Source organism: Paenibacillus sp. GCM10023252 (assembly GCF_042653305.1).
In the GTDB taxonomy this organism is placed as follows: Bacteria; Bacillota; Bacilli; order Paenibacillales; family Paenibacillaceae; genus Pristimantibacillus.
Genome location: NZ_JBHSHW010000039.1, coordinates 1 through 57671 on the forward strand (window position 1 = coordinate 1; position 57671 = coordinate 57671).

The following is a 57671-nucleotide window of genomic DNA, read 5'->3' on the forward strand; positions in this document are numbered from 1 at the left end:
TGTCCAGCGTTCCACCTGTGATCGTCGCTCCTAGCACGCTGCCCACGGTGGACAACGTCCCTGCTGTAATCGTCGCGCCCAGCACGCTGCCTACGGTGGACAACGTCCCCGCTGTGATCGTCGCGCCCAGCACGCTCTCCACGGTCGACAGCGTCCCTGCTGTAATCGTCGTCCCTAGTATGCTGCTAATCGTACCGTCGAGCATGATGTTGAGTAGATTGCCGCTTGTATTGGTAGCAAGTGCTTGAGACTGCTCCGTTGCGTCGCGGCCGAAGATTAACGTTCGGAGATTTTCAGGATTAGGGTTGAACGATGAGAAGTTTGGCATGGTTTCGTCATCACCTTTTTTATCACAATATATTAGACTTCCTACCGCACAAGCTGAGCCTGATAATAGACGCTAAGAACCGCAGTCTGCCCGGGCTCTGTTGTGCACACCGCTACCCTGGTATACTTCAGGAACTTGGATGGCACGATAACCTCCGTCTCACCAGGTGCTACAATACCTTCCACATCGAGCGCATAGTCCGTGCCGTTAGGGGTAATCTCGAGCTTCACCCGAACTGGATGCTGGCCAGTATTAATAACGGCGTAGGAGTATACGGCAGCCCGGGATGTATCTTGGGCAGGCAGCGGAAGCAGCTGGTCAGTCACCGGAACGCGCAAGAATACCTTCTCCTGATATAGCTCAGGCAGGCGACACTTCCTTACATGGCGCCTCTTGCATCTGCTCCAGCTCCGCCCCCTCTTCTTCAAGCTGCGGCTGCGGTGCGGCTTGTGTCTCCTTGGAGCGCATCGTCGCGCCTTGTTCCCCATACCATCTTCCCCTTAGACACGCCGTAGAGGTGTCCATGCTGCGTTAGTGTATGAGCGACGTAAGGGAATGGCAACGGCAGATGTCACTCCTCTCCTTCAACCTAATTCTAGAGCTCCTCCATCCTACCCCATACCGCGGGGCCGCGAGGGGCATATCCTATGTCTATACCATGTCCCACAGGGACGAAGAGGTGTGTGCCCTTGACCAATCAGAACGTCTTCAATAATGAGAATACCCCCCTCTACGTACAATCGACCTCCTCCTACCTCTCCCCAGAGGTGGTCTCGCCGCCTGAAGGCTCCGCTGCTCGTAATGGGCGGCTCTTCATGACAACTAGCGCAAGTACGAGCGTCGGTGCCGGTTCCAGTCTGCTCGTACAGATTACGAATCCCTCAGCAAGCGGTCGTACCTTGTATATCTCTCGGATCTCAGGTGGTGTAAGCGCGGCAGCCACCTTCAACCTCTACTCAGGCGGTACGGTATCCGGCGGCACGACACCAACTCCGTTCAACACGCAGCTAGGCAGCTCTGTTACTAGCATCGCAACCGCTAGAGTGGCTACGGGGAGTGTGACGGGGAGCCCTACGGTTTTTACAACGGTGATTGTAGCTGCTGGTATGTTCACCTTCGACTTCACAGGAGCCATTATCGTCCCCGAGACGCGCGTCCTGACCTTCTCCATCGGTACCGGCTCCTTAACCGCTGCCGCGAACATTACGTGGTGGGAGGCGTAGACGGTTATGCCGAATCAGTCGATCTTCCATAACAGCAACCAGTTCCTCTACAGTGACGCGACGAATACGTATACGAGTCCAGAGACCATCGCGCCTCCTACCCAAGATGCATCGGTCAACGGACTATCTTACATGGCTTCAGCCTCCAACACCGGCTCACTCGGTATTCTAGGAGGCACAATTATTGTCTCATTGCAGCTTAGCAATCCAGCAGCAAGCGGCCGCAGGCTCTATATAACCTCCTTCGAGGGGAGCATTGATATCTCGTTGAGCGTGCTGTCGAGCTTCTCCGGCACTTCCGCCATCGTGAGCGGTGGCAGCTTGTCCTTGCCCGCAGCAGTTACAGCCAGGAATCTCAGGCTAGGCAGCAGTACAGCCAGTGTGGTTACAGCTAGGTCATCCATATCAGCGGTATCCGGCGGCACGACCTTCATGACCTACCCGCTGCAGCCTGCCTCGTTCCGACTTGAGTATCCGAGCAGCATTATTGTACCGGAAGGGCAAGCGGTGACGCTTACCGTGAGCGGGTCCCTCAGCATTCTCGGTTCCCTTAGCACCTATGCCAGCATCACATGGTGGGAGGCCGCCGTCTAGGCTGGTGGGTTGGGTTGGGTTGGGTTGGGTTGTTAGAATTATTGCTCCTCACCTAACTCTAGTGATGAGTTCAGATTCCCGCTCCTCGGCCATATGGTGCACTAATGCACCTTATGGACCTCTCAATCTCCCGCTCCTCGCCATCCTGGTGCACTAATGCACCTTATGGACCTCTCAACCTCCCGCTCCTCCCCATTCTGGTGCACTAATGCACCATATGGACCTCTCATCCTCCCGCTCCTCGGCCATATGGTGCACTAATGCACCTTATGGACCTCTCATCCTCCCGCTCCTCGGCCATATGGTGCACTTCTGACCCTATTGCCGCTTGCCCGCGTTCGCAGGTTGCCGAAGGCGCGGCTGCCGGATAGGTTCAGTTCCTCCCATCCCCTCCCCTCCCCACAAAAAACAAAAGGTGCCCCCAAAGCCACAGGCTTCGGGAGCACCACACATACTCACACATACTAAAACTTACTAATACTTACTCACATTCATATACTTACAGCTGCTGCTCGATGTCTCCGGCGATATCCTCCGGATTCACCGTGGATTCGTAGCGCTTCACGACGCGGCCGGTGCGGTCAACGAGGAACTTCGAGAAGTTCCACTTGATGCCGTTGCCCTCCATAATATGAGGCAGCTTCTCACTCAGGAAGCTGTTCATCCGCTGTCCGCTCGGCGTGTCCGTGTCGAAGCCTGCGAACGGCGCCTGCTCCGTCAAGTACTGGAATAGCGGATGCGCCGTCTCACCGCGCACATCCGTCTTCGCGAAGAGCGGGAACTTCACTCCGTAGTTGATCTCGCAGAACGATTCCACTTCCTCGTTCGTACCTGGCTCCTGCTCGCCGAACTGATTGCTCGGGAAGCCAAGAATCTCCAGTCCCTGCCCCTTGTACTGCTCATACAGCTTCTGCAGCTCGGTGTACTGCGGCGTGAAGCCGCACTTGCTTGCCGTGTTCACGATGAGGAGCACCTTACCCTCGTACTGCTTCAAGCTCTGCTCTTCGCCTCGAATCGTCGTTGCCTTGTAATCATAGACGGACATTCAGATCCACTCCTCTGTTATAGTCTACCTTCATTTACTCATTCACTCACAGCTCACACTACACGCGCTACAATACACAAGCTACACGCGCTGCTCAAGCGAATCCCCATCCTGCTCCTGAGTCTCATACACGCACCTCATCTACTCATGAGATTCGTACACATACCTCATCTACTCATGAGATCCGTACATATACCCCATCTACTCATGAGGTCCGTACCCATACCTCTTCTACTCCTGAGACTCATGCACGTACCTCGTCAGCTCCTGAAGCTGCGTGCGAAGCGCAACCGTCTGCTCCGCAGACATGCCCAGCTTGCAGAACAGCATCTCAGGCAAGTCCAGCACTTGCTCTCTCAGCTCCCTGCCCTGCTCGGTCAGCTGCACCCGAACGCTCCGTTCATCCTTCGCATCCCGCAACCGCCGTACATAGCCCATACCTTCCAGCTTCTTCAGCAGCGGGGTCAGCGTCCCGGAATCCAGATACAGCTTCTCACCGAGCACCTTCACCGGCACATCGTCCTGCTCCCAGAGCACGAGCAGCGTCACATATTGCGTATACGTGATGCCCAGCTTGTCCAGGTAAGGCCGATACAGCCTCGTAACCTCCCGTGCGGTAGCATAGAGCGAGAAGCACAGCTGATGCTCCAGACGCAGAAGCTCTTCTCGATCCATCTCCATCTAAGCTGCCACCTCTATCAATTTAATTGCATACAACCTACATCCCATATGAAAACAAATCTACCACACCAGCCGCAGCCCCGTCAATCGGCCCGACACTAGACCACCCAAGCCGGCTGCTCTCAGCTCCCATCCGGGCCGATACCAGCTCCAGCTCCAGCTTCAGCGCCAGCACTAGCTTCAGCCTCCGCAGTGCCTAGCCGAGCCGGAGCTGTACGGGCACTGCCATCAGCTGTGCCCTGGCGTCCCGCACTAGCACTAGCACCGCCATCAGCTGTGCCCTGGCGTCCCGCGCTAGCACGAGCACCGCCATCAGCTGTGCCCTGGCGTCCCGCCTTAGCACTAGCACCGCCCTCAACAGTGCCCTGGCGTCCCGCCTTAGCACTAGCTCTGACCTCGGCAGATGCCTCCCGACCCGTTCCCCCTCTTGCCTCAGCTGCCGCCGAGGTCCGCCGAGCCTTCGCCGAGCCCATGCGAGCCGGCTCCGCCTTCCTTGCACTCGTCTTCCCCCTGCTCCTGAGCCTTCCGGTCAGCCACTCCGTGAACAGCTCGTAATCCTGTTCCACCTGCTCCGCATAGGCGAGCGCCCAGCCAGCAATCGAGCGGCTGAACGTCTCCGCATCATCGCCCATCGCTTGCACGATCTCATGCTCGCTGTGATAGCCGAGTATGCCCTTCTCCACATCGGCGTCCGCCCTTGCATGCAGCTTAGCGGTCAGCTTGCCCATGCTGCTGACGACCGAATGCAGATCGCCGGTGGATTCGAGGGATTCTAGTTTTAGCCTTTTTTTGTAAGGGGAACGCTCTCGAACGTAATAGTCACGGCCGTCTATCGACAAGTACCCTAGATACGGATCCGCCTCGTGGTGCATCGCTTGCTGCGTCATGACGACCCGCTTGCCCTGATGGCCGAATGCCTGCCAGAAGCTCTCATCATACTTCATGAAGTAGGCGGGCACGGGAACCCGCACCTCCTTCACCTCCAGCACGACATCATCCGCTCCCAGATCGTCCGCACCGGCTTCAATTAATACATAATAGCGGTCGAGCCCGATGGACGCCGTTCCGGAGCCATGCTTCACCGCTATATCCTTCATGCCGAAGTGCCGCAGCTCCTCTGCGTCATCGGCCTGTACACTTGCGAGGTATTGCGGCCAAGCCTCAGCAAGCGCCTCTTGCTCCGCCTGTGAGGGAGTCGTAATCTCCTCCGTCTCCGCGAACTGCCGGTGCTCCTGCACGAGCGCCGTCACCTTCTCCAGCAGATGCTGGTCCCTTCGCTTCTGCAGCTTGCGAAGCAGCTTCTTCACTGGTCCCTCCGCATGCTCGGCATCCATCTGGAACGAAGCGGGATCATCCTTACCCCTCGCGAATCGCCTCATCTGCCGCCAATAGCTGTGCAGATATTCCTCCATCACATCCTGCTGACTGCTGACAGGCAGCTCCTTCATCCGTGCGACTAACGCGATGCTCACCGACATCCGCAGCAGATCGTAGAGGTAGGAGCCAAGATACCCCTCATCGAAGTCGTTCACATCGTACACGAGCGCCCCTCGCGCGCTGCGGAATGCGCCGAAGTTCTCGAAGTGCAGGTCGCCCTGAATCCAGGTCGGGCGCTCGGCCGGCGTGTGATAGGGGAACCATTCCCTCGTCACATCGAAGTAGAATAGATAAGCGCTTCCTCGGTAGAAGGAGAACGGACCAGCGGCCATCTTCCGATACTTCTCCGCCCGCTTCCCCTCGCCAAGGCCCATCAGCTTGCCGTCAAATTCCTCGAACACCGCTCGCAGCGTTCCCTTGCGCAGCTTGCGCTGCGTCAGCTTCACCCGTTCAGTCAGCTTCTCATTCATCGGTCCTCGCCTCTCTTCCTAATCCGCTCTCTGCAGCCTAATATAGTCGCTGACCATCGCGAGCCGCCAAGGCACGATCATGCCGAAGGCCAGCAGATAGAACAGCGCGCCCGTCTGCGGCACGCTCATGTAACTCTCTACCACTGGATGCAGTGCCAGCCTTACGGCGAACAGTACAATAATGATGGCGATGAACGCCTTCGAGCGCCGCACGTAGATATCCTTGTGCACCCGCTCCAGCCGCGTCGTGACGATGAGCGGGAAGGAGAAGATGAGCAGGCCGGTGCCGAAGGCGGACAAGCCCCACAGCCAAGGAATGTGCGTCATCGGTACGGCGAACATGATGAAGCCGGTGGCCATGCCTAGCGGGGGTATGATGATTTTGCGAAGCGTGGTCGGCTTCTTCCCTGCCCTTATTCGAATGGCGATTAAGCCTATGCCTGCCAGGATAGATATGATCATGGATAAGATCTGAATCGTTGATGTGGACAGCAGCAGCTTGCTCTACCTCCAATGGTGCACCTCGATCGGCGCCCTGAATGTTCCAATCTTGTCCATCGTACTGCATTCGCCTCACGACTGCAAACGACAGCAAGCAGCCTCCGAGAAGACCACTCTATCCACATCTAGACCGCGAATTGCGGCTGCGGGGCAGGCTTGCCGAAGTAATACCCTTGGAACCACTCGTAGCCCATGTCCTGCAGACAAGCGAGATCCTCTGCATCCTCGACCCCTTCCGCTAACGATCGGGCATTCTTCTCCTGCGTCATTCGCAGCACCGCCTTGGCGACCGCCTGCTTATCCTTGTCCCGGCTCACGCCACGCGTGAACTCGATGGCCAGCTTGACGATATCCGGCTCCAGCTCCGCCAGCACCTCCAGGCTGTTGAAGCCTGTACCGACATCATCCAGCGCATAGCGGAAGCCCGATTCTCTATAATAGTTCAGGATCGACTTCAAGTGGCTCAGATTGTTCACCTCGGCGCTCTCCACCACCTCGAAGATGATGGAGGAAGGATCAAGGCCCAGTTCATTCACGATGGCCACCGTCGATTGCAGGCAGTGATAGGGATTATAGATGGAGGTAGGCAGGAAGTTAATGAAGGCCATGAATCCTTGCACCGCCGCCGCATTGCGGACTGCCGCCAGCCGGCATGCCCGATCCAGCGCGAACAGCCGGTTCCTTATCTTAGCTGCTTCGAACAAGCGGGCAGGCGGGATGAGGCTCCCATCCTCTGCACAGCCTCTGGAGAGCAGCTCGAATCCGATTAACTCAGGGTGACTGCGACTGCCCGTACCGCTCACGATTGGCTGGTAATGGGTCTGGATGCCAGGTCTGCGAATAATCTCGTCGATCCAATGGGCGCTCCGCTGCTCCTGGAACTCATGAATGGGACGGTGCTCTAGCTTGTTAGGGTGTGCGGGTACCTTAGGAGCAACTGCCGCGAAGATATGGGAGGTGTCCAGGTGCGCCACCGCGTAGTCAAGCATATCGTTGAAAATCTCCTCACAAACCCAGTAAACACGCTCCGACAGCCTCAGCCACTTCTCGGAAGAATATTCAAGTAAGTATTGGTCCATGAACGGGATGGACACCTGCGGTCCGAATTCCACATGGTATCCCATATCTGGTACCAAGCAATTTGCACAATGATCCATTGTCATAGCAGAGATCCCCTTATGTTGCAGCATGAGTAGTCATACCAGTATTTTACTGGCTAACTTCAAGGTAAGGCAATCTTTGTTTGGATGAATCTATGCGCAGCTATGCACCGCTGAGAGGATCTATACCATTCTCAACAAATAATTATCTGAATATTTACAATATTTAAATAATGGTGTATACTAGGCTTATCACTAACAGAGAGGGGATAGTCCAATGGGCTAGGTTAGCGAAGCGTATCTCACTATTGGGGAAAGGAGCAAACCTCAGAGAACTTCGAGATATGCGGGGAACAGATGAAGGGTTGATGACGTCGGACACGAAGGATGATCCGCTTAACCAAAATTTACTTAAACACTGAGATCGAGATTGGGTAACCAGGCAAGACCAGTTGTTAGAATGGAGCGTTAGATTCAATTGAATAGTCGAGTTGAAATGTAGGGATTCTGGTTGTCACAGACAAGCAGAATCCCTATTTTATGTGCGCTTGGGCGGGGTCATCGCGTATGAAAAAAAAGACAGCCTGCTGGAGGCTGCCCTTCGTGCCTTGCCTATCTTATTGATCGTCTTCCCGCTCGTCCATTCGATCTTCCATCTGTTCCTGGCGGTATTCCTTGACCGGCGAATCCAGCTGGCGATCTTCGCGCTCGTCAATGATGTCCTCCTGCTGCTCCTGCTTCATCTCCTGCTTCGCCTCTTCATTATTACAGCCCATCAACATCGTGAACAGACCTAGCAAGACGAGCAGCTTGTATACGGCTCCTTTATTTTTCATCGTCCTACCCCCTTTTGCTTATGTTGGGGATTAGGATTTGTTTTGGTTGTTATTTTTATGCAAAAATACAGCAACTTCTTCCCTTCAGACACGTTATACGGTTGTAAAGGAATTATCCTGATGGAGAGGAGGGGGCAGTTAATTGGGTAGACATTTCTTTCATATTTCAACTTGTATCTTTTGTATTCTGTTTCCTATTTTAAGTTTTCTTTATTTTCTATGGGACTCCAATCAGCCTAAGACAGGAGTCGTCCGTGAATTCAACCTAGAGGCCAATCTCCCTTTCCTATTCCCAGTAGCTATTTGCTTCCTGTTAGGTGTAGGCGGACTGCCCCGAGCGATTAAGCGCTATAGAGAAGCTAAGCAAAATTATAGTGAGTAATAGATTAGACTTCCTTCAGTTAGTATGAACCGATGCAGACTCTCTCACCTCGCCGGAGCGGTCTATGCCCTCTACCAAGTAGCTTCCGTGAGCTTCTGCGGGAAGCTCTGCGAACCATAACGAATAGCCATTATAGGCTTCCTTAATGAATTGAGCGGCCGCTTCATTTCCCTGCTCATCCGTTACCTTCACTTGTGTCACATAGGGATTCACGACCATACCGTAAGCAAGAGGCTGTACTTCATCTTTCATATATCCAGAAGTAAGCCCTAACCCTCTCTTCCCTTCTTGCATGTCTGCATATTGTTCTGCTGTAATTAGTGAAATGCTCTGTTCCCCTCCCTGCTCCCACTCCCAACCTTTGTCTGTCCTATGAACATATCCTGCCCTCCAGTTCATATCGTGCTTGGTTGTATAGAACTCATTCATGAACACTAACACCTTATCCGTACCGATTGTCTCCTTGTACAGAATAAATCTCCGATCAGCATCCTTGCTCGGAATAATAGCATTCAAATCATTGTTCGTGAGCATGCTTGCTGCTTGCTGCTGTTCTTGCGATGGGAGTGGTAGAACCACTATTCCCGCTGTAATAATGGTTGCTGTAATAGCCGCAGGAATCCACCATCTCTTTATCACTTTCCGCTTCCCTCCTTCAGCTGTTCGCTGTTTAATCTTGCTCATCTGCTCCCAGCTCGGAGATGCTTCATATGGGCCTTGTTTCAACCGTTCTTCCCACTTCGGGTTGCTCATGCTTCATTCTCCTCCATGGCTTTTTTCATTGTGGCCCTTGCCCGATGAAGCCTTGACTTAACCGTTCCTTCTACGATGCCCAGGAACTCTGCCATCTCACTTATGGATAATCCGTATCGAATATCCAGCACAATGACTTCTCTATGCTTCTCGGGAAGCGAGAGCAGATGTTGCCAGATGACATCTACCTGTGTATTTGCTATAGCAACATGTTCAGCAGAAGCTGCTCTTAGAGTTGGCTTCACTGCAGCAACAGGGAGTACCCTTCGAAAAAACGCTGATCGCTTATAATTAATGACAAGATTGCGACAGATGCGGAGCAGCCATGTCTTAACGCTCGATTCGCCTCGAAATTGCCCCAACGATAAAAAGGCATTCACAAACGTATCTTGCGCAAGATCGTCCGCTACATCATGCTTCTTCGTTAAGATGTAAGCATAGTTCCATATATCCTTCCAATATCGCATAATTAGAGTCTCCATCTCCGAAGGCCCAATGTTGTTCATATACTGAAGATAATGATCTTCCTCCACCTGATGTAACACCTCCAATAAATAGACAAGATAGGAAGGGATAAGTTCCATTCATTCCATCTATTATGTAAGATTGGTATATCATCTAATCTAACTGCATGAGGAAAAGGCTGCCGACATCGACAGCCTTCCTGTTCATCTGTATACGTGCAACTCATCGGGAAATGGTATGAATGTTAGGCTTGGACTGCTCATGACGAGCTCTGCCTAGCAGTGCACGGCCGAGCATCCATATGCTGAGCCCTGTCCCCCATAGTATGAGGGCTGATCCCAGACCAACGATGGTCATGTAAGCATTAATGTCATTTTCACCTAGCGTAAGCATCTCGGGCACCAGCAACCAAGTGAGCAGAGGCAGAATGCAGAGAAGGATGCCCGTATAGTAGTAGAGATTAACCTTGAACAGCGGAGCTAGCGGCAGGAAGTGCAATCCAACAATGGCAGCTGCAATGAGCGGGATTAGCTCAGGATGCTTGGTTGCATTACAGATCGCCACGGTGACAGCAATGGCAATTCCCTCTGCCGCGAAGATAAGGTTGAACTTGAGACGCATTCGCTTGTCTGCCATAGGCCCTGCCACTGGACCCCGATCAGACAGCTGCCTTGATGCACGAATAAGCGTAATTCCCCCTGCGATAAGAGTTACTCCGACGAGGAGTGCTATAATCATTAGCCATGGTGAACCCCAGCCTTGCAGCCCCATTACACCCGTATAGGACCACAGGGTTCCGAATCCACCCATGAACAGCACCCCTGATGCCGTTCCTCTCACAGCAGATCCCGGAACCGGCCCTGAATAATTTGACATACTGACCAACTCCTTTATAGTTTTTTGCTGGGATGAAGGCTTGAATCCACTGTCAAAAACAATCGTTATTCCGAAGGGATCAATCGTTCGAATATAATCTCATATTCCGCTGGCTTACCATGGCTATCATAATGGGTTGGAAGCACCTGAACGAGTCTCCAGCCATCTTGCGCGTACTTCTCAATCGTCTCCCGATGGGTTGCTTGCCGGAGGAATCCGCCTAACGAAGTTTCCACATATTTATACTCATACATATTGAATCCACCTCTCTAATTAAGCTGTCACTGATCATGGAAGGTTCTGAAAGAAGTTATCCATGATATTCTGGTACCACTGGTACATGAACACACTAACGAGGATAACAGCGCACGCAGCAGAAGGAAGCTTCCTCAGCTTAATTGCCTTGTGGAAAAAGAGGTAGACTATGATGTAACCTGCTACTGCTACCGAGCCTATGAGGAATAGGAAGAAGAGAATGTCGGACATTGTGCGCTCACCATCCGGATTATTAGTTGCGATCGGTAAAGAACCAAATGACTTTGTCCATGAAGAGTCCTGCTAAGGTGATTAAGAAACCTAGAATGACTATGTAGAACTCCCCACCATAAAGTCTGATTCCCTCTTCTCCTTGTATGTAGATCCCCAGCAGCATAATGGCTATGCCGAAGAGCATCGTTTTAACCGAACGTTCCATCTTCTTGCCCTCCACGTTATAAATCTAGCGATAATCGAATCATGTCGATGACTTGTATGCCATTCTCATAGATGGGTTCATCATAATGCCGTATGAAAAAATCCCTGTCGACTCCCGTTATTCGGAAGCCGCACTTCTGATAGAGAGCAAGCTGTCCGACTCCGGAGTTACCTGTTCCTATTTCTATCGTTTTATTGCCTAGCAGCCTTGCATTCTGGATGGCGTGTCTCACTAACTGTTTACCAACACCTTGCCCTTGATGGCGTTCATCCACGGCGACATTCACAATCTCGGCTGTCCCAGGCCTTGTTCGAATGAGCACGTACACCCCTATTATGGTGCCAGCAACATCTGCTACATAACACTCTCCATACCGCAGGTATTCTTCCACCAGCTTCCGGGAAGGGTCAGCCAGCAGCAGCAGGTCCATCGGTGCTCCTTCTGCTGGGCCTAGCCTTCTTATATTCATATACAGCGCTCTCCTTCTAAGGCTCAATTGAGACTAGCTTCGGCCTTTTTTGCCACCTGCGCTTCTCATATTCCATATAATACTCGTTATTCACCTGAATTAATTTGCTCATTACGGTCGGTATGCTAACGGTCGTTACCCGTCCGCTTAGATTTTTTACTATAATCGTATTCGCGTTCACATCAGACACCGTGGCAACTTCTCCAGTGTACGTGGTGCTAGAGGCTCCGACAATAACGGAATATACGATAATAGTAACCGCTAATGTCATGAGCCATCTCCATTTTTTCATCCAGTTGTACACGATGTTCCTCCCCTAGGAATTCTCTAGTCCAATAGCTGCGCACACACTAATCGACCACATGGTTAAGGCGAAGAAGGTGCTGCTCCAGAATAACTGTGCTCCATAGCGTCTCTTGCGAACAATGTTCTCTATGGCTTTGAGTAGTACGACAATGAATACAAAGCTGAATATCGGAACGAGAAATAACGCACTAAAGAAAAATACAACCATTCAATGTCCCTCCGCAGTAAAAGCTAACTTCCAAATAACTCCACTAATAAGACGTATAGAAATAAATTAAGTTGCGACCGATGAACACACCAAAAAGGAAGGCCCTCTGCAGGATAGGCAACTTCACCTTCTGCAACAGAACCTTCCTATGGTTACTTAGCCATTATTTATTTTTCAATAAGGTTATGGATGACCTGAGCAGCTTCCGCACGGGTTGCAAGACCAGCAGGAACGAACAGCGATTCAGATCGCCCCTTCATGAGGCCGGCACCCACGCTGAGCTCCACCGCTTCCTTCGCCCACGAGCTAATCTCGCCGAGGTCGGAGAAGGTAATAGCTGCCGGAGAGGCCGTCTTGCCAAGCACCTCTTCGTACACGCGGGTCATCATGACCGCAATCTCCTCACGGCTGATCGGAGCAGATGGTTCGAACGACTCCTCGCTCTTGCCTTCCACGATGCCCGCTTCATAGACGGATGCTACCACCGAAGCGTACCAGCTGCCAACTGCTACGTCGCTGAACGGCGCTGGCGCAGCAGCCGGCTTCAGCTTAAGGTACTTCGCCAGCAGAGCAGCGAACTCAGCACGTGTGACATCCCGCTCAGGTGCATACTTCGTCTCACTCACGCCCTGCACAACACCGCGCTTCACAAGCTCGCGAATAACACCGTATGCCCAGTACTTCTCACTAACATCCTCGAAGGACTTCACATCTGCCGGAATATTCGTAACACGACCATGCAGTGAAGAGGTAATCTCTCCGCCCTTGAACGTCTTCACAATATAGTTGTAGAAGGCATCCAGGTCGTTCACCGTAGAGATCTCCACATCGGTGCCTTGCGTCAGCACCTTGTAGTTATCACCGCCGGCAGCCATGAAGTTGTTCACGACTACCGTATACTTGGCCGAATCCTCAATCTTCGTACCGTCTTCCTTGGTTAGTGCCGTCACACGCTCTTCCACAGGCTTATTGAAGTCCGCCGTGTACTTCAGCCCGCTAATCTGCAGCGTCTTCGTATCCGGCGTCCCATCTGCCTTGACCGCCCACTGCTGCTGGAGCAGCGTGCGCACTTGCGCACCAGTCAAGGTCATCTTCACAAGCGTGTTGCCAAAAGGCTGGATCTTCGCCAAGTCCGAGAACTTGACGTCGCCCTTCGGAAGATCATTGCGGATCCCGCCCGGGTTCATGAAGGAGAAATCTGTCTTCATGTTGTCCTTCATCGCATCGGCAATCAGATTGCCGAGCGCATTCTCTTCATTGTAGGCATTCTCGCGAAGGATGGCTGCCTTCGTTGTGCCGACTGGCTGCTTAAGCACCGGGAACTTGTCCAAGTACTTGTTCACGAGCGCTTCCACCTCAGCATTCGGCTTCACGCCTTCCTGCTTCACGTCGACGATATCGGCCGACTTGCGTACAATATCGCCGGTATCCTTGTCCACCTGCAGCTCAATGTCAGCGAACGCCGTTCCGTAGGAGTAAGCTTGCACAATCAGCTTGTTGTCCACGGTCGTATTCACCTTGGCATGATTGTCCCCAGCGAAGATAACGTCGACTTCGTCGTCCACCGCATTCGCGAGGTCTATGGCTTCACCGGTAGCTGCGCCCGTCGTTGCGTTCACACTAGCCGGGTCATGCGCGAGCACGACAATGGCCTTCACGCCTTGGGCTTGCAGTTCCTTCACCGCCGCGTTAACGACTGGCGCCTGCTCCACCAGCTTCACACCCTTCAGCGAAGCCGGAGATACCTTCGACACCGTCGCCATCGTCACGACGCCGATGAAGCCAACCTTCACGCCGCCAACTTCCTTCACCACATAAGGCTTGAACAACGGCTTGCCGGTGTCGGCATCCACTGCATTGGCATTCACATGCGGGAAGTCCGCGCCATCATGCACAACCTCAGGCTTCAAGGGATCCTTGCCGCCCTCCAGCTGCGCTCTCAGTGCACCGAGTCCATAGTCGAACTCGTGATTCCCGATGGAACCGACATCGAACTTCAGCAGATTCAAGTATTCAATCGTTGGCTTGTCCCGCTCCATAGACGATACAGGAGCGCTTGCTCCTACGGAGTCACCATTATGGACAAGCAGCGTATTCGGGTTCTCTGCTTCGCGCTGCATGAGATAAGTGGCCAGATATGCCGCACCGCCGACATTGCCCGCACCGAAGTTGGACGTGGTGTCTAACTGTCCATGGAAGTCGTTGATGCCAAGAATCTGAACATTCACGGTGTTAGCCGGCTTCAGGCTGAGCGAGTAGACCGCGAAGCCTTTGTCATCTGTCTTGCCCGTGGACTTGATGCGCGGCGACAGGTTGAGGTACTTCTCCCCCGCCGGCGCACTTGTGAACGTCACATTCGCCGATCCGCTAACCGGAGCGAATGACCAGTTGTCGTCGGCACCAGGATTAATGGTCTTCTGCTGCGCGATATAGTCCATGAGCACCTGACGGTTCTCATCCGCGGAGTCAACGACCAGCTCGGAGCCCTTCACGCCTGGGAAGTTGCCGCCGCCGCTCACGCGGTAGTTGTTGCTCACGACAATGAACTCCTGCTTCGGATCGATTGCCTTGCCGCCGAACTGATGGTTCACGATTCGACTGGAAGCCGCGTCATTCACCGTACCGTCAGCCTTATACTTCGCCGGCTTCGTCACGTCAATCTGGTACGTCACCCCGTCAATGACGTCATAGTTATACACGGCGAAGGCAGGATTGAGCAGCGGCTGCTCGCTTGTCTTCGCTGCATCAATCTGGTTGAACGCACCAGCTGACATCTCGAGCCATTCCTTCACGGTAGCACCCGTCACCTTGATTGCCTTCAGCGTATTGTCATACAGGTACAAGTCGCTTGCACCTTTTATCGCAATAGGTCCCTTGGCAATATCCGTATACTCCGATGGTCCATTACGGCCAGCCTTGAACGGCGCTCCTACAGACAAGATCGGCAGATCCTTGTACTTCGGTACGTTCGTCTTCACATAGTTCTCTACATACCACTTCTGTGCATTCGTCACGATCTGAATGGATGGGTCATCCTGCACAAGTGCAAAATAACTATATATAGGAGCAGTCGTCTCCCCAATTCCTTCGTTCGCATACTTGATTGTGCTCGCATGCTCAGATGCTACGGCCTTCACAACCGCAGGATCCGCCTCGACGAGAGACGTCTTGGTCACACTGTCGTAGATCGCCTTCGTCGAGGACTGGGAATCCGATACGCTCCAGTCAGAGCCTGACCCAACCACGGTCAGGTCAATCAGGCCAAGGTTCGCACCACCGAAGCCAGCCTGCACCGCGGCTACTCCGTTAATCGTGCCCTTGGCATTGTCGATGCCAGGAAGCGGCTTGCCGCTGCTGTCCTTGAAGGAGAGGTCGAGAGTTGTCTCACTCGCAGCAGGAAATACCTTGTGTGTATGCGAGAATGTGATGGCATCAATGCCGTCTACTTCGCTGAGCGGCAGGACAGCATTCTCAGCTAGGGTGTCTGCCTTCGCACTCTTGTCGAATCCGGTATGCGCCACTGCGACGATGATATCCGCACCCGCCTTCTCCATCTCAGGGACGAACTTCTTGGCCGTTGCCGCGATGTCCTTGGTAATAACCTTCCCATCCAGATGCGCCTTGTCCCACTCCATAATCTGCGGAGTTACGAGTCCGAGGATACCAATCTGAATCGTCTGGTCCTGACCGTTCTCATCCTTCACCTTCTTATCCATCAGCAGATAAGGCTTGTACTTATTCACGTCATTGTTAGGATTGCTATCGTTGTCATCCTTATAGATATTGGCATTCACGTACGGGAACTTGGCTCCTGCCGTCGCGCGGTCCAGGAAGTCCAGGCCGTAGTTGAATTCATGATTGCCGTAAGTAGCGACGTCATAGCCCATCAGATTCATAGCCTTGTAGACGGGATGAATGCTGCCTGCAGCCTTCAGCCCATCCACCTTCGCCATATAAGTGCCGAGTGGAGTACCTTGAATGAGATCTCCGTTATCAATAAGGACGGTGTTCTTCGCTTCCTCTCTAGCTTGCTTCACTAGAGTTGCAGTCTTCACTAGACCCACGTTCAGCGCCTTTGTGTCTTTATAATAATCATAATCCATGAGGCTCGTATGAACATCCGTCGTCTCCATCAGTCTGAGCTTGACCGTGCTTGTTACTGCTGCGGCAGCTTCAGGCGTACTGGAGATGGGGCCGAAGCCTAGCAGGCTTTGCAAGAGTAGGGCGCTTGCCGCTGCAGCCGAGATGGCCGTCTTCCTCTTGTTCATTCTCTTCGTTCTACTCATCGGAGTGTATTCCACCTTTCTTGTTCCTGAAGTCATCGTTCTGTCGGACAAGCTCTAAGTATAGAGAGTTAATGTCAATTCTAGCGGGTGATTGGATGAAGGTATTGTAAATCTGCGTGAAAATTCTGAAATCTAATGACAAACCACCGACTACATGATGGTAGAGTTCATAGAAACGTATTTAGAACTATAGCACCGGAGGTGGCTTTGTCAACTTATCTCACGCAAGATAGGACTTTACTAGGAGGGAAATGGGACTGGGGAATTAAGTACCTTGCAGAATAGTTCTGAAAGACAATGAATGGACTATTTTATGAAGTTTATAAGCTTAATAATCCATCTGCCAACTAAATAAAGTGTCGCCAGTGCAACAAAAGTAATAATAAGAGTTACTGTTAAAGACCCCCCTGCAGCTTGTAAACCGTATTCTGATGCGTAGAAGCCCTGTTCGAATTTCCCCCTGCGTTGATATTCAAGATATGTATACCCAACACCTATCACCAATAGATGAATTACTAACGAAAATAATAGAGCATGTACGATAGATTTCATTTTTGTTTGTACCCCTTCACTGTAAATCCATACAGTTTTAGAATGAGAGATAGCTTACTAATTGGATATTTTACCCACTATATGGTCAAGTTACAAGAGAGAGCCAACAACTAAACTAGAAGGACATTGAACTTAGCCAAAGGTTATCTTACATGCTCAGCAATTCTACCCTTTACACCCCACATCCCACCTATCGGGAAAATCCTCTATGCCACTGCAGGCATATCCCATATACTATGTCATATAAGTTAACACGTACGTATCTGTAGCGGAGGTGTCGGCCGATGTCGGTCATATCAAAAGCCATCCACATCCTAGATCTGCTCGTCCCGCATGGGATGGAGAAGGAGCTTAGCGTTACGGAGATCAGCAAGGAGCTGGACATGCCGGTGCAGAGCGTTCACCGCATCCTCTCGTCCTTGTGCAGCCACGGGTTCGTCTCGCAGAATACGAAGTCGAAGAAGTATAAGCTCGGCCTCTCGCTCATGAAGTACGGCTTCCTCATGTGGGATAGCCTCATGCTGCGCTCCGTCGCGCGACCCTACATGCAGGAGCTGTCAGCCAATACGAAGGAGACAGTCTACCTCGCCACACGCGAGAACGATGAAGGGGTCTATATTGACTCCATTGACTCTCCGCAGATTCTGAAGATCTCCGAACCGATCGGCCTTCGCCTCCCCCTCTACATCGGCGCCTCCAACCGCGTCATCCTCGCCTATCTCCCGCAGAAGATCCAAGATCAGCTGCTGAAGCCGGTCAACTGGAGCAAGACACCGTCGCTTAAGCCGCTATGCTACGAAGAGATTAAGACCGACCTGGAACAGATACGCGCACAAGGATACTCGGTCACGACTGGAGAGGCTACCGAAGGAACAACGGGCATTGCTGCACCTATTTTCTCCTACGAGAGCACCGTCATTGGATCCATTAACGTAGCTGGGCCGGAGATGCGCTTCACGCCTGATCACATCCAGAAGTACAGCTACTATGTGCGCAAGTATGCTGACCTGATTTCTAAGGAGCTTGGCTATCGGGACCGATATCGGGTGAGTAACTAGCTGAATATTAATTTCTGAATCTTCTCACTATTCGGGATGTGGCCATTCTATTGCCGGGATCTGTCCTTATAATGTGAAGTAATATCACACCGCGGCATCGCCAAGCAGTGATGACCGTGAATATAAGGTGAGAGGGAGAGAATTCCGGATGAATATGAGAGTCGCCAGCACCGTTAAGCACCCCTTGGAGCCGCTGTCTGCGGCCGAGATTGCCCTTGCTGTAAGCACACTTAAGGACCAGCAGAAGCTGACCTCCTCCGATCGATTCATCTCCGTCATGCTTCGCGAACCTCGGAAGGCAGAGGTACTCGCCTACAGCAGCAGCACGAGGAGGCCAATCGAGCGGGAAGCCGCGATCGTCATTCTCAATAATGCGGATAACGCTTGTTATGAAGCGATCGTCTCCATAACTAACGAGTCGGTCGTCTCTTGGAAGCATGTGCCCGGCGTGCAGCCGACCTTCTTGCTCGAAGAGCATGCCGAATGCGAAGCGGCGGTGAAGGCAAGCCCTCTGTTCCTTGAAGCTCTGACGGAGCTGGGAATAGAAGATATTAGCCTCGTCATGGTCGACTGCTGGTCGGCAGGCAACTTCGGCAGCGAGGAGGAGCAGACTCGGCGGCTAGCCAGACCGCTCTGCTTCCTGCGAAGCGATCCGGCTGACAACGGTTATGCCCGCCCGCTCGGCCTGGTGCCAATCGTCGATCTGAACAGCAAGGAAGTGCTCCGCGTGGAGAAGTATCCTTATGCGGTCATTGCGAGTGAGCCGGCCAACTACACGGCTGAGCGCGTGACGGAGAAGCGAGCCGGTCTGAAGCCGGTGGAGATTACGCAGCCCGAAGGGCCGAGCTTCGAGGTGAACGGTCACGAAGTCAGCTGGCAGAAGTGGAACTTCCGCATCGGCTTCAATTCGCGGGAGGGTCTCGTCCTCCACACGGTGAGTTATGAAGACGAAGGCCGCCAGCGCCCTATCCTCTACCGCGCCTCCCTATCCGAGATGGTGGTGCCTTACGGTGATCCGGGTCCGACGCAGAACCGGAAGAATGCTTTTGACAGCGGGGAGTATGGCATTGGGCAATTGGCGAATTCGCTGGAGCTCGGGTGCGACTGCGTCGGATACATTCGGTACTTCGATGCGGCGCTAACGAATAGCAAGGGTGATCCTGTCATCATCAAGAATGCAATCTGCATGCACGAAGAAGATTATGGAATTATGTGGAAGCACACCGACTGGCGGACGAATGAGGTCGAGGTGCGGCGCTCGCGCAGGCTGGTGGTGTCTTCGATCTCGACGGTCGCTAATTACGAGTACGGCTTCTTCTGGTACCTGTACCAGGATGGCAACATTGAGTTCCAGGTTAAGCTGACGGGCATCCTGTCGGTTGGCGGGCTGGCGGAAGGCGAGCAGCCGCTCTATGGCACGATGATTACCCCCGAATTATACGCCCCGAACCATCAGCACTTCTTCAACGTAAGGCTCGATCTGCAGATCGACGGAACGGACAATTCGGTCTATGAGGTGGATACGGTAGCAGCTCCGCTCGGACCGGACAATCCGATGAGCAACGCCTTCATGGCGAAGTCGACGCTGCTCGCGAGCGAGCAGGAAGCGATTCGGGACCTGAAGCTGGAGTCGGCGCGCTACTGGAAGTTCGTCAATGATAACGTGAAGAATCGGATGGGGCAGTCGGTGGGGTACAAGATCGTTCCGGGTGAAAATTGCTTCCCATTCGCCTCGCCCGAGTCCAGCCTCATGAAGCGTGCCGGCTTCATTAAGCATCACCTATGGGTGACGCCTTACGACGAGAGCGAGATGTTCGCGGCCGGGGATTATCCGAACCAGAGCGCTGGCGGGGACGGCCTGGAGAAGTGGACGTCGGCCGACCGCTCCGTGGCCAACACGGACATCGTCGTCTGGTACACAATGGGGCACAACCACATTCCGCGGCCAGAGGATTGGCCGGTTATGCCGGCGGGCTATACGGGCTTCCACCTGAAGCCGGTCGGGTTCTTCACTCAGTCCCCTGCGATCGACCTGCCGGTATCGACGAAGAAGGCGGCTACGGCCTGCTGTTCGGGGTCCAGTGAGGGCCACGGCTGATGGAGGGGGTGGCCGGAGCGGCCGAGACGGCGGAATGGCGCTCGGACCGCGAAGCTCCGGGTGCGATTAGCGGGAGAGTAGGCAGCAAGAAGCTGACGCTGCAAGCGGCGATCCCCCTCCTGCTCACGGTGCTCGTGCATGGTATTCATATGCTGCTCATTCCCGCTCTGCTCGGTATGAGCAGTATGGGGATGAGCGGGATTGGGATGCAGGGCCATCATCATCATCCGGGGATGGTAATGCAGGAAGGGAGTGCTGGGGGTGCAGGAGCTGGGAGCGGTGCGGTAGCTGGGAACAGTGTGGCGGAAGGCGGCAGCCGAGACGGCGTTGCAGCGGGCAGCATCGGAATCGGCATCCATGTCGAAGGCAGCTCAGGCAGCTATTACGTTGACGGTACCTACGAAGGAGCAGCAACCGGGAACAGCGCATCTGCGACACAGGGTAGCTCTACTAATAGCAGTGACTATGCCGAAGAGTCTAGCTCGCTTACGAGTACCTGGCTGCAATGTCTCCCTCTCGGGCTGTTCATCCTGAACGGAGCAGCCATCGTCTATGCCAGCCTCCTCATGTGGAAGGCTTGGCGAATGAAGCAGCCCGGTATCCACACTGTGCTGTGCAGAGTCACATCCACCCTGTCGCTCGGCATTGGCATACTGTCGGGAGCGGCATTGTTATAGGTCTTGAGAGAGATGAGATAATGGAGGCGGATGGTCAATGAGGGACTACTGGGGAAGCGGAAGTGCGGTTCGCAGGTATGCGAATGAAGAAGTTCATCTAAGAGGTGTTGTTAGCAAAAGCGCCACAACAAGCCAGTCCCGAAGCGGGGCTGGCCTCAGGTCTGTCAAAATGAAGGCGTTAATAGCTCTGCTTGCCATGCTGGCATTGCTTCTTTTCCCACTTACCGCATTCGGGGCGGATGAAGCGGCTGCGGCGATCGACACAGGGGATACGACTTGGCTGCTTATCTCTTGTGCGATCGTGCTGTTCATGTTCGTGCCGGGATTGGCCCTGTTCTATGGAGGGATGGTCAGCGAGCGGAACGTGCTGTCTACGATGATGTACAGCCTGAGCAGTCTGCTCGTCGTTAGCGTCGTGTGGGTGCTGTGGGGGTATACGCTTGCCTTCGGCACGGATGTAGGAGGCTGGATTGGCGGGCTGGATTACCTCTGGTTCGAGGGGGTTGGGCAGGAAGCATTCGGCACACTCACCATTCCTCATCTGGTGTTCGCCATCTTCCAGCTGCTGTTCGCAGCGATTACGGTCGCTCTCATCTCCGGCGCGGCAGCGGAGCGAATTCGATTCTCGGCTTGGGTGCTCTTCTCGGTGCTCTGGGTGACGCTCGTCTATGCTCCAATGGCACACTGGACGTGGGGCGGAGGTTGGCTCTCGCAGCTGGGCGGTCTGGACTTCGCAGGCGGCACGGTCGTTCATATCCTCTCGGGTGTCAGTGCGTTGGTCGCAGCGATGATGATTGGACCTCGCGCAGGGTATGAACCGAATAAGCCGGTTCCTCAGCATAACCTCATTCTCTTCTTCATTGGCGGCATGTCGCTCTGGTTCGGCTGGTTCGGCTTCAACGGAGGCAGCGCGCTAGCTTCGGGCGGACTTGCGACACTCGCTTATGCAACGACACATGTAGCCGGCGCGGCAGGCGGTCTCGCTTGGGCTGCGATTGAGTGGGCGCTTCGCAGGAAGCCGACCCTTGTCGGCAGCGTTACTGGTGTCATCAGCGGACTAGTTGCGATTACACCAGGTGCAGGCTTCGTGACCGTGCCCTCCGCCCTCTTCATCGGCGGCGCTGCCTCCTTCGTCTGCTACTTCGGCGTCAACTTCCTGAAGGCCAAGTTCAAGTATGACGACACGCTGGATGTGTTCGGCATCCACGGTCTTGGCGGCATCTGGGGCGCTCTCGCTACAGGCCTCTTCGCTACGACAGGCGTCAATGCAGCTGGCAAGGACGGCTTGCTGTATGGCAACCCCGGCCAGCTCGCTATACAGGCGCTCGATGTATTAGTAGCTATCGCATTAGCAGCCGTCGGCACCTTCGTCCTGCTTAAGCTGATTAGCCTCGTCATCCCGCTCCGCGTAGACAAGGACACGGAGATTACTGGCCTCGACATCTCGCTTCATGGCGAGTCCGCCTACAACTCCGGCAGCCCGAGCGGGCAGCCCGTGTACCAGGCATCGGATGCCGGAGCTGTATATCCCGGCGGCCTGACCGCTGCTTCGGAGAAGGGCTGATTTGAAGGAGATGTAGTTGCCATACAGTTTGAGAGCCCTTGCTGCGGAAGCTGCGAGGGCTCTTCCTATGTAGGACCAATGGAGCATTTCCTTAGTTAGATCTAACGCCACCTCCACTTTCATGCTATTCTTACAAGATATTAGGAGGCTACCTATGGAACTTAGAAAACTCAAGGCAGAGAAGGACTCCATCATGCCTACCGTGTTATTTGCTTTGCTTTTCTTCCTGTCCGATCAAGTGGTTTCTACTCTAGGTTACGATTCACTTTATAGAAACCTAATTATTATGCCAGTCATTTTGATTTGGTCATATGTAAGTCTGGAGAGGAGACTGCGTAAGTATTACGTGTGGATCATCCTTACTACCTTAGCCATTGCCACGGTTTCCGAGCTTCTCTTTCATGCAGGAGACCGTCACTATACCTTCAATCAGATTACATTTAGATATCTGATTTACTCCACGATATTTATGGCAGGCAGCTTTGTCGTGCAGAATCGCAGCAAGGATTGACCTTCAATCCAAATAAACTAGACACTCCTCAGAACGATTGGGAGAGCTACCCTCATCTCATAAACGCGTGGACGTACTGATTGAAATCCATTATTACTCTTGTTCGACAGATTGATAAGGAGCTAATTGAGATGTCCATAAATCAGAGGAGCTGAGACCATGTCCCCAACCCGTATAGGATGGATGTATCTGCTTGTAACTTTAGTAATTGGATATTCAGGAGCTGCTCATATCTACTTTGTCCTTCATGAAATTAATCAAGGAGCAGCTCAGTATTTTCTCATTATTCTCGGGTTAGTTGGTTTCAGCTACCTTCACGGGCGATTGGAGAAGGTTATGGGTGTGCCTAATCGAGGTTTTTTCTCAGTAATTAGCAAAGTTATAATCACAGCGATTGTCATCTATACCTTTGTGATCTGGATATAAAGCTGCTCTACAGAATCGGTGACAGCAGCCGGGACACCGACTCCTTGAAGCGATTCAAGTACGGCCGAGTTGCATACATGCTCATCGTCAGCTCATAGCTGCTGGCCATATCCTCCGCGAAGATGCGCTGCAGCTGCTCAGCGGTTGCCGTATCGTACAGGAACGCATTCATCTCGAAGTTCAGCTTGAAGCTGCGGATGTCCAGATTCGCCGTGCCGACCGAAGCAATCTTGCCATCAATGACGAGCGTCTTCGCATGCAGGAAGCCCCTCTCATACCTATAGACGCGCACCCCGCCGGCCAGCAGCTCCCCAATATACGATTGAGTAGCCCAGTAGACGAAGAAGTGGTCCGGCTTGTCAGGGAGCATGATGCGAACATCGACCCCGGATTGCGCGGCAATGAGCATCGCGTCCATCAGGCTCTCGTCAGGTACGAAGTACGGTGTCTGAAGATAGACGCTGTGCTTAGCGGAATGAATCATTTTGATATAGGCGGCCTTAATCTGTTGAGCTTCCGTATCCGGTCCGCTCGCCACGACCTGCACCCCAATCGCACCACTCGCTTCTTCCTCTTCCCCCCTTGGAAAATAACTCCGACCCAGCTCACTCCGCTCCGCCGATGCCAAATTCCAGTCCATGAAGAACTGCGCCTGAAGCTGCTGCACCGCGTGGCCCTGCATCCGAAGATGGGTGTCCCGCCATGCGCCGAAGCTCTTGTTCAGCCCCAGATATTCATTACCGACGTTGAAGCCCCCGATGTATCCGACCCCTCCATCGAGAATGACCAGCTTGCGATGATTCCGGTAGTTCAGCTTCAGATTCAGATACGGAATACGGGAAGGGAAGAAGGCTTGCACCTTGCCCCCCGCTGCCTTCAGCTCATTGAAGAACTTGCTCGGCAGCATGAAGCTGCCAATATGGTCGAACAAGAAGCGCACCTCTACCCCCTCCTTCGCCTTCGCGGTCAGAGCCTGGACGAGCCTGCGGCCGAGGTCGTCATTGCGCACGATGTAATAGACAAGATGGATATGATGGGTAGCTGCCTCAATATCTCGGAACAAGGCATCGAACTTCGTAGGGCCATCGGTGAAGATGGCGACTGAATTATTCTGCGTATAGAGGGCATAACTGGTCCGAAGATTCATATAGATCATATCCCGATACCCTTCCATGGAAGGATCGTTGAAGGCCAGTTCGTGACGCATGAGCTGATGCTTCTGCTTGTCCACCGTCTCTTCAATAATGCGCTGGGTCGAGCCGAGCAGCTTGTTCAGCTTGCGCCGCCGGATCTTCTGGCCGAAGATGAGATAGAGGACGAACCCCGCAATCGGGATGAAGAAGAGGACCATAATCCATGCCCAGGTAGTCGCGACACTCCGGCGTTCGAGGAAGATGACCGTAATCGCTAGGAAAATATTCAGAATCGTAATCAGGAAGCCTGCATCTTGCAGGATACTCATGAGTGAACACCTCAGAAATGTCAGATATATGTAATGATGCGATCATACTCCATGCACCGTGGATATTCAAGGAGTTCTGCACAGGCCGGGCATGTGCCGCTGTCGCTGGGTAGGGCGAATATGCTACAATGCTCGTAAAAAACGGCTTGCGATGCGAGTGATCAGGATGGAGGGACAGCGATGGATCTGCGAAAGCTTCGATTGGACGAACCTGCTCTTAGCACCTTCAGCGAGGAGCGTGATGAATATGAACGGGATTATGCGCGGCTCATTCAGTCTCCTGCGTTCCGGAGGCTGCAGGGCAAGTCACAAGTATTCGGCGCTGGGTCTGGCGACTATTACCGGACGAGATTGACTCACTCTCTGGAGGTGTCTCAGATTGCCAGAGAGGTCGCGCGGCGGCTGAATAAGCAATATCCCTTCCTTGCTCTAAGGGAGCATCCTGCCTTGGTGTTGGACCCTGCGGTCGTAGAGATTGCGTCCCTGGCGCATGACCTCGGTCATCCTCCCTTCGGGCATAAGGGTGAGGAAGTGCTCAACCACCTGCTTATGGAGGGACATGGGCTTGCTTATGAGGGGAATGCGCAGAATTTTCGAATATTGATGTTCCTGGAGAAGCGTGCCGGAAGCGACAGCGGCCTGGATCTCACCGCTGCTGTCCTGCTCGCCATTAACAAGTATCCATATTCAATGGATGAGCCGGGTCGGTTAAAAGGCGTGTATGGCTCGGAGTGGGAAGCGATTGGACACTTACGGGATCTGTGGCAGCTGGCGCCCGGCTGCTCTACGCTGGAGACACAGCTGATGGACTTATGCGATGACATCGCCTATTCCACTCATGATATTGAGGATGGCATTCGGGCGGGGAAGATTCAGATGAATCGAACTTTTTTCGAAGATACGCGGCTTGTTGAGCATCTGGTTCAGGAGATTCTGAATGATGACGGCAACTCGGATGTATGCTGGGATGAGGTCGATATTCCGGCGATGGTGAAGCGGGTGCTGGCGTCCTATCTCGATCAGTGGGAGGAGCTGTATCGCAACTGCGGCCATGAGATCTCGCGGACGAGGCGGGAGATGAAGGCTCGCTGGGTAAGTGTGTTCGCGGGCAGAGTGGGCATAATCGAGGACACGGCTCGCAATTGGCGTAAGGTCACCTTCGTCCGCGACGGCGCTCAGGACCTCGAGCTGCTGCGGACGATGGAGATTCTGAAGAAGCTCGCTTGGGTGACGCTTATTAAGGACTTCCGCGTGCAGCGGCTGCAGATGCGCAGCGAGATTATGATTCGCCGGCTGTGGGACAGCTACTCGGATCCCGAGCATGGGCGGCTCATTATCCCGCCCGACTGGATCGAGAGCTACGAGCACCAGCAGGGCAAGTGGAGCTGGCCGCGCTTCGTCGCGGACTACCTGTCCGGCATGACCGACGGCTACGCCGAGAAGGTATACGCCGAGCTGTACGCCAGCAAGTCCGGGTCCATCTACGGGATGGACTAAGGGGGCGCTGTAGCACCAAAATCTGGCGCTATTGCCCTGCTGGGCGGCCCCTTTTGTGCTGTAGCGCCAAAATCTGGCGCTATTGCCCCCTGGGCGGAACCATTTGTGCTGCAGCGCCAAAATCTGGCGCTATTGCTCCGCTGGGCCGCCCCATTTGTGCTGCAGCGCCAAAATCTGGCGCTATTGCCCCGCTGGGCGGACCGATTTGTGCTGCAGCGCCAAAATCTGGCGCTATTGCCCGGCTGGGCGGCCCGATTTGTGCTGCAGCGCCAAAATCTGGCGCTAATGCCCTGCCGGGCCGCCCGATTTGTGCTGCAGCGCCAAAATCTGGCGCTATTGCCCGGCTGGGCGGCCCGATTTGTGCTGCAGCACAAATCGGCGCTAATGCCCTGCCGGGCCGCCCGATTTGTGCTGCAGCGCCAAAATCTGGCGCTATTGCCCGGCTGGGCGGCCCCTTTTGCGCTGTAGCGCCAAAATCTGGCGCTATTGCCCGGCTGGGCGGCCCCTTTTGCGCTGCAGCATCACATTCTGATGCTGCAGACCGCTGGTGTGGCTTGTTTGGTGCTGCAGCATCACATTGTGATGCTGCAGGCCGCTGGTGTGGTTTGTCTGGTGCTGCAGCATCACATTGTGATGCTGCAGGCTGCTGGCGTGGTTTGTTTGGTGCTGCAGCATCACATTCTGATGCTGCAGACCGCTGGTGTGGCTTGTTTGGTGCTGCAGCATCACATTCTGATGCTGCAGGCCGCTGGCGTGGCTTGTTTGGTGCTGCAGCATCACATTCTGGTGCTGCAGGCCGCTGGCGTGGTTTGTTTGGTGCTGCAGCATCACATTCTGATGCTGCAGGCCGCTGGGGTGGTTTGTTTGGTGCTGTAGCATCACATTGTGATGCTACAAGCCGCTGGCGTGGTTTGTTTAGTGCTGCAGCATCACATTGTGATGCTGCAGGACGCTGGTGTGGTTTGTTTGGTACTGTAGCGCCAAAATCTGGCGCTACTGCCCCGCTGGGCCGCCCGCGCTGGCCGGCCCTACTTGCGCTGCAGCGCCTGCACACCCCATGCTGGCCCCCCACGCCAGCCAGCAACAACAACAAGGCCCAGTTGCGCCCCCTTCAGTTAGGGGGACGTGCTGAGCCTTACTGTTGCCCCCTCCACATGCTGGAGGAGGCCTCCTGAGCCTTGCTGTGCTGGCATGAGCCGCCGCGGCCTGCCACACCACTGTTACTTCGTAACCGGAACCGCGTTGTAATACTCCTCCAGCGTCTGCTCCTTGTCGGTCAGCTCCTTCGCGAGCTCCTTGCCGACGAAGCGGAGATGCCAAGGCTCGTACATATACCCTGTAATGGACTGCTTCCCCTTCGGATAGCGGATAATGAAGCCATATTCGGCAGCATGCTTGTCCAGCCAGACAGCCTCCTTGGAGCCGCCGAAGCAGCTCGTCGCCGCACACTTGCCCGTGCTGCCTGAGACATCGATGGCAAGCCCTGTCTCATGCTCGCTCGTGCCCGGGTATGCACTATATGTTCGTGCCTTCGCCTCCCCATCCTTCTTCACATAACGCTCGAACAGCGCCTTCTGCGTCGCGTAGGAACGGTAGGCTGACACACCGGCCAGAGCAACTCCATCATCCTTCGCTCCTGCGAACATCTCCTCCAGAGCAGCCGCCGCTTCCTTGCGCAGCTTGCGCTTGTCAATCTTCTCCTTGAACAGGAATGGCACATCGGGGAATACAAGATCAGTTGGCTCATACTCCCGCGGCAGACCATTCTGCTTATTCACCAGCGCAGTAATGCTCTCCGGCTGAGCGACAACCGCAATCGCTCCCGAACCGCCGCTGCCGGCTCCACCGCTTGCAGGCTTGCTAGTCGGCTTCGCTGTCGGCTTAACCGTAGGCTTCACAGTAGGCTTAGCCGTCTCCTCAGGCTTGTCCGACGGTGTTGGCACCGGAGTCGCTGCCCCGTCCTCAGACGGCGATGGCGATACCGCCGCCTCATCCGACGGGCTCGGGGAAGCCGTGCTCGTGTCTCCTCCTGCCGTTAGGGCAGGCGACTGTGCAGCGTTATCTCTATTTTCAAGGGTCATATAGGCAATAATTAATCCGACGAAGGCGACAAGCAGCAGGAGCGAGCGCCATCTGCGTGCATTTGATTTTCCAGTTCTCATGATGGTTTTTTTCATCTCCCTGACTGTGAATGATTTCTCTAGCTCTTTATATACTAGACTCCCATCCCAGTCAAATAGTTTCACTTAATTAGTTGGGATATGCTGGATGCCATACAGCCTCCCATTTCCTCCAGCTACAGCAGTTTTTCACCCCAACCTAGGGGTGTTTTGCCTTTTGACATCCTGCCGGGATTAAGAGCATAATAGATTATGAATGTTATGCAAACAAGAATCATACCTATAACCATCAGCGGGCTGGCGGCTCTTCAGACACAGCCTGTTTTTGTTGTGAGAGGAAGGCGGTACCTTTGCTAGGCTCTACTGCTAAGAGAGTACTCGGGATGAGACCGATGCTGGTCTTCTCTATTATTATGCTGCTGAAGTGCTATGTCGCTTGGTTTGTTGTGTTCGAAGACGGTCCCTCCTGGTCCACGGTGCTCAAGGAGATTCCATTCGTCCTCATCGTATTCAGCTTAATAGAATGGTTCTCGGGCAAGCGCAAGCTGCTCGTGTATCTCATTGCGAACCTTTTGCTGACGGGTATATTATTTGGTGTATTTATGTACTTTAAGTATTATGGCGTCATCGCCACCTACCTCGCCTTCGATCAGGTGAATCAGGTGACAGCGGTGAGCAACAGCGTGGTATCGCTGATGGATCCTTATTATTTGTTTATTTTCCTAGATACCATCGTGCTTGGTTACTATCTGCTTCGTCCGAAGAAGGCCGTAGACTGGAAGCAGCGCAGCTCTCGCAAGGAGAAGCGCAGTGTGGTCGGTGTCGTGATGGCGCTGTCCCTTGCACTGTGTCTGTTCAATATTCTGCCCAACCGGGCGAGTATGAATGAGATTGTGAAGGCGGAGCAGATGGGCATCTTCAACTATGAGGCTTATTCCTTGTTCTCCGACAAGGAGCTGGAGCTCACGCCTGCAAGTCAGATTACACAAGCGAAGATTGATGAGCTGAAGAACATTCAGACCCCGACCGCGCCGAAGTACTTCAAGGCTGCTGACGGCCGGAACGTCATTGTGATTCAGATGGAATCGTTCCAGAACTTCCTTGTGAACCTGAAGATTGATGGTCAGGAGATTACGCCTACCTTCAATCAGCTCGTGAAGGATAACTTCTACTTCTCCAAGTTCTATCAGCAAGTAGGTCAGGGCAATACGTCGGACGCCGAATTCGTGGTCAACACGTCCTTCTACATCCCTCCTCACGGAGCGGCAACAGGCGTCTATGCTGGCAAAAAACTACCAAGCCTGCCCAAGCTCATGAAGGCTCACGGGTATAACACAGCAACCTTCCACACGAACGTGGTGGAGTTCTGGAACCGCGGAGAGCTGTACAAGGCGCTTGGCTATGATCAGTATTACGATAAGAAGTTCTTCGGTGAAGAGGATACCGTGTTCTTCGGCGCCTCGGATGAGCAGCTCTACAAGAAGACAGCGGCAGAGCTGGATGCCAAGAGGGAGAGCGGCAGCCCGTTCTATGCGCATGTCGTGTCGATGACGGCTCATCATCCTTTTACCATACCGGAGAGTAAGTATCAGATGTCGCTGCCTGAGCGATACGAAGACACCTTCGTCGGTGACTACATCCGTGCACAGAATTATGCAGATTATGCGCTGGGCTTGTTCATCCAGGATCTGAAGGACCGCGGCATCTGGGACAAGAGCGTAATTGTGCTGTATGGGGATCACCTTGGCCTGCCGATGTATTCCCTCGACAATGATGACAAGGAGCTCATGCGCGAGATCTATGGCCGCGACTACGGCTATACCGATATGATTAATATTCCGATGGTGATTGCCGCACCTGGCATCACGCACGGAGAGGAGTTCCAGGAGCTCGGCGGTCAGGTCGACATCCTGCCGACCGTGGCGAACCTGATGGGCTTCCCTCTAGACGATCATCTCCACTTCGGGCAGGATCTATTCAATCAGACGGCTTACAACCTGCTTCCGCAGCGCTACTATCTGCCGACCGGCTCGTTCGTGAGCAGCAAGGAGCTGTTCCTGTCAGGCAGCGGCTTCGAGGACGGCAAGCATTATCCGCTGGCCGGCGACGGCATGAAGGCTCCTGAGGCCACCGAGCAGGAATACAATCGCGCGCTCGAGCTGCTTCAGCTATCCGACAGCTACGTCAGCCAATTGCCCGACCGAGAGCAGAATACCGAGCAGAATAGCAGGAAGTAGTTGTCTATATAGAGTAGAGGAGGCGGATGCCCCTATGGGCAAAAAACAAGTGAAACCGCGCCAGCCGGTCAGAACCTCATCTTCGGCCGGGCGCGCAGCAGGAACGGACAGCGGCGGCGATAAGCCCGCCACGCTGAAGGATCTGCTCAGCGCAGACGTGCTCGGCAAGCTGAAGGCGCAGGCCGATGATATGAAGGCCGCGGAAGCACGGGCCAAGGAAGAGCAGCGCCAGCGCGAGGAAGATGCGAAGCGCGCGGAGCAGAAGCGGCGCGAGAATGACTTCGCCTACCTGCTGGACAACAGCTCGCAGGACTGGGGCAAGTATAAGTGAACGTGTGAATGTGAAGAGAAGAGCCTCCTGCTGTTATGCGGGAGGCTCTTGCTTGTATTGGGGCAAGGGAGCAGCAGGCTCTAGCTCTTCGGCTTCACTACACCAGCGAATAGCTCGTTCATCGTGAACTGTGCAGAGGATACCTTGTTAGACTTCAGAGGCATATCCCCTTCATACACTTCAACGATTCTTAACTCCCCATTCCTTAACAAATACTGCTCAAGAACCTCTCCCAGCGGATCGATAATCCAATACTCTTCCAATCCATATTGGGAGTAAGTTGCTCCCTTGCTGATCCGGTCACGCCGCATTGATCCTGGGGATAAGATCTCTACAATGAGATCAGGCACGCCTTCTATGCCACGGCTAGTCAGGATCTCCTCCCTGGAGCGATGAACCATCATCAAGTCCGGTTGACGCACATCTGTAGAGCTTAAGATCAAGTCTAGTGGCGCATCAAATATAAGATAGTCGGATCGACAAGTCTGGTTAAGAAGATGTTGGAGTTCGGAAGAGACAGACTGATGCGGCAGAGAAGGCCCCGGGGACATCAGCTGCAGCGTGCCATTCACAATCTCATAGCGGTTGCCATCGTCAGGCATGGCTGCATAGGCTTCGTAAGTAAACGGCGCCTCTCGAATCTGCTCCCCCTCTTGCCTCTCACGATCAGGATCGACTCTCGGCAGAGCATAGCCATACTTCATCTCACTCATCGTATCCATCTCCCTCTGGAACAAAATAAGCCCCAAACGAGCCTCAGGTTGGAGGAAGTTCGGGGCGTTCTTCGCCAAAATGTCAATTTCTATTCGCGCCGCTATTCATGCCCCTGCCCCACATGGTTCTCATAGAACACATCCGCATCCAGGAACGCGGCAATCTCCTCCGGCGAGTCGAAGCGTGCGTAGGCAATCATCAGCTTGATGAGCGAAGCCTCTACCGACTGGTGGGCGATATACTTCGCACCTGCCTCCATTAAGCGGTGCGAGGAACCGTACATCGCTTCGGTAAGGTTCTTCAGCGGGCAGAGATAGACTTGGGCACCATTCGCGCGGCAATGCTGAATGAAGGACACCAGCGAGTAAGGCTCCTCGTCACTTGAGCAGGCCGTGCCTGAGTGGTGAAGATCATGCAAGACAGCACGCGGAGCCTTGCTGCTGAAGTTGTAATAACTGTAGTCCAGCCCCGGATAGGGCTTGATGTAGACGATATCCGTGCTGAGCGGGAACGCTTCGTCCACCCACAGGCCCGCTGCTTCGATTCCGCCGCCAGCCCCGCTCACGCCTCGGTCTCGGAACGCCGAGCCCGCCCGTTCGCGAAGCTGCTCCACCGTCGGGTTGTACTCATGCGCTATGAGCTGCAGCTCGCCCGAGCTCATCTGTCCCCACACCAGATCGTACGGGCTGCCGAACTGATCCGTGAAGGCGACCGCCTGAGTCATGCGCGTGCCGAGATAGACGAGCGACTCTCCCTTGGCATTGCCATAGATCACGAACACACCAGGCACCGATCCGCCTGCAATGAAGTCGACCGCAGCCGCGAAGTTCTTGAGGCCGTTGCTGCGTGGATCCTCCAGTGGATAATTGCTTGCCGTCAGCACGATTGGGATAGCCGCATCATGCATCGCATAGCTAACCAGCGCAGCCGTATAGGCAAGCGTGTCGGACCCATGCGTAATGATGATCCCGTCAGCCTTTGCCTGATCTACGCCCTTAATCGCGCTAAGGAGGGTCTGCCAGTCGGCAGGGACGATATTTTCAGACAGGACATTAAGCGGTTGGATCGTCTCGAAGGTCACGCCTTCCCGCCCATGCTGCTTCATATATTGATCTATCAGGGTGTAGGAGCCGGCCGCTCTCACGTCCACCTTACCACCCTGTGAAGCGCTGCCGATTGTCCCCCCTGTGAAAATAACCAAAATTCTGGTCATACACTCAAGTTCCTCTCTTCTAGTGGATAGATGCACGCATGCCGTGCAATGCCTCTATTATAGCTGATGACATCCATGATCACCAAAGCATCCCCCACTAGCCGTGTAAGCCCCATACGAATCGATTGCGCCCCTGCTGCTTCGCCTCATAGAGCACGGAGTCGGCTGCGCTGACCAGATCGGCCGATTGTCCAGCCGCAGAGCGCGCGACCGCGCCGAAGCTCATCGTCACCTGGAAGGTCTCGTCCTTGTCCTTCGCCTCGAAGCACAGAGCGCAAATCTCTACTCTAAGCCTGCTGAGCAGCTGTTCCACTTGATCCTTATCACTCGTGTACAGCAGCAGGGCGAATTCCTCTCCGCCGTATCGGAAGGCCGTACCGGTCGCCTTCGGAATAGATTGCTCAAGCAGCCTGCCGATCTGCCGCAGCACCAGGTCTCCCGTCACATGACCGAATCGGTCATTCACCAGCTTGAAGTGGTCGATATCCGCCATCACGAGCGTCAGCGGCTGCTGCGTGTCCATTCTATCCTTCATATGCTCCTGGAAGGTACGGTGATTGGGAAGTCCGGTCAGGTAGTCTCTCTTCGCCATATTCTCATAGAAGCTCTTCTCATCCCGATGTCTGCGCTCTCTCGCTACGATAATTCCGCCGAGCCAGCCTATCAGGATTAGGAAGATTACGTTCATCACATGATAGGCCGCTCGCTCCAGCACAGGCTGGGGGTCAATCGTCATTAATAGCCCCGCATACGCTGCACCCAAGAGCACGGAGGTGACCATTCCACCAAGAAGCCCCCAATACACCGCCGCGTGTAAAATAATCAAAAAACCAATCGGGAACATCGGACTGCTCGTCCCGCCTGTCAGCGCGAGCAGTCCGATCCAAGCGACATAGTCGAACAAGACGCCCCCCCGGGTCAGGTAATAATATCGCTTCGAATCGACCTCACTTCTCCGTAGAGCAAGCTCCGCTGCCCCCATGTAGGCCGTTCCGAATGCGAAGAGCAGCAAGAACCAGGGAAGACTGGCCTCGCTATAATAATAGACTCCATAGATGACTCCAGAGGCGGCCAGGAAGAACCAGCGCAGCATAGAGAACACGACTTCTAAGGTATGATTGCTCCTCGAATTAATAATCACGCACATCCTATGTGGAAATTTAACAATATATTGACTATACATCCAATAGGAGTCCTTGTCTAAGCAATGTTGCAGAGCATCCCTTATGTCAGCTCTTCGCCTTCCCTTCCCAAGAGGAGCGCCTGAGCTCGGTTGGCGTGCTTCCTGTCTGCCTTCGAACCATCCTGGCGAAGTGGAAGGTCGTCTTGAACCCGCATCGCGATGCAATCTCTGCAATGGATAGACCGGTATTCGTCAACAGCTCCACAGCCCGCAGCACGCGATAATGCCATAGATACTTGATCGGAGTCGTCCCCTCCTTGCCTCGGAACAGCCGAACCAGATGCTCTGGGGAGACCCCAGCCTCATGGGCAAGCTCCTCCAGCCTCAGCTCCTCTGCATAATGGCTGTGTATGCGAGACTTCGCCATTACTATAGAGGGGTGCGTATCCTCCAGCCTCTTCGTCTGATGCAGCTCCGATGCATACAGCTGGAAGGCGGCGTAGCCTAGCGATCTCATAATGGCGCTGCCCTCTTCATGATTGACCATTAAGGTGAGCAGCACATCAAGCAGCCTGTTCAGCTCAACCGAGATCGGCTGGCTGAAGGGCAAGGCTTGCAGTAATTGCTCAGCCTTCGCGTCCAGCGGCTCCGCCAGGTGCAGCGTAATCCAGCGATGCCAGGAATCTCCTTCATCGGAGAAGGCGAAGTACTCCTGCTGTCCGGGCGTTAGGAGCACGGCTTGACCGGGCTTAATCGTATGGCGTTCCCCGTTAATCGTCAGCTGTAAGCTGCCGGTATGAAGGAGGACGAGCTGCAGATCCTGCTGGATACGCGGGCCGTACCTTCCTCCAGGGGGATATACAATGGTCCCGGGGTATGTTCCGCTAACCTGAGCTAAGGTGATGGGCAGTGTACTGTATAAGTCATCAGTAGGCGGCAATGGGATACGTCCTCCTTGTTAGCGCAAAAAGCCAGGTGCTTCTGCATGAGAAGCACCTGGGCTTATGGTTGAGTGAGTGAACGAGTGAATGAGTTAGTGAGCTTGTGAGTGAGTGATGGATCTATAGGATAGCTTGCTGTTGTTGCGCCAGCACTTGCTTCCATTGCTCCTCTGCAATCCGCTTGAGTAGCAGCGCTTGCTGCCAGCGATCGGAGATCTCACGGTCACCGCCTGGCGCGGCCTCCGTAATGGCATAGTAATAAGGAGGACCAAGCTCTGGGATGAACGGCAGCAGGTCTCCAGGCTGAGCTTGCTTCAGCCATGCGGACATTCCCTTGCGCCACCATCTCGTGAAGTGCTCGACCATCGGATGCTCTCCTTCAGGCCCCGCGTCAACCTGCACTTGCTCCCCGTTGGAGATTCGGCCGTGCAGGCCAGCCGTCCGGCGGAGCAGCTGGTCGAAGTGCGCTTCAGCCGCTTCGCTCGTGCCGTTCATCTCCCCCGCCACCACATAATGAGACAGATCGATGACCAGCTTCAGCTCAGGCAGCTTATTCACGTAGTCGGCCGTGCGGATAAGGTCCTGTGTGACCGTTCCGCGGTGAGTCTCGATGAAGAGCGGGATCGAGGCCGACTCCGCCTCTTGGAGCAGGCCCTGCAGCAGCTCAGTTGCCTCTTGATCGATGACGAAGGCATCCATGACTTGGCTGTTAATATACTGAACGGCACCGAATTGCTTCGTCTGGCGAATCGTGTCCGTCAAGTCTTGAACCTTCCTGGGAAAAGCGATCGTAGAGAAGCTGAACTGATATTGCTCCAGCTGACGCTTCCAGCTCTCCCACTCCGCTTCCGGCGGCATAACTGCGCTAATGCCGGAGAAGCCGGCTTCAGCAATGCGGTGGAACTTCTCCTCGAAGCTCCACTCTCGTCCGTTCTCTCCCAGATTGCCCATCGCCCACCAGGACTGCTCGATATGAAGAGCAGGTCCCTTCGTAGTTCCGTCGTTCACGCGATTCCAGCTCGTCATGGTATGGATTAGCCTCCTGGTTATGAATTGAATGGTAGAATGAATAGTCTGAAAATTAGTATAGAAATAGCTTGATGCGGATGCTTAGTACATTGGCAGCTTCACGGCATGTGGTTAACTGCCTACACGTACCCCCACTGTGTGCAGGGAGCTGCGATCGGTGGGGGTACGTGTAGGGATAGCTTGCTTAGTACAGAAGCGAAGTAAGAGAGATAGTTGTTAGTACAGCGGGTACTTCTCTCTCAGGTCCTCACGCAGTGTGACGACAGCATCCTCACGGATGTAGTGGCACACATAAGACCGGCGCCAGCGGTCCTGGCTGCGATTCTTGTTCGAGGAGTGGATGAGCAGCTCATGGAAGAAGAGGATGTCACCCTTCTCCATAATGACCGGAATGTTCTTGGAGAGATCCGCGCCCTGCGTCTCATCGGTCCATGACTCATGCTCCTCAAGGTTCGTCACCGCTCCATGCGGCAGCAAGCCCAGGTCATGGGAGCCCGGAATGACCCATAGACAGCCATTCTCCTCGTCTACCTTGTCCTCCAGCGCAGTCCACGCCGCAATCATCGTCATCGGATCGTTCTTAATGTAATAGTAATCCTGGTGTGAAGCTTGACCCGGCGAGCCTGGCTCCTTGTAGAAGTACATGCTCTGCACGCATGACGCCTCTCTACCCATCAGCTGAGCGAGCGTTCCGCGAATGACGGGCAGCTTCATCATCTGGCGGGAGAAGCTGTCATGCTTATGCGGGTTGAACAGCCTTAGCGTATACTTCTTGCTCTCCTCGCAAGCAGCCCACTGGGGCATCGGGTCTTGGTTGCGAATATCGTAGATGTGTCCATTATAAGCATCAATCAGGTCCGGGCTGCAGCCCTTCTTGATTAGGATATACCCGTCCTTGTGGAACTGCGCGACCTGCTCCTCCGTGAGCGGAGTGAGGAGGTTAGATTTCGTTGCTATCATAGCATGTATCCCCTTCCAGAACAATGAGATTATAGTACTGATATCGTTACTGTAAGGATACTCTGCTAAGCGCTTGCAGACAATGGCTGCAACTATCAGATATGTGTCTGTAATTGATATTGTGGCATTGGGGTGGCGGAGGCATAGGTGGAGGTGGCGCCGCTTACTCCGCTCGTACGACATCCCTCTAACCACCGCCCCGCTATAGTACCCAACTAGCTTGGATGGCTGCCTGCAGCATCACAATAGGATGCTATAGTAACTAACTTGCCTCGCTGACTGCTGCAGCATCACAATCTGATGCTATCGCTCTTACGGCCAGGGTTGCCGGACGCTGCTAGGTGGAGATTTAAAGTTTGTTAGCTGCGAGCGGGATGTGGTGCATTTTTGCACCTCATTGGCGGGCACGCGGGGTCTGTCGATGAATGTGGTGCATTTTTGCACCTCATTGGCGGGCGGGCGAGGGCGGTCGATGAATGTGGTGCATTTTTGCACCTGATTGACGGGTGAGCGGGAGGCGGAGGATGAATGTGGTGCATTTTTGCACCTCATTGGCCGGCGAGCGAGGGGCGGAGGCGGAATGTGGTGCATTTTTGCACCTCATTGGCGGGCGGGCGAGGACCGGAGGATGAATGTGGTGCATTTTTGCACCTCATTGGCGGGCGGGCGAGGGGCGGAGGCGGAATGTGGTGCATTTTTGCACCTCATTGGCGGGCACGCGGGGTCTGTCGATGAATGTGGTGCATTTTTGCACCTCATTGGCGGGTGAGCAGGAGGCGGAGGATGAATGTGGTGCATTTTTGCACCTCATTGGCCGGCGAGCGAGGGGCGGAGGCGGAATGTGGTGCATTTTTGCACCTCATTGGCGGGCACGCGGGGGCGGTCGATGAATGTGGTACATTAATGCACCTGATTGACGGGTGAGCGGGAGGCGGAGTGTCGGCAATACCAATAGCAGCCGCCGCTGCAATCTTCGCAGCGGCGGCTTACTGATGGTCCCGCTACGCGCGGTCCATGGCCACGGACAGCGGCCAAGCTTGCAGAGACGGCACAGCTGCGCGGCCGCTCTCGGCAAAAAGGCGGAAGCCGACGCTGTCCGGCTTCGCATACAAGCGGGCGGTCATCGCTGCGCGACCGCCATTCACGAACACCTCGATCGAGGACCGATCGAGGAACACCTGCAGGCGCAGCACGCCAGGCGCCTCCGCGCCGCGCGGCTGCACGACATAGCTGTTGCGCGGCGATGCCAGCTCCACAGGACCGTGCCGTTCGATGGACAGCCGTCCACTCGAACGTTCATACACAAGCACGGTCCGCTCGGTCCCATCCTCCGAGCGGCGCAGCTCAAGGCCGAAGCGCGACGCATCGCTGCGCTTCAGATCGAACTCGGCGATGAACTCCATGACATCGCCGGCCAGCTCCGGCAGCGAGAGAGCTCCGCTCGCTGCCTCAAGCCCTTGCAGGCAGCGGCCCGCTCCGCGCAGCTGCTGCAGCTCTTCCACAGGCGCGACGCACAGCGCGCCGTCCTCGAACCAGGACAGCTGACGCGGGAGCGTCATGCTGCCTGCCCAGCCGTGGGCGGCGGAGGGCATCGCCGCCCCCCACATGTCCATCCAGGCGATCACGATGCGCCGCCCGCGGTCATCCAGCAGCGACTGCGCCGCATAATAGTCGCTGCCGTAGTCCAAGTGGGTCCAGCTCTGCTCAGCGAGCTTCCCAGCTTGCTCATCCCAATCGCCAACAACAGCAATCGTGCAATTGGCTATGCCATCCATCCCCATCGGGGATACCAGCAGCACTCCCCGCCCGTCAAGCTCGAACAGATCCGGGCACTCCCACATGCTCCCCTTGCTCCCGTCACTCTGGCTTACGACGCCAACGTACTCCCAGCCAGAGGTCAGCTCCTGCGACCGATAGAGCACAGCCTTGCCCATTCCATCCTTCGCTGTGCCCACGACCATATTCCATCCCGATGCTGAGCGCCATACCTTAGGATCACGGAACTCAACCGAGCCCTCTGCAGGGGGTTCACCAATTAACGGGTTGCCCTCCAGCTTGCTGAACAAGACTCCATCCTCACTAACCGCTGCACATTGTACCTGATGAGGCTTAATCTCCCGAGGTTCCTCACCCTTACCCTCAACCAAGGTCTCAACTAACCCATCCCCTGCTGCCACACTCTGCACATGATTCGGAGCATGTCCCGTATAGACCAGCACCAGATTGCCCTCCGCATCCTCCGCCGCGCTTCCAGAGAAGCACCCGCCTTCGTCATAGGACTCACTGGGTGCCAGAGCGATCGGAAGATGCCTCCACCTGACCAAGTCGCTGCTCACCGCATGTCCCCAATGCATCGGACCCCACTCCGTGTTGTAGGGATGATGCTGATAGAACAAGTGATACTCACCCTTGTATTGAACGAATCCATTCGGGTCATTCATCCAACCAGCAGGGGGCGTGAAGTGATAAGCCAACCCATAGGGGTCAGGCCTACCTCCCCGAGTTACTATTCCATGAGCGAGAGCAGCCTCAGCTCTAAGCAGCTCTTGCTTATGATGATCTAGACCTGTATGTACCAGGATGCATCCTCCTCCATAATTCTAAGCCCACACACTTTCCCACCTATGGTGAAAAAAAAACGCTCGCCAATATGAGCTGCAACGCCAATTTCTGGCGCTACAGCTCCTCCAAGCCCTCCCAATCCAGCTGCAACGCCATTTTCTGGCGCTACAGCTCCTCCAAGCCCGCCTAATCCAGCTACAACGCCAATTTCTGGCGCTGCAGCTCCTCCAAGCTGGCCCAATTCAGCTGCAACGCCATTTTCTGGCGCTATAGCTCCTCCAAGCCCGCCCAATCCAGCTGTAGCGCCAATCTCTGGCGCTATAGCTCCTCCAAGCTGGCCCAGCCCAGCTCCCTTCATCCCTTCCTCCTGTACTCCGTCGGCGTCATGCCGTAGAATTCCTTGAAGTGGCGGTTGAAGTAGATAATGTTCTTGTAGCCTACAGCGTCCGATACCTCGTAGATCTTAAGCACCGGATCGGACAGCAGCTCACAAGCCTTCTCCAGCCTGCGCCGCATCAGGTAATCGGTATACCCCTCGCCGGTATGCTCCTTGAACAGATGTCCCAAGTAGTTGGGCGTGAACCCGAACGTCTGTGACAAGCTGCGAAGTGTAAGCTTGTCAGAGAGATGCTCCCCCGTATAGCTCTGGATATCATGAACGAGCTTGTGATTGCCCTTCTGCATCTTGCGCATCATGAGCTCCGCCATCTCGAACAGCCGCCGGCGAAGCCAAGAGACAATATCATCTACGGTCTCGAACTGGAACAGCACGTCGAGGTTCTTGTAATCCCAGGACAGGAGGTCATACAGATTCTCTCCCAGCCGGACGAACAGCTTATCTAACTGGGCAATCAGATGGAGCGTGAAGTTATAGACCGACAGCCGCGTGTCCGTATGCTGCACGAGCTGGAACACCGATAGCAGATGATCATCAATCCCAACAAGATCATAGTCGAGCATGCAGGTCAGCAGCTCTTCCAGCTTCTCCTCCAGGTTGTGCGCCCCTTGAAGCACCTTGGGCTTCATATCCTCAGGCCAGATGACACGGCTCTTGCCGACGAACATCTTGAACTCCAGCAGCTCACACGCTTGCTTGTACAGACCCGGAAGCTGAGACAGCTCCATAACTGGTGGATAGCTAATCCCGATCGTTAGCGTGAAGGGCCCCGCCTGCCGCACCCGCTCCACTAGCTGCAGCAGCAGGCTGCCCGTCTCTGCTTCCTCGAATCTCTCCATCAGCAGCACTAGCCGATTACCATCCACCAACACATGCCCCAGCATGAGCTCCTTCACGGTATCCATCACGAGCTGCTGCGTCTGCTCGACCAGCCCTCCATGCTCTTCCTTCGGATACCCGGCGAGCTTCCATTGCAGATCGTCGATCTCCAGCACAGCTGCGCAATAGACTCCCTCACAAGGAAGCAGCTCTTGCTGCTTAATCAGCTGCGCCCCCTCCACTGCATCCATGCTACCCTCCAGCCATTCCATTAAGAAGGCGCCTCGGACGAGCGGCAGTGTCCGGTCCAGCGTCACTCGGCGTTCCTGCAGCTGATGCTCCGAATCCAGCATACGAGCTGTATCTTGCAGCAGCCGCACCACTTCATCGAGCTCTATCGGCTTCAAGACATAGCCTACGGCAGACAGGGCAATTGCCTGCTTCGCATAGTGGAAATCCTCATATCCGCTGATGCATATCACCTTCAGCCAAGGGTACAGCTCCTTCGCCTGAGCGGCCATCTCCAGACCTGTCATGATGGGCATACGAATGTCGGTGAGGAGAATGTCGATTCGCTCTTCCTTCATTCGCCCGAGCGCAGCGAACCCGCTGTGAGCGGTTCCCGCCAGCACCAGACCAAGCTCCTCCCATGGCACAGCCTGCTTCAGCCATTCCAGATCGTATAACTCATCATCTACCAGCAAGACACGATATGTCATCCCCTCTAGTCCCCCTGTCTAAGCGGCCGGCTGCCCGGCGCTTCATGCTGATATTCTGGAATAACAATCATGACGGTTGTCCCCATACCCGGGCGGCTGAACAAGGATACCCCATACTCAGGCCCGAACTGCAGCTTAATGCGTTCATCTACATTCGCCACACCGTAACCACCCCCGTCGCGGGCAGCCGCACTCACCCGATCCCAATCCTTCTTCATCCGGAAGCCAACGCCGTCATCAATGACCTTCAGGACGATGACCCCGTCCTCTCGATACCCCTCAATCCGAATGGTGATGCGATCTTCGAACCAGGCGTGTTTGAGGGCATTTTCAACGAAGGGCTGTAGAATGAGCTTAATGGTATCCAGATGCACGATGGAGGGATCCACTTCACAGAGGAAGGAGAATCGGTTGCCGTACTTCACCTGTTGAATGCGTGCGTAGGTCTGCACCTGCTCCAGCTCTCGGCCGATCGTGATGAACATACTCCCATTATTGAGCGTCAGCCGGTAGAACTGTGCGAGACCCGACACCATCTCTGCCAGCTTATCCACCTCGCCAAGCTTCGCCATTGAGGAGATGGAAGACAAGGTATTGTAGAGGAAGTGTGGATTAATCTGTGCCTGCAGAGCCGTCAGCTCCGCCTGCTTCGTCTGCACGCTCCTCACATAGACGTCTTGAATGAGCTCCTCAATATTATCTGCCATGCGATGGAAGGCCTTCGACAGGAAGGCGAATTCGTCATTGCCGGCTGTTACCGTACGCTTCTTGAACTCCCCATTGTGGAAGGAGTGGACCATACGAATGATACTTCGAACCCTCTTCGAGAAAAAACGAGAAACAAAAAAGCCAATGAGTGCCGCTAACAAAAAACTAGTCAAGCATACAAGGAGTGTAACGCCACGAATCTTATCCGCTTCTCTGCGGAGCTCCGCATGCGGGATAAGCGCCTTCACCTGCCAAGCCGTCCCCGGCAATGAGAGACTCTCAACGAGATGGTCCTTCCCTGCATGTGCCTCATTCCAGCTCTTCTCCGCCCTCTTGCTTCGGCTGTAAATGACCTGCTGGTTGTCCCCGTCCACAACGAGGACGTCTGCTCCTTCCGTCAGCTTGAAGGAATCAATCGATTGGAATAGATCCCTAAGCCTTGCCTTCACCAAGATATAGCCAATCTGCTCATAATTGTCGAAGGAGATATATTGCCGAGCTAGAGTGATGTTCTGATACATGCTGTCACTGCCGATCTGTGCCCAGCCGTCCCGCCTGGTACCCCTCTCCATCGCTTGCAGCCACGGCTCGTTATTAATACGGTCCGTATAATAGAGGTTATAGTAGCTTCGCAAGTAGAAGGGGTCTCGTGCTTCCTCATCGGAGTAGGAGTAGCTCTCCTTGTATTCCTTGTTGTTGATGTAGAGAGATAGAATGACATCATTCGCCGTCAGCTTCGTTGCCTGACTGAGCGTTGGCCGCACATAACCCTCGGTCAGCTCGTAGATCTGATAGCTGTCTTCCTTACTCTGAAGGAGGCGCTGAAGATCGAGGTCGTTGAAGATATGATCCGATACCTTCTGATAGTCCCGCAGCTGATGCTCTGTATTGTCGCGTATCTGCTCGAGCGTCCTCATAATGTTGACCGAATTGGTCCGCGACATGGACTGTATGGACGAGGAGTAGGAATAATACCCGATAATGATATCTGTGAGCAGCACAAGAAGGAGATACGGCACCATGACCTTGTAGGCATAGGGAAAATAAGCATATTCCTGTTGTCGATTCACGAATCTCCCCGCCCCTTCTTCACAGGTAAATCCGGTTGACCTGTGAGGGTCAACCGGACTGTTCACATCGCATTGCTATTGGCTACTTGCTATTCATCTGTGCAACATTGGCTTGCCACACCTTATTCATATAGGCAAGCAGCTTGTCGTAACCCGCGGCACTCACTTGCTTCTCCGCGTCCTTCATGGCCTTCTCAACCTCTGCATCGTTCTTGGCGAATACCATCTTCGCTGCGGCCTTCTCCATAATGAGCTTAATCTGTTGATTGGCCATGTCCTCAGGAGAACTCTTAGGGAAGTTCTTCACTTGGTTGAATTGGTCACCGTCAATCTTCACATACTTGCCGTAGAATTCATTCGCTTCTGTATTCCACGTCTTCGGGGTGCCTTCCTTCGCCATAACATCCTTATCCAGGTCCCCCCATACTGGCGAGCCCTGTAGATTGAAGTAGAATGACCCAATTCCATCATTATCCTTCTGTTCCTTCGTCGCATTCTTATACTTATCATTGAAGATTGGGAAGCCCTTGTCATCCGGTGTCCAGTACAAGCCTGGAGGACCGAATTGTGCTGCCGTAGTGCCCTCAGGGCTCAGCAGCCAGTCGAAGAACGCGAAGATCTGCTCCGGATTCTTAGCAGAGGTCGTAATGGAGTTGAAGTTCCAGCCCATGGAGCCTGAGGCCGTAGGGGAGATCTTGTTCACATCCACTCCGCTCTTCACAGGGTATGGAATGAAGGTGTACCCCGCGTCCGGATCCGCTGCTTGCAGCTTCTGGTTCGCCACATCTGCCCCGCCCGTAATGTCATAGGTTGCCGCAACGGCAATCTTGCCATTGTTCAGCTTCTCTTGGAACTGTTCGCGCTTCTGTGAGAAGGTATCCTGAGACAGCAGCTTCTCGCGGAACAGCTTGCTCGTGAACTGATAGGATTCTAGATAAGCCGGGTCTTGGAAGATGGAGGTGAACTCGGTCTTGTCGAAGTTAGCCAGGGCGAACATCCCTGCTGACTTACCCATGTCTACCGTTCTCATCTCACCCATCCCTGCATAGATGAAGTTATGAACTTGAATCGTTCCTTCATCCGTGTTCGCCGTATCCAGCGGTACGATATCCGGGTACTTCTGCTTCACTTGCACGAGATAATTGTACATATCGTCGAAGGTATCCAGCTTGGGCGAGCCTAGCTCCTTGTATATCTTCTTGTTCACAACCCAGCCGGCATTGCTGGTCTTAGGATCTTCCGCACGGCCGAACCAGTTCGGAATGCCGTACAGCTTGCCGTCCTTGGCACGGAGCAGGTTCAGCGTCTTCTCGCTGGCCAGCTTCTTCAAGTTCGGATATTTGGGGTTGTTCAAGTATTCATCAATCGCTACGATTTTACCTTCTGCAACCAGCTTGTCGAAGTTCGTATCCCGATCCATCTGAATAACGTCCGGCAGCTCGCCGGATGCAATCATCGTGCCCAGCTTCTGAGCGGCATTGCCGTTCGCGCTGATCTCCTTGATCGTTACCTTCTTCTCGTTGCGCAGCCAGGTATTCAGAGGCTTCGCATCGGATTCAAGTCCCTTCGGTGAGTACCAGTCGTAGTTCACATAGAAGCTGAACGTGAGCGGTTCGTTAGCCGGCGGGTCGGTCTTGTCTCCTCCTTCGGTTGCGGCTGGAGTCGTTGTCGGGCTTGGTGAAGCTGCATTCTCATTGTTTCCTTTATCAGAGCTGCAGCCTGCCAAGATGGTCACGAGGGAGAAGACCGTGACTAGGGCCATGGATAATGACTTTCTTGCTGCTATCATAGTATGAATCCCCTTTCATTTCTCATTATATCTTAAAAGCTGCTAAGGCAGCTCTTAATTCCTTAGTTGAACGTGGACGTGGAAGACGAGCAGAGACGATGCACCTACTCCTTAAGCGAACCAACCATTACGCCTTGAACGAAGAAGCGCTGAACGAACGGGTATACGATAACTATAGGCAGTGTGGCGACCATAATGGTCGTCATCTGCAGAGACTTGGAAGTGACAGTCGAGCGGAATGCATTCATGGCCCCGGAAGCCCCTGTAATCTGCGCCATCTGCTCCTGGAACGAGCTGGAGTTAATGACGTTGATCAGATAGGTCTGAATCGGGATGAGCTGCTGGTTGTTAATGTAGATACTGGCATTGAACCATTCATTCCATAGAGTGACAGCTGTGAAGAGCGATAGCGTCGCCAGGATAGGACCGGACAGCGGCATGACAATTCGGAAGAATATGCCGTAGTTGCCGCAGCCATCAACCTTCGCCGATTCTTCAATCCCATCCGGGAGCCCTCGGAAGAACGTACGGAACACAATCATATTCCATACATTGACCATCCCGGGAATGATGAGCACCCAGAAGTTATCGAACATATGCAGCTCGCGCAGCCAGAGGTACGTCGGAATGAGGCCGCCGGAGAAGAACATCGTAATGACGGCCAGCATCATATAGAACTTGCGTCCCATGAGCTCTGACTTCGACAAGCTGTACGCTAGCAGGGCGGTGAACAAGATGGAGATGAACGTTCCAGACACTGCTCTTGCCACAGAGATCCACAGCGACTGGAAGAATTGATCGTTCTTGAACACGACCTGATAGTTCTCCATGGTGAACGCTCTCGGCCAGAAGGTAAGCCCCCCTAATGCCGTATCGGAGCCCTCATTAAGAGAGATGACGAGCGTGTTCCAGACCGGGTAGAACGTGACGAATGAGAGCAGCGCTAAGGCTGTGTAGACGACGACTTGCAGCATACGATCTTCCATATTAAGCTTCATGCGGATTCACCTGCCTTGATGTAAGAATAAGCCGAAGCTACCATAGCGACTCCTTGCCGAGCCGTCTGGTGACGTAATTCGCTCCGAGCAGCAGGATAACGTTAATGAGCGACTTGAACAGGCCGGCTGCGGTTCCGTAGGAGTATTGCTGCTGCCTGACGCCGGTCTCGAGCACATACGTATCAATGACGTTCGCCTTATCCATCAGGATGGCGTTGTTCCCGTTGTTCGTCAGCACGAGGATGTCTTCGAAGCCTGCATTCAGGATATTGCCCATAGCCAGGATGAAAAAAATAATAATGACCGGCATAATCGACGGCAGCGTAACCACGATAATCTGCTTAAGCCGGGAGGCGCCGTCCATTGCGGCCGCTTCGTATAGATTCGGATTCACACCCGCTATAGCGGCCAGATAGACAATCGAGTTGAAGCCGATATCCTTCCACACATTAGCTGAGATGAGTATGGAGTAGAAGTAGCTCGGTGTCGACAGCCAGTTGACCGGCTCATCAATCAGATTCAGTGACAGGAGCGCCCCATTCAGCGAACCGCCGTCAACCGCGAGGAGCGAGATCGCGAAGCCGCCGACGATGACCCAGGACAGGAAGTGCGGCAGATACGTGACCGTCTGGACAATCCGCTTGAAGGCGAGCATACGCACCTCGTTCATCATGAGCGCGAGCACAATCGGTGCAGGGAAGACGATGACCAGCTTCAGCAGCGAGATGATCAGCGTATTGCGCATGACCAGCCAGAAGTCTGGAGAGCTGAAGAATAGATTGAAGTACTTCATGCCTGCCCAAGGGCTGTCTATGAATCCCCGGAACAGGTCGTAGTCCTTGAAGGCGAGCAGCACGCCCCACATGGGCACGTAGCTGAACAGAATCAGGAATAGAATGGATGGGATGGCCATGGACTGTAGATCCCATTGGGCCAGCCACCTGCGAAGGACGGATTCTCGTCTCTTGCTCATCGATGGATGTACGGCTGCTTGAGCCGTTACTTGATCGTTCATATTAGGGTCCTCCTTCAAGCCTTACTGCTTGCTTGCTACTATGTTCATTATAGGTCCCTGCCATATTCCCCATCTATTGATCAAATCAACAAACTATCATACAAATCTAACAATGGAATGAAGCTGTTATTGCAATAGAGAAGCCCACCCTCCCCAAGGAGAGCGGGCCTGATTAAGCTGCTGTATGCTTCGTGCTTAGTTCTTCGTTAGTTCCACATCATCGAAGTATACATAATTGCCGGAGTTCGCCTTCGACCAGAAGCCGATCTCCACCTGCCCGTTCGATACTGCAATATTCGGCACCGTAATCTGCGTCCAGCCGCCTACAGGGATATTGCTGTTAATCTGAGAGCCTCCATAGTTTTTAAGCTCAACCCGCGATTCGAATTGTCCTCCGCTGGAGGTGACCCATGCCTTGAGCGTATACGTTCCGTTCGTAAGTCCCGTTACCGTCTGGTAGGTGTAGACGCCATAGTAAGCATTTTTCCAATGGGTGAGATGTGTGCCATCACGTCCGCCGTAGGTTTCCGTGTAGTCAGCCGCATCATCGCCAGCTTGCATAGCCCAGGTACTCCAGCCCGTCATGCCTGAATCGAACTTGGGATTGGTGACATAGTTGGTGGAGGCTGCGGCGTAGGTTTTGTTATTCTCATCAAGGATTAGTAATGTTACCGTATCAGCAGGCAGCGTATAGCCTGCGCTTGAAGTCAGCACGTCATATCTCACGCTGTCATACGTCACTCCCCAGCCATACACCCGCTTCACGGTGAATAAGGTGTTGCCTGGAATGGATGTCGACCAGCCGCTGAAGCTGATCTGAACGGTCTGGTCCGCTTCAGCACGGTTCACGAGCGCAAGCTTCTTCCAGCTGCCTCCGTAAGTGCCCATGAGATCCACCTTGGAGCTGTCGCTGGTCGATGTCGCAGCAATCGTACCGCCCATATCGGTATTGAACAGGTTATACAGATGTGCGGACGCCCGCTTGTTGTATGGTGCCCAGCCTTCCAGCTTGCCGTACCAGCCGTCGGACTCATTCCAAGCCATGGAGCCTGTTGCTCCAGCCTTCGTAATCGACATCATCGCCAGCGCGTCGAAGATCATTCCCTTCTCATTGTTCATCCGTCCATCCGGCGGGTTCCAGCTAATGTTGAACTCATCATGGAACGTCTCGATCTGACGAGTGGTGTAGGTCGAGATGATACTCTTGATCGCAGTCGTGGTTGCACCCAGCCCTTGTGCGCTCGCCCAGATGGAAGCATTCGTATCGCTCGTGCTGCCGCTGTTGTACGTATGGTAGGAGATGAAGTCCAGCTTCGCATGGGCATTCGCGACGAAGGTGTCGACGCGGGCAGTCAAGTCCGGCCTTGCAAAAGCGGGTCCGCCAATCTTAATCGTGGAGCTCTTCGCACGCATTGCATCATAGGCCTTCTTGTAGATGGTCGCAAGCTCTGCCATGTTGTTCGCATAGATATCGTCCTTCTCATTCGTCACTTCCCAATAGAGCACGTTGTGGCCTTGATTCAGGTTGACGATCTGCACAAGGTCCGCACAGAAGGCTGCATATGCATCGTACATATTCGTCTTCAGCTTGCCGGTGCCGTCGTCCATGTAAGCCGGCCAATTCGCAATGTTGATCATTCGAACCGGATTGTTGCTGAACGTATTCGTCAGGATCGTATTGATCTTCGTTGCATTCCAAGCGTAAGCGGATGTCGTTGGATTCTGTACCCAGCCCTCTCCTGTGCTGGAGTCGCCCATCTGATCGCCGCGGTGATAGCGGACGATTCCCGGCTTCATGTAGGACACATTCGCCTTGTAGTTCGTGTCAGAAGCAGCCGTACCTTCCTGCGCCTTGAACAGATTCAGTCCATAGCTGTAGCTCGTTGTTGATCCTTGCGAGGCTCCCCAGTTCACCGTTGCGGTGACCGATGCGGCGTAGGCGGGTGTTACAGTGGTCACGCTTGTTAGCAGCGCCGCTGCTGCCGCGAGCACCCCAAGCTTCTTGGTCCACTTCCAATTCATTAATAAGTCCTCCTCCGAGTGTGGTGTATGTAAGCGCTTCCTGCATGCTTACAAGCCTTACTTTACGCCCTCCTGCCGAAGCGCGCTATATTGCAAAACAACAATATCTAATATGAAATCACTACTTCTAAAGTAATTGGTCAGCAAAAACCCCCGCTCACCAGTAGTGAGCGGGGGTTCAACGTGGACTAGATGAAGCTGGCTTAACGATTACCTTACTTCACTTCGCCGTTCTTCTTCACGTGCACCGTGTTGCTAGAGACCGAGCGGTTACCTGCGGCATCGACCGCAACGATGGTCAGTTCTGCATGCTTCTTCGCATGACTTGCTGCAACAGTATATTGTGTCTCCGTGGAAGAGATAACCGTGACAAGCTTCTTCCCATCGTAGAGCTCGTAGCTAGTAACCGATGTGTTATCGTAGGCTGCCGTCCACACCAGCTTCACGCTGCCATCCCCTGCTGAGGAGCCTTGCAGCTGTACGGAGATGGGTGCTTGCGTATCCGGACTAGCTGTCACGAGGAGAGGCTGGCTGGCTTCCGAGAGGTTACCGGCAGCATCTCTCGCCTTAACGGTGAAGCTTGCGACTTCCTCCGGAGTTAAGCCGTGGATATAGTACGTCTGTGTTGGCGCTGCTGTCTGGCCAACATAGGTGCCATTCTTGTACACCTCATAGGCGGTCACGCGCACGTTGTCAGCGGCTGCCTGCCAGGAGATTGCGGCAGCTGTAGACGTACTGCTGATTATGGCTGCGCCAGCAGGTGCTGCCGGCGGGATGATGTCCGCGCCAGACAGAGCGGCTGCTTGCAGCCACAGCGTATTGCCCCAGTGGTTGTACTCCAGCGTGTATTCAATGTCCAGCGTCTGGCCCGGGGAGGCCGCTTGATAGGTTAGGCTGACCACCTTGCTCGCTGGACCGCCGCTGTTATTAATGACGGAAGGATCAGAGTCTTCGTTAGAAGTTACGAAGTCCGGCGCACTGCCGTCGCTCAAGCGGGCCTTCAGAATTCCCTTCGTCCCCATAACGCCCAGGTACAGCTTCAAGGTCTTCGCTGTCGTGTCTGCAGGGACGGAGAGCTTGAAGCCGGAGCCCTTCGGTCCGCCGGTTACTATTGCTGCGGGGACGTTCGTTCCTGCAGCCTCTGGTGTACCGTCAGACCAGGAGGCGCTGTGCGTCCCCCACCAATCCGCCGTATAGGCCTTCACATATTCTGCGCTGCCGATGGTGGCCAGAGCAGAGATCTGTTCGGGTACGCCCACCTTACGGACAGCTGCCTTAGGGTCCTCTGTATTCGTCCCCCACACGGTCCAGTCCAGATTGCCTTCCTTCGTCAGATCGGCACTGCCCGAAGGGGCTACGCTCCCGCGAAGCAGGGCAGCCTTCGGAGCAGACAGCGTCGCTCCTTGCAGCCATAGTGCATTGCCCCAATGGTTGTAATTCATCACATAGCTGATGGTCAAGGTCTGCCCTGGCGAGTTCGCCTTGAAGTTCAGTGTGACGACACGGCTCTTCGCTCCGCCGCTGTTATTAATGACATTCGGGCTGCTGTCCTCATAGGAGGTCACGAAGTCTGGCGCACTGCCGTCGCTCAGGCGGGCGGTCAGCACGCCCTTCGCTCCCATGACACCTAGGTACACCTTCAGCTGCTTCTCCGTCTCATCAGCAGGTACGGTGAAGGAGAATCCCTTGCCGGCTCCCTCGGCTACGATGGCCGCAGAGCTTGCATCCCCGCTTGCGATGGTATCGCCATCAGACCAGGTTGCGCTGTGCGTGCCCCACCACTGCGGGCTGTAGGCCGTCACGCTCGGCTCGCCGACCAGCGTTAGGCCTGAGATCTGGCCGCCCCCGTCCGCCTTGCGAACGGCGGACGCCGGGCTCGCGCCGTCGGTTCCCCAGACGGCCCAGTCGAGCGTGCCCTCCGCGGAATAATTCGCGGAGGAGCTGTCCGCTACGCGGCCGGTCAGGTTCGAGGCCGGCTCATCGATGCCGCCCGAGCCAGAGCCCGAGCCGGCTGGCGGCTCTTCTGCCGTAACCAGCGGAGGAGGCGTCAGGCTCGGCACGGTCGAGCTGTCTGTCCAGACGGTCACGGAGTGGGCAGGCAGGGCTATTGCATGCTGAGCAACGGCATCCCAAGTGGACGAACCAATTGCATAGCCAGCGGCAGATATCTGATGCTGCTGGATAGCGGCCTTGCTGCTCTTAAGCCCCTTGAAGGAGGTCTGCACGAGCTGCACATCATCCGAACGATTAACAATCATGTAGGACTGTGCCTTGTCCGGCTTGCCGCTGCGTACGGCATAGGCGACAAGCTTGCTCTCATCGCCAGATGCAGCTTGAACCGTCTCTCCGACGAAGTAATGGTTCAGCAGCTGGTAAGTGTGGGCTGCCGGCCGCAGCTTGTAGTCTTCTCCAGTTATCTTGCCATACACCCCGTCATAGTCATTCCAAGCCGCACCGCCATCCGCACCGAACCGCTGCGCATAGATCATAACTAGGGCATCGAAGACCGCTCCCTTGTTGCTCGACATACGGGGATCATTATTCGTCCAAGACCAGCTCACGTTGTACTCATCCAGCCAGATCGGAATATGGCGCTTCGGACTCGCCTCATCCACGATTGCCCGAATATCCTTCGTATGCTTGGCCAAGGAGTTAAGGGATGGATCCGCCGGGTTATGGACCCGGTTGTAGATCGTCTCATCCGACTGCCCGAGATCCCCGCTCGCATAGAAGTGATAGGACAGGAAGTCCAGCGTCCCCTCGTTCACCGTGCCGGCGACGAAGCGTTCTACCTGGTCGTACAGATCTCCCCTTGCAAAAGCAAGCCCGCCCGTCTGAATCGATGGGTCGACCGCCTTCATCGCCTTCGCCGTTACGTTGTAGATGTTCGTAAGCTCGTCCAGCCGGTCTGGCTCATTGTTGTTCCGGAAGTGGACGTAATACGGGTCATCCCGCTCATTCGTCGGCTCCCAATACTTAACCTTGAAGTCGTTATCCACATTCACGATACGAACTAGCTCTGCGCTGAAGTCTGCATAGTCCTGGACCTTGTCGCTATCCAGGTAGCCGTCACTGTCCGTGTCCATCCACTCCGGCCAGCCGGGAATGTTGAGCAGCAGCTCAGGGTGCTCCGGGCTAAGAGCTTCGAGCGCTTGCTTAATCTTGGCGGCATCCCAGCGCTTATTCGCCTTATCTATCCATCCATTGGGTTCGCTGGAATCGTTCATTACTTCCCAGCTATGAAGGCGGAGCAGCCCGGGATTCATATAGTTCAGCTTCTTGTTGTACTCCTCGCTTCCGGACACCTCCGGATTAAAGGTCTGGAAGCCGTTCAGCCCGTACATGAAGTCCGAGACCTTGCCCTTCTCTTCCTTCCAGTTCACTTGCACGGGAACGGCTGCAGGCGAGGCAGACGCCTGCACTGGAGTGATTGGGGTTGCTGCCAGCGTAATAGACAGCAGGGCAGCCCCTAGTGCGGGCAGGAGCCTCTTGCCTGATTTGAACTGAAGCTTGGGGTTGGACTGAGACTGAGACTGGAATTGAGTGTGAGACGTTAACTTTGACATGAACGTTGTTCGCAGCTTTGACTTCGTCAACATGAATACCTCCTTTGGATCCTTTTGATTCACTTTTCATCATAGAGGGTCATGTAAGCCCTTACTATTCAGCAAAACAACAAAATCTAATACTAAATCAACAACTCGTCAGGCAGCTTCCAGTCAGGTGTGAATGGGATGTGCTTGCGATGCTTGCGTTATGCAGGAATGGAGTACACTATTAGAAGGAGAGTTGGATAGCCATAATTGAGGTGATTATGCATGTATGGAATGGGAAGTCGTGCGCAGATGGACAATCGGAAGCCGAAGCGCGGGAGCATCTGGGAGATGTACCGGAGGATGTTCTGGCAAGTGAAGTCGCAGTGGGGACTTATGGTTATGGCGATGGTGTCCATCGTGGCCGTATCGTTGTTAGAATTCGTCATTCCGCAGCTGTCGCAATATACGATTGATGTCGTTATTCCTGAGAGACGATACAGCGCATTAGTGTGGATTGGGCTGGGGGTGCTGGGAACGGCGCTGCTGCTGGCCTTGTTCGGTTATCTGTGCAGTCTGGCTATGGCCACTGTTGGGCAAAAGGCGGTCTACGACCTGCGCGGGCAGCTCTACCGCCATCTTCAGTCGCTCGATGTAGCCTTCTTCGACCGCAACCGGACGGGGGATCTCATGTCCCGGGTGACGAGTGATGTCGGCATGCTTCAGCAGCTTGTCTCCTCCGGTATGATGTCGATCGTGACGGATCTGGTTACCTTCTTCGCAGTTGCGGGATATATGATGTGGATCGACTGGCAGCTCACGCTGCTCGTGCTCGCTACATTCCCGTTCATGTTCTTCGCGACACGTCTCTTCTCGAGGCGTATTCGAGCGGCCTTCCGGCGCATACAGGAGTCCGTTGCCGAGGTGACCAATCACTTACAGGATACGCTGTCTTCTATCCGTCTCATGAAGGCCTTCTCGACCGAGGAGGAGGAATCGGAGCGGTTCGCGGCTCGCAGCCTGGTGAATCGGGAGGCGAACCTGTCCGCGGTGAAGCTGCGGGCGGTGTATGAGCCGCTCATTGACCTGCTGATCTATGCCGGGCTGGCAATCGTGCTCATCTTCGGAGCACGGCAGACGATGAGAGGGACGATGACGGTAGGGACGATCGTCGCCTTCCTCGCCTATCTCCGGCTGCTGCAGAATCCGGTCCGCCGCTTCTCCCGCACGCTGAACACGATCCAGCAATCAGCGGCTGCGTATGAGCGTATCATGGAGGTGCTCAGTACGCAGCCGCAGATTGTTGACAAGGCGGACGCCCTGGAGTTAGGGGAGGTGCGGGGGCATGTCGTGTTCCGGGATGTGACCTTCGCCTACGCGACGGGTGGAGGGCTGGGCCCCGCAGGTGCTATGTCTAGCAAGAGGGGGTCGCGCCTGCGCGTGTCGGACGGCCGCTCAGTCGATGAGAGCAGGCAGCGGGGAGTTGCAGCAGAGAGCACGGTGAGTGTTGCTAAGCCAGTCTCTGTGCTGGAGCAATTTAATTTTGAGATGCTGCCTGGCGAGGTTACGGCCTTAGTCGGCTCCTCTGGCGCGGGCAAGTCAACCATTACACATCTGCTGACTCGGTTTTATGACCCTCAGTCAGGACAGGTGTTGATTGACGGGCATGATCTAACGGATGTACGTATCCGTTCGCTGCGCAGACAGATGGGCATCGTTTCTCAGGATATTATTTTATTGAACGGGACGATTCGAGAGAACTTAATGTACGGTAAGCCGGATGCTAGCGTAGCAGAGGTGGAAGCGGCCGCTCGTGCGGCCCATGCACATGAGTTCATCATGTCATTCCCTGATGGGTACGACTCCCAGATTGGGGAGCGTGGAGTGAAGCTGTCCGGAGGACAGAAGCAGCGCTTGTCTATTGCCCGGGCAATACTGAAGGATCCACGCCTTATCATCTTGGATGAGGCTACCTCCTCCCTCGATACCGAGTCGGAGAAGGCGATCCAAGACGCGCTAGACACGCTGCTAGTAGGTCGCACCTCACTGGTTATTGCCCACAGGCTGTCGACCATTAGGCGTGCGAACCGCATCTACGTCCTCGACAAGGGCCAGATTATCGAGTCGGGCACCCACGACACCCTACTCGCCTTAGGCGGCAGATACAAGCAGCTGTATGAGCTGCAATTCCCGCAGGGTGGTGCCCGGGCGGAGCTAGCTCAAGGGCAGCTTTAATTCAGCAGGAATATTCACGAATAGAGGACACTCATTAAGGAGTGTCTTCTTTACTTCTTTGTATTCTTATAGATCTTATAAATCATAATCATAAAGTAAGATACAATGACTAGGTTAATTAATGAACTAATTCTTGATTCCGTGCTAGTAAATTCAAACAACGTAAAGACTTTCTCCATCATAATCATCTCCTCATAAATGTTATAACACACTGATTTAATTAGTTTCCTAGCAAAGTCAACACTCTTTATTCTGCATCTTCCACTCATTGTTCGCGCGGCTGCGGGGATAACCCTTTTTATTGGTCATCAGCGAGATTAACCGAGCGTGGATAGGATATAAAGTGCACCTCCAGCACCCACCCACCCATGCCAGCACGAATAGCGTATGAAATGGACCTCTACAAAAAAAGGCATTGCCCCACAAGGAGCAATGCCTTATTCGTACTAACTAGCTACTTAAACCCCCGAGTCCTTCCTCACGCTCGACGTCTGCGCACGAAGCCCTCCGGCAACACCCGCCGCACCTGCTCCTGCACCAGTTCCAGCGCCTCCAGCGCCTACACCCCCGGCGCCCAGCCGCTCCGCTCCATCCCCGCGGCCCATGAACGGCCACCAGTTGGCGGGCCCGAACATGCGGACCATGACGGGAATGAACAACGGCAGCATGACCAGCGCGTACAGGAACAGCCCGCACAGCACGATCGTTGCAATCTGCAGCAGCGACATGACACCCGAAGGCAGCATTGCCGCGAACGTTCCGCCAAGTATGACCGCTGCGGACATAATGACCGTCCCCATATTGCGCATCGCTTCAAGTATCGCCTCCTGAGGAGACAGATGGCGATATTCCTTGAACCGATCCATCAGGAAGATGCTATAGTCAATGCCCAGCGCGACCAGCAGCACGAAGCCGAAGAACGGCACCGACCAGCTAATCCCCGTATACCCCAGCCAGCGCACGAAGATCACTTCAGCAATCGCCATCGACGTGTAGAACGTCAGCCACAGCGACAGGATGAGGTACAGCGGCATCACGATGGAGCGGAACATGACAACCAGAATAATGAAGATGCCCACCAGCATCAGCAGCACCGTCCGCGAATAATCCTCAGCCGAGATGCTTCCGAGGTCATGATTAATGCTCGTCACCCCGCCGACCGCAACCTTCGCACCCTCGAAGCTGCCACCCGCAAGCCCCCGAGCTACAGCCGCCTCGAGATCCGGAATCTTCTTCATCGTCTCTTCCTCATACGGATTCCCTGTGAAAACAACATCAAACTTCGCCATCTTCCGATCCTCCGACAAATAAACACCCAGACCTTGCTGGAAGCCCTCGCTAGCAATGGCTTCCTTCGGAATGAACCAGCCCGTCAGCTGCTTATCCGGCGAACCAGCCAGCTCATTCAAGTAGCCCTCCGCCGAGCCGAGGCCGTCCGTCACTTGCGTCAGTCCGTCCACACTCTTGTCGAGTCCGTCCGTCAGCGCACCGAGCTGACCATTCAGCTCAGCGAACCCGCTCTGCAGCTCCCGCTGCCCGCCAGCGATCTGGTCGATGCCGCCTGTCAGCTCCGGCAGCTTCGAGACGATCTGGCCTTGCCCAGCGGCCGCAGCCGCTACGCCCTTCTGCAGCTCAGCAAGCCCAGCCGCCAGCCTTCCCAATCCAACAGATAGCTGCTCCTGCCCGCCCGCTGCCTTCGCATACCCTGCATTGGCCTGCGCCAACCCTCCACGAACACCTGCCAGCTGGCTGTTCAAGCCGCCTAGCTGCTCACTAAGTCCAGCAGCCTCCTGCTCAAGCTTACCAGCTTGACTTACCGCTGCCTTGTAATCCGGATCGTCCTGCAGCTCAGGATTCGCAGCACCCAGCTTATCAAGCACACCGCTCAGCTCGCCGAGGCCAGCGCCCAGCTCCTCCTGCCTGCTAGCAACAGCATCGTATGCATCCGCCAGCTGACCAAGTCCCGCTTCCGCTCCTTGATAGCTGCCAAGCAGCTGCTTGCTCGCCGCAGCGAGCTGCACCGCGCTAGCTCGAGCTTGCTCCACCCCGGCCGCAAGCTCCTTCGCTCCGACAGAGCCATCAGCTAGGCCTCGCTGCAGCTTCCGAAGTCCTTCGCCAAGCTGCACGACGCCCGCCTTCAGCCCTTCTGTACCGCGAACCAGCTCGCCCGCGCCTGCCACGGCCTTATCCAGCTTCGGCGCATTCTCACGGAGCGACTCACTCGCCTCAGACAGCCCGCTTCCTATCTCGCCCAAGCCGTCGCCGCTCTTGCCCAGACCATCCTCCAGCTGCCCCACCTGGTCGGTGACCTGCAGCTCCTCGAGCGGCTCGCCAGTCGGGCGAGTCGCGCTTCGCACGGCCTTCACCCCTTCGACGTTCGCCAGCTCACGACTAACGCGCTCCAGCACAGCCAGCCCTTCCGGAGTATCCAGCGGCTCCCCAGCCTTCACAACAATAGTGGAAGGCAGCGAGTCGCCCGGCCCGAAGCTCTCTGATATCAGATTGAAGCCGCGAACAGAAGCATACTTATCACCAATCTCGTCCAGCGAGTTGAACGAAGTGGCTCCCTTGTACCCGACTAAGAAAGGCACGATGAGCACGGCGAGTACCACAAGCGCCCAGAGCGGCTTGCGCAGCGAGAAGCTGCCTACTGCTCCCCACAGCCTGCTCTGCTTATGCTCTAATGAACCTCGTGCC

General features: G+C 54.6%; 48 protein-coding genes and 1 pseudogene (1 of these 49 running past the window's edge). 14 read left to right on the top strand and 35 right to left on the bottom strand.

Translation table 11 applies throughout. The features are described 5' to 3' along the window. Nucleotides 1-328, bottom strand: a pseudogene (locus ACFO9Q_RS21580) (hypothetical protein); the annotation flags it as partial. A gap of 41 nt (nucleotides 329-369) precedes the next feature. After that, nucleotides 370-666: a DUF6385 domain-containing protein gene (locus ACFO9Q_RS21585; protein WP_379185654.1), complete on the bottom strand. Its 297-nt coding sequence runs from the start codon at nucleotides 664-666 to the stop codon at nucleotides 370-372. A 351-nt stretch (nucleotides 667-1017) separates the two neighbouring features. On the opposite strand from ACFO9Q_RS21585, the gene ACFO9Q_RS21590 reads away from it, so the two are divergent. Together ACFO9Q_RS21590 and ACFO9Q_RS21595 are read left to right on the top strand one after the other, a co-directional pair. After that, the gene (locus ACFO9Q_RS21590) at nucleotides 1018-1551 is read left to right on the top strand and encodes a hypothetical protein (RefSeq protein WP_379185655.1); all 534 of its coding nucleotides are present in this window, start codon (nucleotides 1018-1020) and stop codon (nucleotides 1549-1551) included. A 6-nt stretch (nucleotides 1552-1557) separates the two neighbouring features. After that, nucleotides 1558-2145, top strand: coding sequence for a hypothetical protein (locus ACFO9Q_RS21595; RefSeq protein ID WP_379185656.1), 588 nt, complete (start codon nucleotides 1558-1560; stop codon nucleotides 2143-2145). A gap of 499 nt (nucleotides 2146-2644) precedes the next feature. Here ACFO9Q_RS21595 and ACFO9Q_RS21600 read toward each other — a convergent pair whose 3' ends face one another. The 15 genes from ACFO9Q_RS21600 to ACFO9Q_RS21670 all read right to left on the bottom strand — a co-directional run bounded on the left by ACFO9Q_RS21600 (nucleotide 2645) and on the right by ACFO9Q_RS21670 (nucleotide 17146). Next, nucleotides 2645-3190, bottom strand: a complete 546-nt coding sequence (locus ACFO9Q_RS21600) for a glutathione peroxidase (RefSeq protein ID WP_379185657.1) — start codon at nucleotides 3188-3190, stop codon at nucleotides 2645-2647. Between the two features lie 231 nt (nucleotides 3191-3421). Next, the gene (locus ACFO9Q_RS21605; protein ID WP_379185712.1) at nucleotides 3422-3865 is read right to left on the bottom strand and encodes a MarR family winged helix-turn-helix transcriptional regulator; all 444 of its coding nucleotides are present in this window, start codon (nucleotides 3863-3865) and stop codon (nucleotides 3422-3424) included. Nucleotides 3866-3993: 128 nt separating this feature from the next. Further along, entirely contained in the window at nucleotides 3994-5718 is a 1725-nt protein-coding gene (locus ACFO9Q_RS21610; protein WP_379185658.1) for a DUF2252 family protein, read from the bottom strand. Between the two features lie 18 nt (nucleotides 5719-5736). Then, complete coding sequence (locus tag ACFO9Q_RS21615; RefSeq protein ID WP_379185659.1) at nucleotides 5737-6180, bottom strand: CcdC family protein; 444 nt, start codon at nucleotides 6178-6180, stop codon at nucleotides 5737-5739. Nucleotides 6181-6344: 164 nt separating this feature from the next. Next, entirely contained in the window at nucleotides 6345-7382 is a 1038-nt protein-coding gene (locus tag ACFO9Q_RS21620) for an EAL domain-containing protein (RefSeq protein WP_379185660.1), read from the bottom strand. A 554-nt stretch (nucleotides 7383-7936) separates the two neighbouring features. Beyond that, a complete protein-coding gene (locus tag ACFO9Q_RS21625; protein ID WP_379185661.1) occupies nucleotides 7937-8155 on the bottom strand; it encodes a hypothetical protein in 219 nt (72 codons plus the stop codon). A gap of 397 nt (nucleotides 8156-8552) precedes the next feature. Further along, entirely contained in the window at nucleotides 8553-9290 is a 738-nt protein-coding gene (locus ACFO9Q_RS21630; protein WP_379185662.1) for a hypothetical protein, read from the bottom strand. Further along, nucleotides 9287-9823 (bottom strand): RNA polymerase sigma factor, encoded by a 537-nt coding sequence (locus ACFO9Q_RS21635; protein WP_379185663.1) that lies wholly within the window; start codon nucleotides 9821-9823, stop codon nucleotides 9287-9289. The genes ACFO9Q_RS21630 and ACFO9Q_RS21635 overlap by 4 nt, the downstream gene beginning before the upstream one ends. Nucleotides 9824-9977: 154 nt before the next feature. Continuing rightward, complete coding sequence (locus ACFO9Q_RS21640; protein WP_379185664.1) at nucleotides 9978-10631, bottom strand: DUF7010 family protein; 654 nt, start codon at nucleotides 10629-10631, stop codon at nucleotides 9978-9980. Nucleotides 10632-10696: 65 nt separating this feature from the next. Continuing rightward, nucleotides 10697-10885: a DUF4177 domain-containing protein gene (locus tag ACFO9Q_RS21645; protein ID WP_379185665.1), complete on the bottom strand. Its 189-nt coding sequence runs from the start codon at nucleotides 10883-10885 to the stop codon at nucleotides 10697-10699. 254 nt (nucleotides 10886-11139) lie between these two features. Further along, complete coding sequence (locus ACFO9Q_RS21650) at nucleotides 11140-11325, bottom strand: hypothetical protein (RefSeq protein WP_379185666.1); 186 nt, start codon at nucleotides 11323-11325, stop codon at nucleotides 11140-11142. A gap of 16 nt (nucleotides 11326-11341) precedes the next feature. Continuing rightward, complete coding sequence (locus tag ACFO9Q_RS21655; RefSeq protein ID WP_379185667.1) at nucleotides 11342-11794, bottom strand: GNAT family N-acetyltransferase; 453 nt, start codon at nucleotides 11792-11794, stop codon at nucleotides 11342-11344. Nucleotides 11795-11810: 16 nt separating this feature from the next. Further along, the gene (locus ACFO9Q_RS21660) at nucleotides 11811-12098 is read right to left on the bottom strand and encodes a hypothetical protein (RefSeq protein ID WP_379185668.1); all 288 of its coding nucleotides are present in this window, start codon (nucleotides 12096-12098) and stop codon (nucleotides 11811-11813) included. A gap of 377 nt (nucleotides 12099-12475) precedes the next feature. Continuing rightward, complete coding sequence (locus tag ACFO9Q_RS21665; RefSeq protein ID WP_379185669.1) at nucleotides 12476-16594, bottom strand: bifunctional 2',3'-cyclic-nucleotide 2'-phosphodiesterase/3'-nucleotidase; 4119 nt, start codon at nucleotides 16592-16594, stop codon at nucleotides 12476-12478. A 306-nt stretch (nucleotides 16595-16900) separates the two neighbouring features. Beyond that, complete coding sequence (locus ACFO9Q_RS21670; RefSeq protein WP_379185670.1) at nucleotides 16901-17146, bottom strand: hypothetical protein; 246 nt, start codon at nucleotides 17144-17146, stop codon at nucleotides 16901-16903. Between the two features lie 284 nt (nucleotides 17147-17430). On the opposite strand from ACFO9Q_RS21670, the gene ACFO9Q_RS21675 reads away from it, so the two are divergent. The 6 genes from ACFO9Q_RS21675 to ACFO9Q_RS21700 all read left to right on the top strand — a co-directional run bounded on the left by ACFO9Q_RS21675 (nucleotide 17431) and on the right by ACFO9Q_RS21700 (nucleotide 23480). Next, complete coding sequence (locus tag ACFO9Q_RS21675; protein WP_379185671.1) at nucleotides 17431-18204, top strand: IclR family transcriptional regulator; 774 nt, start codon at nucleotides 17431-17433, stop codon at nucleotides 18202-18204. 148 nt (nucleotides 18205-18352) lie between these two features. Continuing rightward, nucleotides 18353-20302 (top strand): primary-amine oxidase, encoded by a 1950-nt coding sequence (locus ACFO9Q_RS21680; RefSeq protein ID WP_379185672.1) that lies wholly within the window; start codon nucleotides 18353-18355, stop codon nucleotides 20300-20302. Further along, a complete protein-coding gene (locus ACFO9Q_RS21685) occupies nucleotides 20302-20979 on the top strand; it encodes a hypothetical protein (RefSeq protein ID WP_379185673.1) in 678 nt (225 codons plus the stop codon). The genes ACFO9Q_RS21680 and ACFO9Q_RS21685 overlap by 1 nt, the downstream gene beginning before the upstream one ends. Nucleotides 20980-21175: 196 nt before the next feature. Continuing rightward, on the top strand, nucleotides 21176-22543 hold the full coding sequence (locus ACFO9Q_RS21690; RefSeq protein ID WP_379185713.1) for an ammonium transporter: 1368 nt from the start codon (nucleotides 21176-21178) through the stop codon (nucleotides 22541-22543). 154 nt (nucleotides 22544-22697) lie between these two features. Continuing rightward, entirely contained in the window at nucleotides 22698-23054 is a 357-nt protein-coding gene (locus tag ACFO9Q_RS21695; protein ID WP_379185674.1) for a hypothetical protein, read from the top strand. Nucleotides 23055-23213: 159 nt separating this feature from the next. Further along, entirely contained in the window at nucleotides 23214-23480 is a 267-nt protein-coding gene (locus ACFO9Q_RS21700) for a hypothetical protein (RefSeq protein WP_379185675.1), read from the top strand. Nucleotides 23481-23487: 7 nt separating this feature from the next. Here the strand turns inward: ACFO9Q_RS21700 and cls are convergent, their stop codons facing one another. Further along, complete coding sequence (gene cls / locus ACFO9Q_RS21705) at nucleotides 23488-24942, bottom strand: cardiolipin synthase (protein ID WP_379185676.1); 1455 nt, start codon at nucleotides 24940-24942, stop codon at nucleotides 23488-23490. Between the two features lie 180 nt (nucleotides 24943-25122). Here cls and ACFO9Q_RS21710 point away from each other — a divergent pair, with 180 nt between their 5' ends. From ACFO9Q_RS21710 to ACFO9Q_RS21720, 3 genes are all read left to right on the top strand, one after another. Next, complete coding sequence (locus ACFO9Q_RS21710; RefSeq protein ID WP_379185677.1) at nucleotides 25123-26439, top strand: deoxyguanosinetriphosphate triphosphohydrolase family protein; 1317 nt, start codon at nucleotides 25123-25125, stop codon at nucleotides 26437-26439. Between the two features lie 105 nt (nucleotides 26440-26544). Next, the gene (locus tag ACFO9Q_RS21715; protein WP_379185678.1) at nucleotides 26545-26907 is read left to right on the top strand and encodes a hypothetical protein; all 363 of its coding nucleotides are present in this window, start codon (nucleotides 26545-26547) and stop codon (nucleotides 26905-26907) included. A gap of 18 nt (nucleotides 26908-26925) precedes the next feature. Beyond that, complete coding sequence (locus ACFO9Q_RS21720; protein WP_379185679.1) at nucleotides 26926-27315, top strand: hypothetical protein; 390 nt, start codon at nucleotides 26926-26928, stop codon at nucleotides 27313-27315. 344 nt (nucleotides 27316-27659) lie between these two features. Here the strand turns inward: ACFO9Q_RS21720 and ACFO9Q_RS21725 are convergent, their stop codons facing one another. Next, nucleotides 27660-28601, bottom strand: coding sequence for a D-alanyl-D-alanine carboxypeptidase family protein (locus tag ACFO9Q_RS21725; protein WP_379185680.1), 942 nt, complete (start codon nucleotides 28599-28601; stop codon nucleotides 27660-27662). Between the two features lie 341 nt (nucleotides 28602-28942). On the opposite strand from ACFO9Q_RS21725, the gene ACFO9Q_RS21730 reads away from it, so the two are divergent. Together ACFO9Q_RS21730 and ACFO9Q_RS21735 are read left to right on the top strand one after the other, a co-directional pair. Then, nucleotides 28943-30796 (top strand): LTA synthase family protein, encoded by a 1854-nt coding sequence (locus ACFO9Q_RS21730; protein ID WP_379185681.1) that lies wholly within the window; start codon nucleotides 28943-28945, stop codon nucleotides 30794-30796. Nucleotides 30797-30830: 34 nt separating this feature from the next. Next, the gene (locus tag ACFO9Q_RS21735) at nucleotides 30831-31127 is read left to right on the top strand and encodes a YqkE family protein (protein ID WP_379185682.1); all 297 of its coding nucleotides are present in this window, start codon (nucleotides 30831-30833) and stop codon (nucleotides 31125-31127) included. 80 nt (nucleotides 31128-31207) lie between these two features. Here the strand turns inward: ACFO9Q_RS21735 and ACFO9Q_RS21740 are convergent, their stop codons facing one another. The 15 genes from ACFO9Q_RS21740 to ACFO9Q_RS21810 form a co-directional block, all read right to left on the bottom strand. After that, entirely contained in the window at nucleotides 31208-31840 is a 633-nt protein-coding gene (locus ACFO9Q_RS21740) for a Uma2 family endonuclease (protein ID WP_379185683.1), read from the bottom strand. Between the two features lie 101 nt (nucleotides 31841-31941). Then, nucleotides 31942-33054, bottom strand: a complete 1113-nt coding sequence (locus ACFO9Q_RS21745) for an asparaginase (protein WP_379185684.1) — start codon at nucleotides 33052-33054, stop codon at nucleotides 31942-31944. A 97-nt stretch (nucleotides 33055-33151) separates the two neighbouring features. Then, nucleotides 33152-34147 (bottom strand): GGDEF domain-containing protein, encoded by a 996-nt coding sequence (locus tag ACFO9Q_RS21750; protein WP_379185685.1) that lies wholly within the window; start codon nucleotides 34145-34147, stop codon nucleotides 33152-33154. 136 nt (nucleotides 34148-34283) lie between these two features. Then, a complete protein-coding gene (locus ACFO9Q_RS21755) occupies nucleotides 34284-35117 on the bottom strand; it encodes an AraC family transcriptional regulator (protein ID WP_379185686.1) in 834 nt (277 codons plus the stop codon). 121 nt (nucleotides 35118-35238) lie between these two features. Further along, a complete protein-coding gene (locus ACFO9Q_RS21760) occupies nucleotides 35239-36144 on the bottom strand; it encodes a sugar phosphate isomerase/epimerase family protein (RefSeq protein ID WP_379185687.1) in 906 nt (301 codons plus the stop codon). Between the two features lie 219 nt (nucleotides 36145-36363). Further along, nucleotides 36364-37107 (bottom strand): phytanoyl-CoA dioxygenase family protein, encoded by a 744-nt coding sequence (locus tag ACFO9Q_RS21765; protein WP_379185688.1) that lies wholly within the window; start codon nucleotides 37105-37107, stop codon nucleotides 36364-36366. Between the two features lie 1001 nt (nucleotides 37108-38108). Then, entirely contained in the window at nucleotides 38109-39581 is a 1473-nt protein-coding gene (locus tag ACFO9Q_RS21770; protein ID WP_379185689.1) for a glycoside hydrolase family 32 protein, read from the bottom strand. A gap of 86 nt (nucleotides 39582-39667) precedes the next feature. After that, nucleotides 39668-40027, bottom strand: a complete 360-nt coding sequence (locus tag ACFO9Q_RS21775; RefSeq protein WP_379185690.1) for a hypothetical protein — start codon at nucleotides 40025-40027, stop codon at nucleotides 39668-39670. Further along, a complete protein-coding gene (locus ACFO9Q_RS21780) occupies nucleotides 40024-41604 on the bottom strand; it encodes a helix-turn-helix domain-containing protein (RefSeq protein ID WP_379185691.1) in 1581 nt (526 codons plus the stop codon). The genes ACFO9Q_RS21775 and ACFO9Q_RS21780 overlap by 4 nt, the downstream gene beginning before the upstream one ends. 5 nt (nucleotides 41605-41609) lie before the next feature. Continuing rightward, the gene (locus tag ACFO9Q_RS21785; protein WP_379185692.1) at nucleotides 41610-43382 is read right to left on the bottom strand and encodes a sensor histidine kinase; all 1773 of its coding nucleotides are present in this window, start codon (nucleotides 43380-43382) and stop codon (nucleotides 41610-41612) included. 82 nt (nucleotides 43383-43464) lie between these two features. Beyond that, the gene (locus tag ACFO9Q_RS21790; protein WP_379185693.1) at nucleotides 43465-45171 is read right to left on the bottom strand and encodes an extracellular solute-binding protein; all 1707 of its coding nucleotides are present in this window, start codon (nucleotides 45169-45171) and stop codon (nucleotides 43465-43467) included. Between the two features lie 104 nt (nucleotides 45172-45275). Further along, nucleotides 45276-46169 (bottom strand): carbohydrate ABC transporter permease, encoded by an 894-nt coding sequence (locus ACFO9Q_RS21795; RefSeq protein WP_379185694.1) that lies wholly within the window; start codon nucleotides 46167-46169, stop codon nucleotides 45276-45278. 37 nt (nucleotides 46170-46206) lie between these two features. Next, nucleotides 46207-47184 (bottom strand): ABC transporter permease, encoded by a 978-nt coding sequence (locus ACFO9Q_RS21800; protein WP_379185695.1) that lies wholly within the window; start codon nucleotides 47182-47184, stop codon nucleotides 46207-46209. A 195-nt stretch (nucleotides 47185-47379) separates the two neighbouring features. Continuing rightward, nucleotides 47380-49206 carry a GH39 family glycosyl hydrolase gene (locus tag ACFO9Q_RS21805; protein WP_379185696.1) on the bottom strand — a complete coding sequence of 609 codons (1827 nt, stop codon included), beginning with the start codon at nucleotides 49204-49206 and terminating at the stop codon, nucleotides 47380-47382. 215 nt (nucleotides 49207-49421) lie between these two features. Beyond that, entirely contained in the window at nucleotides 49422-52805 is a 3384-nt protein-coding gene (locus ACFO9Q_RS21810) for a GH39 family glycosyl hydrolase (protein ID WP_379185697.1), read from the bottom strand. A 246-nt stretch (nucleotides 52806-53051) separates the two neighbouring features. Between ACFO9Q_RS21810 and ACFO9Q_RS21815 the strand changes: the two genes are divergently transcribed. After that, a complete protein-coding gene (locus ACFO9Q_RS21815; protein ID WP_379185698.1) occupies nucleotides 53052-54974 on the top strand; it encodes an ABC transporter ATP-binding protein in 1923 nt (640 codons plus the stop codon). A gap of 458 nt (nucleotides 54975-55432) precedes the next feature. Here the strand turns inward: ACFO9Q_RS21815 and ACFO9Q_RS21820 are convergent, their stop codons facing one another. Beyond that, nucleotides 55433-57671, bottom strand: partial view of an efflux RND transporter permease subunit gene (locus tag ACFO9Q_RS21820; protein ID WP_379185699.1) — the 3' portion only. Its footprint extends 1019 nt past the window's final position; only the last 2239 of its 3258 coding nucleotides appear in the window; the start codon falls outside the window, past its right edge; the stop codon is at nucleotides 55433-55435.

Bases quoted from the DNA above. Each gene is read 5' to 3' on its own strand.
- ACFO9Q_RS21695 (WP_379185674.1), top strand. From the start codon at position 22,698: ATGGAACTTAGAAAACTCAAGGCAGAGAAGGACTCCATCATGCCTACC.
- ACFO9Q_RS21600 (WP_379185657.1), bottom strand. From the start codon at position 3,190: ATGTCCGTCTATGATTACAAGGCAACGACGATTCGAGGCGAAGAGCAG.
- ACFO9Q_RS21640 (WP_379185664.1), bottom strand. From the start codon at position 10,631: ATGTCAAATTATTCAGGGCCGGTTCCGGGATCTGCTGTGAGAGGAACG.
- ACFO9Q_RS21645 (WP_379185665.1), bottom strand. From the start codon at position 10,885: ATGTATGAGTATAAATATGTGGAAACTTCGTTAGGCGGATTCCTCCGG.
- ACFO9Q_RS21680 (WP_379185672.1), top strand. From the start codon at position 18,353: ATGAATATGAGAGTCGCCAGCACCGTTAAGCACCCCTTGGAGCCGCTG.
- ACFO9Q_RS21760 (WP_379185687.1), bottom strand. From the start codon at position 36,144: ATGACGAGCTGGAATCGCGTGAACGACGGAACTACGAAGGGACCTGCT.
- ACFO9Q_RS21805 (WP_379185696.1), bottom strand. From the start codon at position 49,206: ATGAATTGGAAGTGGACCAAGAAGCTTGGGGTGCTCGCGGCAGCAGCG.
- ACFO9Q_RS21725 (WP_379185680.1), bottom strand. From the start codon at position 28,601: ATGAGAACTGGAAAATCAAATGCACGCAGATGGCGCTCGCTCCTGCTG.
- ACFO9Q_RS21595 (WP_379185656.1), top strand. From the start codon at position 1,558: ATGCCGAATCAGTCGATCTTCCATAACAGCAACCAGTTCCTCTACAGT.
- ACFO9Q_RS21795 (WP_379185694.1), bottom strand. From the start codon at position 46,169: ATGAAGCTTAATATGGAAGATCGTATGCTGCAAGTCGTCGTCTACACA.
- ACFO9Q_RS21735 (WP_379185682.1), top strand. From the start codon at position 30,831: ATGGGCAAAAAACAAGTGAAACCGCGCCAGCCGGTCAGAACCTCATCT.
- ACFO9Q_RS21615 (WP_379185659.1), bottom strand. From the start codon at position 6,180: ATGATCATATCTATCCTGGCAGGCATAGGCTTAATCGCCATTCGAATA.
- ACFO9Q_RS21775 (WP_379185690.1), bottom strand. From the start codon at position 40,027: ATGAAGGGAGCTGGGCTGGGCCAGCTTGGAGGAGCTATAGCGCCAGAG.
- ACFO9Q_RS21815 (WP_379185698.1), top strand. From the start codon at position 53,052: ATGGACAATCGGAAGCCGAAGCGCGGGAGCATCTGGGAGATGTACCGG.
- ACFO9Q_RS21800 (WP_379185695.1), bottom strand. From the start codon at position 47,184: ATGAACGATCAAGTAACGGCTCAAGCAGCCGTACATCCATCGATGAGC.
- ACFO9Q_RS21610 (WP_379185658.1), bottom strand. From the start codon at position 5,718: ATGAATGAGAAGCTGACTGAACGGGTGAAGCTGACGCAGCGCAAGCTG.
- ACFO9Q_RS21620 (WP_379185660.1), bottom strand. From the start codon at position 7,382: ATGACAATGGATCATTGTGCAAATTGCTTGGTACCAGATATGGGATAC.
- ACFO9Q_RS21750 (WP_379185685.1), bottom strand. From the start codon at position 34,147: ATGCTGCGCTGGTTCTTCCTGGCCGCCTCTGGAGTCATCTATGGAGTC.
- ACFO9Q_RS21790 (WP_379185693.1), bottom strand. From the start codon at position 45,171: ATGATAGCAGCAAGAAAGTCATTATCCATGGCCCTAGTCACGGTCTTC.
- ACFO9Q_RS21740 (WP_379185683.1), bottom strand. From the start codon at position 31,840: ATGAGTGAGATGAAGTATGGCTATGCTCTGCCGAGAGTCGATCCTGAT.
- ACFO9Q_RS21650 (WP_379185666.1), bottom strand. From the start codon at position 11,325: ATGGAACGTTCGGTTAAAACGATGCTCTTCGGCATAGCCATTATGCTG.
- ACFO9Q_RS21780 (WP_379185691.1), bottom strand. From the start codon at position 41,604: ATGACATATCGTGTCTTGCTGGTAGATGATGAGTTATACGATCTGGAA.
- ACFO9Q_RS21670 (WP_379185670.1), bottom strand. From the start codon at position 17,146: ATGAAATCTATCGTACATGCTCTATTATTTTCGTTAGTAATTCATCTA.
- ACFO9Q_RS21655 (WP_379185667.1), bottom strand. From the start codon at position 11,794: ATGAATATAAGAAGGCTAGGCCCAGCAGAAGGAGCACCGATGGACCTG.
- ACFO9Q_RS21630 (WP_379185662.1), bottom strand. From the start codon at position 9,290: ATGAGCAACCCGAAGTGGGAAGAACGGTTGAAACAAGGCCCATATGAA.
- ACFO9Q_RS21685 (WP_379185673.1), top strand. From the start codon at position 20,302: ATGGAGGGGGTGGCCGGAGCGGCCGAGACGGCGGAATGGCGCTCGGAC.
- ACFO9Q_RS21730 (WP_379185681.1), top strand. From the start codon at position 28,943: ATGAGACCGATGCTGGTCTTCTCTATTATTATGCTGCTGAAGTGCTAT.
- ACFO9Q_RS21700 (WP_379185675.1), top strand. From the start codon at position 23,214: ATGTCCCCAACCCGTATAGGATGGATGTATCTGCTTGTAACTTTAGTA.
- ACFO9Q_RS21665 (WP_379185669.1), bottom strand. From the start codon at position 16,594: ATGAGTAGAACGAAGAGAATGAACAAGAGGAAGACGGCCATCTCGGCT.
- ACFO9Q_RS21765 (WP_379185688.1), bottom strand. From the start codon at position 37,107: ATGATAGCAACGAAATCTAACCTCCTCACTCCGCTCACGGAGGAGCAG.
- ACFO9Q_RS21675 (WP_379185671.1), top strand. From the start codon at position 17,431: ATGTCGGTCATATCAAAAGCCATCCACATCCTAGATCTGCTCGTCCCG.
- ACFO9Q_RS21605 (WP_379185712.1), bottom strand. From the start codon at position 3,865: ATGGATCGAGAAGAGCTTCTGCGTCTGGAGCATCAGCTGTGCTTCTCG.
- cls (WP_379185676.1), bottom strand. From the start codon at position 24,942: ATGAGTATCCTGCAAGATGCAGGCTTCCTGATTACGATTCTGAATATT.
- ACFO9Q_RS21690 (WP_379185713.1), top strand. From the start codon at position 21,176: ATGCTGGCATTGCTTCTTTTCCCACTTACCGCATTCGGGGCGGATGAA.
- ACFO9Q_RS21810 (WP_379185697.1), bottom strand. From the start codon at position 52,805: ATGTTGACGAAGTCAAAGCTGCGAACAACGTTCATGTCAAAGTTAACG.
- ACFO9Q_RS21710 (WP_379185677.1), top strand. From the start codon at position 25,123: ATGGATCTGCGAAAGCTTCGATTGGACGAACCTGCTCTTAGCACCTTC.
- ACFO9Q_RS21625 (WP_379185661.1), bottom strand. From the start codon at position 8,155: ATGAAAAATAAAGGAGCCGTATACAAGCTGCTCGTCTTGCTAGGTCTG.
- ACFO9Q_RS21745 (WP_379185684.1), bottom strand. From the start codon at position 33,054: ATGACCAGAATTTTGGTTATTTTCACAGGGGGGACAATCGGCAGCGCT.